Origin of the sequence: Azospirillum halopraeferens DSM 3675, from assembly GCF_000429625.1 — a bacterium.
GTDB classification, from domain to species: domain Bacteria; phylum Pseudomonadota; class Alphaproteobacteria; order Azospirillales; family Azospirillaceae; genus Azospirillum; species Azospirillum halopraeferens.
On sequence record NZ_AUCF01000001.1, the window covers coordinates 451299 to 507995 of the forward strand.

Genomic DNA, 56697 nt, shown 5'->3' on the forward strand with positions numbered 1-56697 from the left:
GGCATCCGGACCCGCCGCCGATCCTCCGCCGGCGGTCGCCCCGATACCGGCCTCACGGGCCGCGGTGCGGGCCTCGTTCAGGGATTGTCGGCAAGCATCCGCATCGCCCCGATCCGCCGCCTCCCGGGCCTCCCGAACCAGATCGCGGAGATGCCGCCGCTCGTCCTCCGACAGGTCGGCCACGGCCTCGGGAGGTGCCCGGTCCGGCCCGGCGCCTTCGCCGATGGCGGAGGGCTGCATGACACCCCCGACATCGGGAACCGCACGGCCGGCAAGCGCATCCGCCGACGGTTCCCCGGACGCGCCGGAAGCATCCCCGCCGTTCCGCAGCACCACCGCTTCGAAGTCAGCGGCCAGATCGCCGCAAGCGGCGGCCGGAGAAGGATCCTGCGCCTGCGCGGGAACGGCCAGCAGCGACAGCAGGACGATACCGGAACCGGCGATCAGCCCCGGCATCCGCCGGTTCATCGCGGCGGCTCCGTGGGCCCCGGACGGTCCACGTACTCACCGGGCTTGACCTTGGCACCGGCCCCCTTGGCACCGGCGCCCTTCGCCTTCGCCGCGGCATTGGTGTCACGCAGGGCGCGGGCGGCATCCGACAGGGTCTGTTCCGATTCCACGGAACGGGCGGTGCGGCGCCCGGCCGCGGTGCTGTCCGTGGCGGACACGGGGGTGGCAGGCGGCGGCACGTCCGGCACCGGACGGGTGTCATGGCCGGCCGGCTGCGGCTGCGGTGTCACCGCGGGAGTCTCCGCGGCCATCGCGGGCTCAACCGGCACGCTGCCGAGAAGACCGATGGCGCGTTCCACGCTGTCGTCCTTCAGAAGCGAGACGACGAGCAGGGTACCGCCCTCCCGCAGTCCCTCGGCGTAGACGAAGGCCTCGTCCTGCGGCACGCCCCATCCGGTCAGATTCGGTATGATCTCCCCGCCACCGTTGCCGGCGCCGTAGCCGGAATGGGAGTGCACCTCGATGTCGTCGTCGGGAATGCCGGCGTCCCGCAGGCGCGTGCGGGCGGCATCGGCGTCCAGCGCGCTGTCGTACAGCGCGACAATGGTTTTGCGGGCCATGGGTCCTCCGGCGCGGCTACTGGAAGAAGACCCAGAGCAGGAGCAGCAGGACGATCACCCCCAGAACGGCCAGGAACTTCGGCATTTGGGACTGCGTCGTCCCGGCGCCCTCGTATACGCCCATCTTGCGCGGGCCGTGGTGCTGGTCGATGGCCATCGGTATGCCCTTCCTCCTTTGGGTCGGTTGCCTTGCGACAACAGGAGGACGGGCGAGCGGTTCCGAATGCCCCGAACACGGCCCCCCGGACACGCGAAGGGCCGCGCCCGAAGGCGCGGCCCCTTTCCGAAGGCAGACGAATCCGACGGATCAGCGCGAATAGAATTCGATGACCAGGTTCGGTTCCATCTGGACCGGGTACGGCACGTCGGCAAGCTGCGGGGCGCGGATGAAGCGGCCCTTCAGAGCGCCGGTGTCGACTTCCAGATACTCCGGAACGTCGCGCTCCTGGGAGCCGACCGACTCCATGATCAGCGCCATCTGCTTGGACTTGGAGCGCACCTCGACGGTGTCGCCGTCCTTCAGGCGGGCCGACGGGATGTTGAGGCGGCGGCCGTTGACCAGGATGTGGCCGTGGTTGATGATCTGGCGCGCGGCGAACGGGGTCGGCGCGAACTTCAGGCGGTAGACCACGGCGTCCAGACGGCGCTCCAGCAGGCCGATCAGGTTCTCGCCGGTGTCGCCCTTGCGGCGCACGGCCTCGGCGTAGATCTTGCGGAACTGCTTCTCGCTGATGTTGCCGTAGTAGCCCTTCAGCTTCTGCTTGGCCATGAGCTGCAGGCCGTAGTCCGACGGCTTCTTGCGGCGCTGGCCGTGCTGACCGGGGCCGTACTCACGGCGGTTGACCGGGCTCTTGCCGCGGCCCCAGAGGTTGACGCCGAGACGGCGGTCAATCTTGTACTTGGATTCCTGACGCTTGCTCATTTTTGTCCTCGGTGGAACACGAGTTGGTTTTGTCCCGGTAGTTCCATCGCCGTCCCCGGAGGAGGTGGCGCGGACGGGGCGTTCAAAAAGGCACGCCCGCATTCCCGGAAGTGAAGGCGCGCACTATACGCAGGCGCGCCGGAAAGTCAAACCGCACATGATGCGTTCGTGACGCAGCGTCGGCATGGCCGCTCTACCGCCGCCGCCGGCCCCGCGCGCCATGGTGGCCGTCGACGAACTCCGGCGGCTTGCCGGCGATCCAGCGCAGGAAGGCGGCGATCTCCGGATGGGCGCGCAGGCGGTCGGGCGTGTGGTAGTGGTCGCGCAGGTCCGCCTCGCTCAACACCGCGTGGATCTTGTCGTGGCAGATGCGGTGCATCGCCACCCGCTCGCGCCCGCCGTAGCGCCGCGGCACCAGGTGGTGCTCGTTGACGCTCGGCCCCGGCACCAGAGGCCGGCCGCACAGCGGACAAGACGCGTCCATGGCGCCACCACCCTACTCGGCGGCGCGGTCGAACTGCAGGGCCGCCAGGCGGGCGTAGAGGCCGCCCTCGCGGATCAGGTCGGCGTGGCGGCCGCTGGCGACCAGCCGGCCGCCGTCCATCACGGCGATGCGGTCGGCGTTCAGCACGGTCGCCAGGCGGTGGGCGATGATCAGGGTGGTGCGCTGGCGCATCAGCTTCTCCAGCGCGTCCTGGACCACCCGCTCGCTCTCGGCGTCCAGCGCCGAGGTCGCCTCGTCCAGCAGCAGGATCGGCGGGTTGCGCAGGATGGCGCGGGCGATGGCGATGCGCTGGCGCTGGCCACCCGACAGGCGCACACCCTTCTCCCCCAGGAAGGTGGACAGGCCGTCGGGCAGCGCCTCCAGGAAGTCGAGCGCGTGCGCCGCCTCGGCGGCGGCGCGCACCTCCTCGTCGGTGGCATCCGGGCGGCCGTAGCGGATATTCTCCCAGGCGTCGGCGGAGAAGATCACCGGATCCTGGGCGACCAGCCCGATGCGCCGGCGCACGTCCTGCGGGTCGGCGGCGCGCACATCGACTCCATCGACCAGCACGCTGCCCGCCTGCGGGTCATAGAACCGCAAAAGAAGCTGGAACACCGTGGACTTCCCGGCCCCCGAGGGGCCGACCAGCGCCACCGTCTCACCCGGCTGCACATCCAGGGTGAAGCCCTCCAGCGCCGGCCCGTCGGGCCGCGACGGGTAGTGGAACCGCACGTCCCGGAACGCCACCGCCCCCCGGGACGGCTCCGGCAGCGGCTGCGGCGCCGCGGGAGCCCGAATGTCCGGCTCGGTCGCCAGAAGATCGAACAGCCGCTCCGTGGCGCCCGCCGCCCGTTGCAGATCGCCGATCACCTCGCTGATGGCGCCGACCGACCCGGCGACCACGATGGCGTAGATCACGAAGGCGGAAAGCTGGCCGGGGCTGATCCGTCCGGTCAGCACGTCGTGGCCGCCGATCCACAGGATGGTGCCGACGGCGCCGAACACCAGCACGATGACGATCACCGTCATGATCGCGCGCATCTGCACGCGGCGCACCGCCACGGCGAAGGCGTCCTCCACCCGCCCGGCGAAGCGGGACCGCTCCCGCCCCTCGTGGGTGTAGGCCTGCACGGTCCGGATGCCGGACAGCGTCTCGTCGATGAAGGCGCCCACGTCGGCCACACGGTCCTGGCTGTCGCGCGACAGGGCGCGCACCCGGCGCCCGAACAGAACGATGGGGACGACGACCAGCGGCACCACCAGGAAGACCAGTCCCGTCAGCTTGGGCGAGGTGACCAGCAGCATGATGGAGCCGCCGAGGAACAGCAGCGTGTTGCGCAGCGCGATGGAGACGGACGACCCCACCACCACCTGCAGCACCGAGGTGTCGGTGGTCAGGCGGGACAGGATCTCGCCGGTGCGCGTCGTCTCGAAGAATCCGGGGGACAGCCGCAACACATGGTCGTAGACGGCGCGGCGCAGGTCGGCCACCACCCGCTCGCCGATCCACGACACCAGATAGAAGCGGGCGTAGGTGGAGGCGGCCAGCAGCACGATCACCCCCAGCAGCACCAGCAGCGCGCGGTCGAGCAACGCCGCGTCGCCCTCCGCGAAGCCCTGGTCCACCAGCACCCGCATCCCCTGCCCCAACCCCAGCACGGTCGCGGCCGCCACCGTCAGGGCCACGGAGGCCGCGGCGATCCGCCAGCGGTAAGGGGCCAGGAAGGGCAGCAGCAGGCGCAGCGGCCGCAGGTCACGGCGTCGGCCGGCGTCGGCCCCGGCATCGGCGGCGGGTCGGTCGGCGCTGGAGGGTTGGCGGAGCACCGGGGTATCCTTCAGGTACGCCTTCGAAGGGCATAGGGCGGCGGGAATACACCGGCCATATAGCGCCCCCGCCGCCGCCCCTCAAGTCGGGAACCGCCGAATGTCAAGGATGCGGTGTCAGGAAGCGGTTGCGCGGCCCGGACCGGTTCGCTATAAACCCCGCTCGCTTTTCAGGGACCGCGGCCATGAAGAAAGACATCCACCCCGATTACCACGAGATCAACGTCGTCATGACCGACGGAAGCTCGTTCACCACCCGCTCCACCTGGGGCAAGCCGGGCGACACGCTGCGCCTCGACATCGACCCGAAGTCGCATCCGGCCTGGACCGGCGTTCAGAAGCTGCTGGACACCGGCGGCCAGATCGCGAAGTTCAACAAGCGCTTCGCGAACTTCGGTCTGAAGAAGTAAGGGCGGCACGCCGCCCGCAGCGAAAAAGGGCGCCCGCCGGCGGGCGCCCTTTTTCGTGGTGCGTCACCGGGAGCCGCCGACCAGCGGCAGGCTCAGCTCCGGCCCGTCGGCGCGGTCGCTGACCATGATGGCGTGGCCGTCGGACGGCCCCAGCACGGCTTCCACCGGGCGGCCGTTGTTGTAGTTCTTCCACATGGCGTACACGGCCAGGGCGGCGTAGAGCTTGGCCTCGCGGCTGGTGTTGTAGATCCACTCCTCGGTGGGCACGACACGCAAGGTGTTGTCGCCGGTCTGCTCCACGGAGTCGGCGAAGCGGTAGCCGAACTGGTCGCCGATGTCGGCGATCAGCCGGTCGAATCCCGGCGATAGCCGGTTGAAGCCGGCATCCGCCCGCGTCGCGCCGGCCTCGGCACCGCCCAGCGTGCTGGCTTGCTGCCGGCGCAGCAGGTCCCCGAAGACCCACCCTTCTTCACCGGTGTCGACGACGCGCACGCCGACCCAGTTGCCGTCCCGGCGCAACTCGATCAGCCGGTCGTCGCCGGTGATGGTGGAGCGGATCGACGCCTGCTCCGACGGGCCGGAGCGCAGGTTCACCCGTTCCGACGTGACGGCGTGGATGTCGCCGGGCGCGGCCTGCGCCGCACCGGCTGCCAGGGCCAGGCCGATGGCCAGCGCACACCCGCGCGCCGCGTTGCACATGCGTGACATGGTCGTCCTCCCGACAATGGTCGTACGACGGTTCAACGCACGCACGGGCAACGTCTCCCGGTGATCGGGGTGTCGCGTCGGGGGTACGCCCGACGCAGCGATCAATCGATGGTCCGCCGCAGCGCGCTGCCCGTGGCGGGCCAGACGCCGCGGTCCACCGCCCGGCCACCGTCGAACACCAGCCAGCTCTGGCGTCCGTAATGGGGCAGAGGCCGCTGCAACGCCGCCAGCGATTCCGCGTCGTCCGCCGCGATCACCAGGATGCCGCGGCCCTCCGGCGATCGTGCCGTCCACACCCGTGCGGTGCCGCGCCCGGCCACCGCATCGGGCGGCGGCCCCAGGCGGAAGGCGGTGAGCAGCGGCTCGATCGCCGCGGTGGTGCCGATCAGCGCCAGGGGACGGGCGGGATCGACGCGGCCGGGCGTCACCAGGCGCGGTTCCCCGTCCATCAGACGGGCGGCCAGGGCGCGGGCCGCCTCCGCCGCCGCATCCGTCGCGGCGACCACCACGGCCGACCCGCGATCCAGCGTGACGTCGCGCAGGATGGGCGGCGCCTCGCCATGGGCCAAGCGGCGGAACAGGTCGGCGTCGGGGTCCACGGCCACCGCCCGCACGCGCTGCGCGGATGGCAGGTCAGCCGTCACCTCCCGTCCGTCCAGCCGCACCGTGTGGCGCTCCGTCCCGCCGTCCGTCTCCACCGCGACCGGCACGGAGAGCGCATACACCGGGGTGCGCTGGCGCAAGCTGACCCGCACGCCGTTTGCGGTGGCCGTGGCGTCGACGAGCTGCAGCTCGGGTGCCCCGGTGCGCTCCAGCCACTGCCGGAAGAAGGGGTCCAGGGAACGGCCGGACGCGGCTTCGAAGGCGGTTTGCAGATCCGACCAGCCGGCGGCGGTGAACCGGTGCGCCTCCCAGAACCGGCGCAGGCCGTCGTCGAACGCGGCGTCGCCGATCTCCGCCCGCAGCATGTGGAAGAGGAAAGCGGCCTTTCCGTACCCCACCACCTGTGCGGCGTCGTGCACCTTGGCCCGGAAGGCGGTCAGCGGCGCGTCGCGGTCCGCCGGCAGCGCCGCGTAGTCGCGCAGCCAGTCCAGCCGCAGGGCGGCGTCGCGCCCTTCCGCCCCGGCCGCGGCATGGTCGGCCATGTAGGTGGTCAGCCCCTCGGCCCAGTTGCCGCCGTCGCCGACGCGGACCCCGTTGCCCCACCAGGTGTGCAGGATCTCGTGGTCGAGGGACTGGCCGCGCACGAACGGCAGGGGCAGCACACGGCGGCCGATGTAGGTCAGCGCCGGGAAACCGTAGCCGACGGGCAAGGGTGCCGAGACGATGGCGAAGCCGTCGAAGGGGTACGGACCGATGCGGGCGGCGAAGCGGTCGATGGTCGCCGCCGTCTGGTCAAGGAACGCGTCGGACAGCCCCGCCTGCTCGGGATGGAAGTAGGTGCGCAGGCGCAGGTCGCCGTGCCGCCGCTCCCGCACCTCCCAGGGGCCGGCGAACAGGGAGGGTTCCTCCACCGTGCGGTCCTCGGCGAAGACGGCGCGGTAGCCGGCGGCGTCGCGAACCTCCTCCACCAGGTGGCCGGTCGCCACGGCCACGTGCGGGGCCGGCACGCGCACGCTCAGGCGCCAGGTGGGCACGGTGCCGGGCTGCACCGGCAGCCAGCCGCCGGCCAGCAGGGCCCCCTCCTCATCAGCGCGCGGACCGCCGGCGCTCTCGTCGGCGAACCCGGGCAGCGTTCCGGCGTAACGCACGGTAACGGGACCGCCGCCGTCGGGAACCTCCAGCGTCAGCATCTCGCCATTGCGGCGGTGGGGAACGCCGGCCTCCAGCACCTCCAGCCCGGCGTCCAGCAGGAAGCGCTGGCGGCCGGGCGGTACGGTGATGCGATCGGTCACCTCCAGCCGCCGGGCGGCGGGATCGAGGACGACGTCCAGGTCGTGGTGGATGCCCGCCGCCCGCACCGGCAGCGCGGCGAGGATCAGGAGCAGGGGAAGGAGCAGGAAGCGCATGCTCCCCATATGGTGCCGGCGGTCCGCGCCGCACAGCGCCGGCAACGCTTCAGGGAGCGCAGGTCCGCGCCTTCGCCAGCAGCGCCGACAGCCGCGCGTCGCGGATGCCCAGGGCGTCGAGACGCTCCACCGTGCTGGCGAGATAGTCCAGGTTGGCGCCGCGCTCGCCCCGGCAGGCGGCGATGGTGGCCGCGGTCTCCTCCGGGCACAGGCAGCCGCGGTACTGGTGATGACCGCGATCGACCACGAAGGTGCAGGCCCGCACCGTGCCGCCGCACGCCAGACGCACCGGCAGCAGGCGCGGCCGGTAGACGCGGGTGATCATCTCCCGGTCCCACAGATAGTCGAGGACGGCCGGCGCCTGCGCGGCCGCCACGCGGAAGGCCATGCCGCGGCAGCAGCCGCCGCGGTCCAGCCCCAGCACCAGCCCCGGACGCTCGGGCGTGCCGCGGTAGCGGTGCGACGCGACGCAGAAGCGGCGGTGGTAGCCGCGCAGCACCGCCAGCCGCTGCTCCTCGAAGGGGAAACCGGGATTCCACATCAGGGACCCGTAGCCGAACACCCACAGTTCCGCCCCTTCGGGCAGGGACACGTCGGCAGCCCAGGTGGGGGCCGGGCGAACGGAGGAATCCGGCCCGAGGCCGATGTCGTCGGAGCGCGTGTCGAGCAGCATGACCCCGGGGGAACGTCGCAAGGCGAAGCCGGTGCGCCGGCTCTTGTGGCCGACGCGGCGAATCGTAGCACGCTCCCTATGTAGGGCGCTATAACCGCTGAGCAACGACCCGGAAACGACACACATGCGCCCTGGCCGCACATTGGGATTTGGTCTGCTCGTCCTTCTGATTGCCGCCGCCGCGGTGTACGGCGCGTGGTGGTGGCACGTCGCGCGCGCCGTCGAGGACGGTGTCGCGGCCTGGTCGGCCCAGCAGCGCGCCCACGGCGTGAGCGTGACCTACGAGTCCCTGACGGTGGACGGCTTTCCGTTCGCGGTGCGGGCGGTCGCGCGCCAGCCGTCCATCGACGGCGGCGGGATCGCCTGGCGGGGTGCGTCCCTGGAAGCGGAGGCGGTGCCCTGGGATCCCCGGCGCATCGCGCTGACGCTGCCCGGAATCCATCACCTGCGCCTGGCGGACGGCGGCGGCGTGCCGCTGGAGGTCACGGCGCCGCAAGGGGGAACGGGCGAGCTGTTCGTCAGCCCGGCCGGCCTGCCGGTGGAGGTGCGGCTGCGCTTCGCCGGTCTGACGGCGGCGGCCGACGGCGCGGTGCGCGCCGCCAGCATCGGCGCCCTCGCCGTCACCCTGGCCCAGCCGCCGGTGCCGCCGGCGGCCCACACGGACACCGGCCTGTCGGCCAGCGTCACCGTCGACGCCGTCCGGCCGCCGGCGCTGAACGGCCACCCGCTGGGGCCGGTGATCGACCGGGCGTTCGCCGAGGTGCGGGTGCAGGGCCGCCCGCCCCGTCCGGAACCGGCCGACCTGGCGGCGTGGAGCCGCGCCGGCGGCACCGTGGAACTGGACCGTCTGGCGCTGGACTGGGGGCCGCTGAAGGTGGCGGCGAACGGAACGCTGGCGCTGGACCGCGACCTGCAGCCCCAGGCGGCCATGACCGCCGAAGTGCGCGGCGCCCGCGAGGTGCTGAACACCATCCGCGGCACCATCGGCGAGGCGGAGTTGCGCATGGCCGGCCTGATCCTCGGCATGCTCTCGCGCCCGGCCGCCGACACGGGCGAATCCGTTCTCGCCGCCCCGCTGACCATCCAGGACCGCGCCCTCTACGTCGGCCCGCTGAAGGTCGCGAAGGTGCCGGTGATCCGCTGGTGAGCGGCGTTACGCCTGCCTGGCGTCGATGATGCCGCGGCGGATCGCACGGGTCTTGGTGAAGTGCTCCTCCAGCACCTCACCCTCGCCCCAGCGGATGGCGCGCTGCAGGGCGGTCAGATCCTCGGTGAAGCGCTGAAGGATCTCCAGCACGGCCTCCCGGTTGTTCAGGAAGATGTCGCGCCACATGATGGGATCGGAGGCGGCGATGCGCGTGAAATCGCGAAAGCCGCCGGCCGAGAACTGGATGACCGCCGACTTGGTCTCCTCCTCCAGGTCGGCGGCCGTGCCGACGATGGTGTAGGCGATCAGGTGCGGCAGATGCGAGGTGATAGCGAGGATGCGGTCGTGGCGGGACGGCTCCATCACCTCCACGCGCGATCCCACCCCGCTCCACAGCGCGGTCACGCGCTGCACCGCGGCGGCGTCGGTGCCGGGCGGCGGGGTCACGATGCACCAGCGTCCCTGGAACAGCTCGGCGAAGCCCGCTTCGGGGCCGGAATGCTCGGTCCCCGCCACGGGATGGGCGGGGACGAAGTGCACGCCGCCCGGCAGCACCGGCCCGATGTCGCGCACCGCCGCCTGTTTGACCGAACCGACGTCGCTGATGACCGCACCCGGCTTCAGATGCGGCGCGATGGTCTCCGCCACGGCCGCGTAGGCGCCCACGGGCGTGCACAGGATGACCGCGTCCGCGCCCCGCACGGCGGCGCCGGGGTCGACCATCGCCTCGTCCACGATCCCGAGGTCCAGGGCCTTGGCGCACGCCGCCTCGCTTCGGTCGGCGCAGACCACCACCCGCGCCACCCCGTACTGCCGCAGAGCCCGGGCCAGCGACGAGCCGATCAGGCCGATGCCGACGATGGCGACGCGGTCGAAGACGGGGGCGGAGGTCTCGGTCATGGCGGCACCCGGTGAAGCGAGGGAACGCCTTTAAACCACCACCGCCCGCCCCTACCAAGGGAAACTTGCACGCCCCTACGAGGCCAACCGGTCGATCACCCGGTGCATCGCGGGCAGGGAGGGATCGTTCTCCTCGAAGGCGATGTGCACGCCGTCCCGATCGACGCTGCGCACCGCCACGGCCACCTGGACACCCTGCCCGTCGAGGCGCAGCGTGCCGCGATCGCCGGCGCGGACATCCTCCCCGACGCCGGTCAGCAAGGCGCCGCCGCGCGACAGGTTCAGCGCACGCCCCGGCCGCGGCCGCCCGCCGACGCTGAGGACGCATGATTCGTCCGCCGCGATGCGCGGTTGCCGGCGGCGGTCGGCATCGGTGGTGGAGGTGCGGACCACGCGGACCAGCACACGGCGCAGGTCCTCGATGCTGCTCGCCACCTCGCCCGATCCCTGGCGCACCTGCGCGGCCTGCGTTCCGGTCCGCTCCGCCTCGTCGGAGACGGCGGTGATGCGGGTGGACACCTCGCGGGCCGCGCTCGACGTCTCGATCACGTTGCGGCTGATCTCCTGGGTTGCCGCGGCCTGTTCCTCCATGGCGGCGGCGATGGCACCGGAGATCTGGTCGATGTCGGTGATGGTGCCTCCGATCTCCTCCACCGCCGCCACGGCGGTGCCCGTCGCACCCTGGATCTCCGCGATCTGGCGGGTGATCTCCTCGGTGGAGCGGGCGGTCTGGTTGGCCAGGTTCTTAACTTCCTGCGCCACCACGGCGAAGCCCTTGCCGGCCTCGCCGGCCCGCGCCGCCTCGATGGTGGCGTTCAGCGCCAGCAGGTTGGTCTGGCTGGCGATCTCGTTGATCAGCTTGACCACTTCCCCGATACGGCCGACGGCATCGGACAGCGAACGGATCGTCGTCTGGGTGCGCCGGCCCGTGTCCACCGCGCGCTTGGTGACGTGGCTGGAATGGGCGATCTGCGCCGAGATCTCACGGATCGAGGCGGCCAGTTCCTCGGTCGCCGCGGCCACGGTCTGGGCGTTGGCCAGCGCCTGCTCCGCCGCCGCGGCGACGTTCTGGGCGTTGGCGCTCACCCGCTCAGCCGAGCCGGCCATGCCGTCCGCCTCGCCGGCCATGGCGCCGGTACGCTCGGCCACCTGCTCCACCGCCCGGCCGGCCTCGCGCTCGATCGTTTCGGCCATGGCGCGCAGGGCGGCGATCCGCTCCTCGTCGGCCTGGCGCTGACGCTCGATGCGTTCCTGCTGGGTGTAGGCAAGCCGCGCCTTCACCGCACGGATCTGGGAGCGGATGCGCGTGAACTCCGACACGCCGGAACTCGGCAGCACCTTGACCAGATCGCCGGTGGCGATGGCGTCCAGATGGGCTTCCACCAGCGCCAGCGGCCGCTTGACGGTGTTTACGATGGCGACCGCCGATCCTACGGCCACGGCGATGCCCAGCAGCATCAGACCCATCGTTAGCGCCACGAACCCGGCGTCCTCACCCATATTGAGGGCGCTCACCTCCAGCAGCACCATGATCCCGATCAGCAGGGCATAGGAGGCGAGCAGCCGGCCGGTGATGCTTCCCGCCACCGTCTTCAGGGTTTCTCCGATGCCGCGCCGGACGATCTGCCCATCGGCGAGACCGACCCCCTTGGCAGTGCCGTTGCGGATGCCGGCGTAGACGCGCTCCGCCTCGGCGACCGCCTCGCGCGACGGCTTGGACCGGATGGAGATGTAGCCCATCACCTCACCGTTCTCGACCACCGGCGTCACGTTGGCCTTCACCCAATAGTGATCGCCGCTCTTCGTCCGGTTCTTGACATACCCTTCCCAGGGGCGTCCGGCCTTGATGGTTTCCCAGAGGTCGACGAAGGCCTCGCGCGGCATGTCGGGATGGCGCACCAGATTGTGGGGTGATCCCAGCAACTCCGCTTCGGTGAAGCCGCTGACGTCGACGAACGCCTTGTTCACAAACGTGATCCGCCCCTTCGTGTCGGTTCGCGACATGAGGAGTTGATCGTCGGCCAGCATGATCTCGCGGCCGGTCACCGGTCCGTTGTCCCGCATCGCGCGCGTCCCTTCGGAGGATGGGCATATGCCATATGGAAGAGACAACGGCGGGGAAAGTTCAATACAAATTATTGTTCGCGGGTGCGACAATTTTCAGTTCCGGTAATCGAAAGGAAGAACCGTTCTCGCCCGCATGGCGAACCGCATCGTTGAACAACCTTGTGACGCAATCCGCCCTGCGAGCGTCATCGGGCCGTCAGCGTCCGCTGGGGAAGAGGTCTTCCTTGGCCGGCGCAACGGCTTTGACCGCATAGCCCGGTCGGGCGTCGAAGCGGCGGCGTGCCCGCTCGCCGGCCTCCCGTTCGCTCTCCGCCCATACCAGGAAATCGCGTCCCAGAGCCCATTCCTGGGCCAGGGGATGGCTGGCATCGACCTCGCGGATCTGGCTGTTGGTGACGGTGACCGTCCATTCCTTGTCCGAGGGATTGCGGCGGTCGCTGAGGATGATCAGGCTGGGCCGGCGCCGGGACTGTGCCTCGGTGAGGCGCGCCTGAGCCTCGGACTGTTTGCGGCGGGCGGCCACGATCTCGTCCCCCAGTTCCCGGATCTCCTTCAGCGTCTCCTCTTCGTCGCGCTTCAGGCGCCGGATCGTCACCTCCAGCTTTGACACCGTCTCCCGGGTGTTGCGCACGCGCGCCCGCACCTGGCTGGTAGCGGCCTCCACCGTCAGCAGAACATTGCCCAGCCACGCCGCCACGGCGACAATGACCAGGATGATGAGGAAATTGACCATCATCAGGCGGTGGCCTTGCGCGCCTCGTCCGATCCGGCGCCGCGCGGCGATGCGGGCGCCGTCCTGCGGAACGACTTCTGGTAGCCGAGCTTGAAGGGGAAGGCCACGTCGACCAGTTGCTTGGCCTCGTCGTAGCTGTTGGCCCAGACCTCGGCCACGTTGGGATAGCGCCAGATGGGAGTGACGGCAGCGCGGTCGCCGCCGACACGGGCCCGGGCCGAGGCGGCTTCCTGCGCGATGTCGACGACGAACTTGGTCGCCCCGGCCTTGGGCTCCCCGATCTCGTGCACGAAGGTCGGGGGCTGCGCCGCGAGATCGACGATCTGCTTCTCGATCTTGCGGGTGTCGCTGTCGATCCGGTGCTTCTCGCCGGACTGCTGGTTTCGCCGCGCCACCAGATCGGCGACGCGGCTCTGCAGGTCCTGCGCTTCGGAATGGAGAACGTAGATCCGGTTCTGCAGGGCCTCCAGCCCGGATGACCGCTCCAGCGTGCGCGGCAGCAGATCCTTCATGATGAACGCGATGGGCAGTGCCACAACCATGATGACCAGGATCGCGACCAGAAGCAGAGTCGTGTTCGACATATCGTGGTCCGAGCGTCCCGTTTGACCGCCTGCCGCCGAGACCGGCGTCCAACGAATGGCAGAGTTGCGCAAACCCGCTCAAACGTCAATAAATTGTACGCTTCCGCCGGGAGGCAGGAAAGAGCGTTACGTCCGCCCGCTCACATTCGAAGTGGCAGCCATCAACATTCTTTCGTATGAAGCAGGCTCCAGTGCCGCGGCGGCAACCCGGCGCACGGCATCGCGCACCGGCCCGCAGCGCGGCGGATCGGCCAGCGCCGTCAGCCAGTGCGCGGGCGGGTTGCGGCCCGCCGCCCGCGACCAGGTCAGCGCCCGCAGAACCGCCTCGGCCGCCGGTGTCGCGGGAATGGCCGGGTCGATGCCGTTGAGCCCGGCCCACACACCCGCCCAGCAACGCGCCACGGACCACGGATTGTAGCCGCCGCCGCCCAGCACCAGCCGCCGCGGCGCCAGCGGCAGCAGGGCCGTCACGGCCGACCACAGGGCACCGTTGGACAGCTCCAGCCGGCTCAGCGGGTCGTCGGCCAAAGCGTCGGCCCCGCACTGGATCACCAGCGCCTGCGGCATGAAGCCGCGCCCGAGCGGGAGCAGCGCGTGCTCGACGACCCACGCGAGTTCGCAATCGTTGAATCCCGGCGGAACCGGCAGGTTGCGGGCGCTGCCGCCCGCGCGGTCGGCGACGGCGCCGGTGAAGGGCCAGCGCCCATCCTCGTGAACCGACACCGTCAGCACCCGCGCGTCGCCGGCGAACGCCGCCTCCACACCGTCGCCGTGGTGGGCGTCGAGGTCGACGTACAGCACCCGCTCCAGCCCGCCGTCGAGCAGCGCCAGAATGCCCAGCACCGGGTCGTTGAGATAGCAGAAGCCGCTGGCGCGGTCGCGGCGGCCGTGGTGGGTGCCGCCGGCCGGGCTGTAGACGGTGTCGGCCCCGTCCAGCAGCAGCCGCGCGGCCAGCAGCGACGCGCCGGCACCGGTCGCGGGGCGCCGGAAGATCTCGGGAAACAGGGGGTTTCCGAAACGGCCGATGGCGTGCCGCTCGGCGGTCGCCGCATCAACCTGCCCGTCGGCCTCGGCCCTCTGCAACGCGTCGATGTAGGCGGGGTCGTGGAAGCGCGCCAACTGGGCAGGCGTCGCCATGGGGCTGTCGCGGTACTGCGCGTCGGGAAGCCAGCCCATGGCCCGGCACAGGTCGATCGTCGTGGACACCCGCGGGATGGCGAGCGGGTGCTTCGCCCCGTAGCTGGAGCGCCGGTAGATCTCGCTGCCGAGGAACAGGGGACGCGCGGACATGCCGGTGTGAACTGGCGTGGCCGCGGCGGCGCGTCAAGCGGTGCTCCGGCGTTGCCATCCGGTCCCTGCGGGCGTTACCTAGATGTCAGGCCCGCGGGGGCCGGCAACAGCGAGCGGATCCCATGCCGATCAAGACCATCCTCTTGCACATGTCCAACGACGAGCGCCACGGTGCCCGCCTCGACGTCGCGGTTTCGCTGGCCAAGCGCTTCGACGCCTATGTGGACGTGCTGTACGTCGCCACGCCGGTTCATATGCCGGCCGCCGTGACCGGACGCGGCGCCTCCTACGCCTACATCGCCGAGGCGACCGCCATCGCCCACGAGAAGGCCGAGGCGATCGAGCATGAGGTGCGCCAGGCGCTGAAGGACTGTTCCTATTCCTGGACCGTCGCCGAGGGCGACCACGAGGAGCTGCTGGCCGCCCGCGCCACCTATTCCGATCTTGCCATCATCACCCAGTCGCACCCGGCCCATGCCGAGGACCGGGTGCTGCTGCACGTTCCGGACCGCCTGCCCCTGGATGCTCCCTGCCCGGCCCTGGTGCTGCCCTACGACGGAGTTCCCGCCGGATTCGGCCGGCACGTGGTGCTGGCCTGGAAGAAGACGCGGGAGGCCGGGCGGGCGCTGCGCGATTCGCTGCCCTTCCTCCAGGCGGCGGAGAAGGTGACGGTGCTGACCATAGACCCGCCCGGCCACAAGGGGGACAGCGGGCACGATCCGATGATCTTCCTGGAACGGCACGGCGTGCGCAGCCAGCACCAGGCCGACATCCTGCGCGGCGGCGACATCGGCGAGACGATCCTGGACCGCGTCGGCGACCTGGGCGCCGACATGCTGGTCATGGGCGCCTACGGCCACTCCCGCCTGCGCGAGATGGTGCTGGGCGGGGCCACGCGCACGGTGCTGCAGAACATGAAGGTCCCGGTGCTGATGTCGCACTGAAGACGCGCCCTCCCCCGCCGCGCGGGCGGCGGGGGAGGGGCGAACGGTTCATCAGACGAAGAAGACCCACGTCACCAGGGCGAACAAGGGCACCAGGAACAGGCACGACCAGGCCATGTAGCCGAAGAAGCTGGGCATACGGATGCCGCGTTCCTCGGCAATGGCCTTGACCATGAAGTTGGGTGCGTTGCCGATGTAGGTGTTGGCCCCCATGAACACCGCGCCGCAGGAAATGGCGGTCAGCGTCACCGCCAGGTCGGTCATCAGGTGGACGGCGTCGCCACCGGCGGTGTTGAAGAAGATCAGGTAGGTGGGGGCGTTGTCCAGGAAGCTGGACAGCACGCCGGTGGCCCAGAAATACATGGCGGGAACCGGCTGGCCGTCGGCGTTGACCGCCTGAATGACGGCGCCCAGCGCCCCTTCGGTCCCGGCGCGCAGGATCGCGATGGCGGGGATGATGGTCAGGAAGATGGCGGCGAACAGCTTGGCCACCTCCACGATCGGACCCCAGGTGAAGCCGTTGAGGCGCCGGCTGTGAGCGCTCGTCAGCTTCAGCGACAGGTAGGTGATGGTCAGCAGCAGGATCTGGCTGGCCAGGCTCTCCCACGGCACCTCCACATGGTAGATCGTGAAGGTCCCCGGGTGCCACACGCCGCTGAGCAGCACCGACCCCATGATGCCCAGCAGCAGCAGCAGGTTGACCTTGCCTTCCAGGGACAGCGGCTCCACCGTGCCGTCGACCAGCGGCGCCGGTCCGGGCTCGCGGCTGTGGTACCAGGTGTCCAGCGCGAAATAGACCGCCAGCAGGATCGACGCCACCAGCAGCATCGGCAGGAACAGGTGGGTCGTCGGCCAGAAGAAGCTGACTCCTTTCAGGAATCCCAGGAACAGCGGCGGGTCGCCGAGCGGCGTCAGGGAGCCGCCGATGTTGGCCACCAGGAAGATGAAGAAGACGATGGTATGGACCTTGTGCCGGCGGTGCTCGTTCGCCCGCATCAGCGGACGGATCAGCAGCATCGCGGCACCGGTCGTGCCCATGAAGCTGGCCAGCGCCGTTCCCAGCAGCAGGGTCATGGTGTTGACGATGGGGGTGCCGACCAGCGACCCCTTCAGCCGGACGCCGCCGGCCACCGTGAACAGCGCCGTCAGCAGCACGATGAACGGAATGTACTCCAGCAGGGCGACGTGCAGCAGCTCGTACACCGCCAGCGGGACACCGTAGGTCAGCGCGAACGGCACCATGAAGACGATGGCCCAGCCGGCGGAGATCTTGCCGAAATGATGATGCCACAGGTTCGGCGCCACCAGCGGCATGATGGCGATGGACAGGAGGATTCCGGCAAACGGAATCACCCAGAAGACGCTGAGGTCCGCGCCGTTGAGGTGCGGCAACGCGTGGTCCCCGGTCTGCACGGCGGTTGCCGCCAGGGCCGGCAACGGCAGCAGGGCCAGCAACAGCAGGGCGGCGATCCCCGCAAGGGCGCGGGGCGCGAAGGCTCGGGCGCCGGGGCGCCGGTCGTCGGGGTGGTGCATCGTTCGGGCGGATCTGTCGGCGGGGACGGCAGTATGCGTATCGAAGCACCCCAAGCCAAGCCGAAACCTCCGAACGGAGTGCCCCCTACGGGCAGGGCTCCAGCACCAGCGGATCGTCGCCGTGGCCCGGCCCGGTGCGGCCCCGCAGCGGCCGGCAATCGCCGTCCGCGCACAACCGGTGGTCAGCGGTATGCTCCGATGCCGCCAGCACGATGCGCTCCAGCGGCGGCAGGGCCGGCGTCCACTCCCACCAGCCGTCCACCAGGCGGGCGCCCTCCCCCGGCTCCATCCCGGCCCCCGTTCCCTTGACCCGCGCCGACTCGATGACCAGCCGCCCGTCGACGATCCGCCACACCTCGCGCCATTCCGTTCGCTCGATGGAATGGGTCCAGGCGAGCGTGAAGCGCTCACCCGGCACGGCGGCCAGCACCATCCCGCCGAGTAGCGCGATGCACAGGCCGCCGCTCATGCCGCCCCGTGGGAGCGTCCGCCCGTCCCGCCGCGCAGGCGCACCAGCCGCCAGCGCTGCCAGCCGATGAACAGGGCGGCGCCGGCGAAGGCCAGTTCGTCCGTGATCGGCAGGGCCAGGACGAAGAGGAATGCCGACCCCGCCGCAAAGATCCGGGCGATCCAACCCAGCGGCGTCCAGAAGAATCCGATCGCCGCGGCCCCCCACAGCATGATGCCCAAGCACGCCTTCACGATCATGTAGACGGTGTTGAGGACGTCCGGTGATTGCAGCATCAGCGCCGGGTCGTACACCGCCATGAACGGCACCACGTAGCCGGCCATGGCCACGCGGGTGGCAATGAAGCCGATCTCCAGATGCCGTGCGCCGCGCGCCACGGACGACGCGGCCAGCGCGGCCAGCGCCACCGGCGGCGTCAGGTCGGCCATGATGCCGAAATAGAAGACGAACATGTGGCTGACGATCAGCGGCACGCCCATCTGCAGCAGCGCCGGCGCCGCGATGGCCGATGTCACGATGTAGTTGGCGGTGGTCGGCAGACCGGTGCCCAGCGCGATGCACGCCACCATGGTCAGCAACAGCGCCAGCAGCAGGCTGCCGCCGGAAAGCTGGACGATCAGCGCGGCGATGCCCGAGGCCAGACCGGTCAGCGACAGGATACCGATCAGCACCCCCACCAGGGCGCAGGCGATGCCCACGCCCAGGGCATTGCGCGCCCCGTCGGCCAGGGAGCGGACCAGCAGCGCCACCGTCTCCCGCCCGCCCCGGACGGCCAGGCACGGAACGACCAGCCCGGCCACCACCAGGAACGCCATCTCCTCGGTCCGGAAGCCCAGCCGCCACAGGCCGGAGGCGCCCAACCCCACGGCCACCCAGAACACCACCCGCAGCGCGTAGGACGCGGTGGACGCGGCGATGCGCGTTCCCAGGATCAGCGCCGCCGTCGTGGCCAGGCCGATCACCCCGGCGAACAGGGGCGTGAAGCCGGAAAAGAGCAGATAGACCAGAGCAGCCAGCGGCAGCAGCAGATACCAGCCCTCGATCACCGCGCGCAGCGCGCTGGGGCACTCCTCCGCCGGCAGGCCGACCAGGTTCTTGCGCCCCGCCTCCAGGTGGACCATCCAGAACGCGCTGCCGAAGTACAGGATGGCCGGGATCGCCGCGGCCACGGCGATATCACTGAACGGCACCCCGATGGTCTCGGCCATGATGAAGGCGGCCGCCCCCATGACCGGCGGCATGAGCTGGCCGCCCATGCTGGCCGTCGCCTCCACCGCGCCGGCGAAGGCCGGGCGGTAGCCGAAGCGGGTCATCAGGGGGATGGTGAACTGCCCGGTGGTCAGCACGTTGGCCACCCCCGACCCGTTGATCGTCCCCATGAAGCCGGAGGAGATCACCGCCACCTTGGCCGGCCCGCCCTTGGCGCGGCCAACGAGTCCCAGGGCAACGTCGTTGAACAGGCGGATCATGCCGGCGCGCTCCAGGAAGGCGCCGAACAGGATGAACAGGAAGATGAAGGTGGCCGACACGAAGATCGGCGTGCCGAAGATGCCTTCGGTGGAGAAGAACAGGGTATCGATGATCTGATCGGCGCCATAGCCGCGGTGCGCCAGCCACGACGGCAGCGAGCGGCCGAAATAGGCATAGGGGATGAAGATTCCGCACAGGATCGGCAGGGCCCACCCCATTAGCCGCCGTGCCGCCTCGAACACCAGCAGGATGCCGACCGCGCCCACCAGCAGGTCGAGGTCAGTGGGATCGCCCGCCCGCAGGATCAGGTCGGCCTCGAAATACCAGTGGTAGAGCCCGATGGCGAAGCCGAGCCCGCCCAACAGCCAGCCGTGCCACGGCACCCGCCGCCGCTCCCCGGCCACGAAGCCGAACAGGGTGTAGGTGAGGAACAGCAGGAACCCCACGTGGATCGACCGTACCACCAGGCTGGACAGCGGGTTGAAGGCGGCGGTCCAGATCTGGAAGACCGAAAAGGCGATGGCCACGGCGAACAGGATCGTGCCGTCCACCCCCCGATAATCCGCAAGGGTTCCGGCGGCCTCGCGGTCGCGGACGGCGCCGTGGGCAACGCCGGGGACGGGACCGGCGCCGGGGCCGGTCGGGACGGGGGTGTGGGTCATCGGAAAGGGGCCGTCCGCTGGGCGTTCGTCGGGCAGGCGGGCGCCCCCCGACGCCTGCCCCCCGGAGACCCGGAGGTGCGGACGGCGAGGGGCCGGGGGCCGTCAGGGACGGCCGGTCAGAGGATGCCCTTCTCCTTGAAGAACCGCTCGGCACCGGGATGCAGGGGGACCGGGCTGGCGGCGGCGCCGGCGTCCAGCGTGATCGCCCGGGCGGCGGCGTGGGCGGCGATCATCTGGTCCAGGTTCTCGAACAGGCCCTTGGTCATGGCATAGGCGGTGTCGTCGGACACGCCGGAGTGGGTGACCAGGAAGTTGCGCACGGCGGCGGTCGGCACCGCCTCGCTCTGTCCCTGGTAGGTGCCGGCGGGAATCGCCTCCGCCACGTAGGCGGCGTCGCCGACCTTCTCCACCACGTCGGGCGGGATCGCCACGATGGAGATCGCGATGGCGTTGGACAGGTCCTTCACCGCGGCGACGCCGAGGCCGGCGGAGATCAGCGTGGCGTCGAGCTGGCGGTTCTTCATCAGATCGACCGATTCGGCAAACGGCAGGTACTCCACCTTCGCAAAATCGGCGTAGGTCAGCCCGGCCGCGCCGAACACGGCGCGCGCGTTCAGCTCCGTCCCCGACTTGGGCGCGCCGACCGACACCCGCTTGCCCTTCAGGTCGGCCAGGGAGGTGATGCCGCTCTCCCGCGAGGCGACGACCTGGATGTAGTTGGGGTAGATGGCGCCGATGGTGCGCAGCTTGTCCAGCTTCTGCTTGAATCCGGCCTCCTCGTTCCCCTTCCACGCATCACCCAGCGAATCGCCGAGCGTGAAGGCGATCTCGCCGCGCCCGGCCTGGAGGAGGTTGAGGTTCTCCACCGACGCCTTGGTCGTCTGCACGGTGACCTTGGCGCCGGGAATCGCCTTGCCGTAGACCGTCGTCAGCGCCACACCCAGCGGGTAGTAGACGCCGCTGGTGCCGCCGGTCAGCACCGTGACGAACTCATCGGCGCGGGCCGGGACGGTGGCCGCCAGACACACCGCGACCGCTGCAAGGAAACGCTTCATCGCTTATCCTCCCTTCGGAACCTGTTGTTCGTGTTGCCAGCAGGTGTTGTTGCCAACGACTGTACCCTGCGCCGCAGCGGCGCGCCAGACTTCACCGCCCCCCGCCCTCCCGGAGCCCCCCGATGCCGCCCCGCGCCTGGATACCGCTGGTCATCGCCTTCACCCTGGTCCTGCTCGCGGTGTTCGTGTAGGGCCGGCGAAGGCACGCCGTGCTGCCGCCTTGTCGCGCCGGGATCCTATCCTGTACGAAGGGCGGGTACCGAAACCACCGCCCGCCGCCATGGACCGCCGCCAGCGTCTGGACAGCCTGACCGCACTGCGATTTTTCCTGGCGCTGGGCGTGTTCCTGTTCCACTATCGCTGGATCGAGGCGCACCGCTTCCCGGCGGGCGAGTCGGCGCTGATCAACGTGCTGAACCAGGGGCATTTCGGGGTCAGCGGCTTTTTCCTGCTGTCGGGCTTCATTCTCGCCTGGAATTACCACGGTGACGGCGCGCCGGTGGACCGGGCGGCCTTCTGGTGGCACCGGGTGGCCCGCATCTATCCGGTCTACCTGGCCGGTCTGGCGCTGCTGTTCGTCGCGGCGCTGGCGGGGGTGCCCGGCCTGTACGACGTGCGGGCGGGAAGCGGGGCGCTGGGCGACCTGCTGCTCAACCTCGTCATGGTGCAGGCGTGGCACGAACCCGCGGCCATGTCGTGGAACGGGGTGAACTGGACCCTGTCGGTGGAGGCGTTCTTCTATCTGCTGTTCCCCGTGCTGATCGGGGCGATGGGGCGCCTCGGTCCGGCCGGGCTGGTGGCGGTGGTGGCCGGGGCGGCCGCGCTGGGTGCCGGGCTCGACCTCCTGCACCGCTACGCCCCCTTCAGCCCGCCCGGCGACCGCCTGTTCGCCTTGTCCCATGTGTTCCCGCCGGCCCGCCTGGCGGAGTTCGTGGCCGGAATCGCCGGCTGCCTGCTGGTCCTGCGGTGGCGGCCCGCCGTCGATGCGGTGGTGTGGCGCCGGGCGGCTCTGATCGTCGGGGCGGCGATCGTGGCGGTGCTGACGCTGCGGGTGTACGGCACGACGGGGCAGCGGGTGCTGCTGCTGCCCTTCCTGGCCCTGATCGTCGCCCTGGCCATCGCCGACCGGGCCGGCGCCCGCACCCACCCGGTTCCGGTGCGCCTGGGCGAATGGAGTTTCGCCCTCTACATCGTCCATCAGCCGGTGCTGCACGCCCTGGCGCCGATCACCGCGGCCCTGCCGTCGGCCGTCGCCCTGCCGCTGGCGCTGGCGGTGTCGCTGGGGGTTTCGGCGCTGGTCTATCACGGGATCGAGGTGCCCGCCCGGCGCCGGCTGCTGGCGCTTCGGCAGCGGCAGCCGCGACCGGTGCGGGCCCGCCCGTGACCGCCGGCGGCGCTTGGGCGACGGACGGTTGCCGACGCATCGGATCGTGCCACAATCCATTCGGCCCGGCACACCTGTTTTCCGGCACGGAGCAGCGAGAGGAGATACGCCCATGGTTGAGAGCGGCCCCGGCATGGACCCGGACGTCCTGAGCACGGCGGCGGATTGGCACGCCGCCGGCCGCAAGGTGGCGCTGGCCACCGTGGTGGCCACCTGGGGATCCTCGCCGCGACCGGCGGGCAGCCAACTGGCGGTGGACGACACCGGCGCCATGGTGGGGTCCGTCTCCGGCGGCTGCATCGAGGGAACCGTCGTCCACGAGGCCCGCGCGGTCATGGAGGACGGGGAGCCGCGCCTGCTCACCTTCGGTGTCAGCAATGAACGGGCGTGGGAGGTGGGGCTCGCCTGTGGCGGCACCGTGCAGGTCTATGTGGAGGCCGTGGAATGAAGCGCCCCCTGCTCGACCGCCTGCTGGCGGCCCGCGCCGCCCGCACCCCGGTGGCCATGGTCACCGACATGGGCACCGGCCAGCAGACCCTGGTGTTCCCAGACGCGGTGCACGGCGCCTTCGCCCCCGATGCGGAGCGGCTGGCGGCGGTGCGGACCATGCTGGCGGAGGACCGCAGCGGCCTGATCGGCGACGAGGACGAGGACGTGCGCCTGTTCGTCAACGTCTTCGCCCCGCCGTTGCGCCTGATCGTCGTGGGCGCGGTGCACATCGCGCAAAGCCTGGTCCCCATGGCGGGGCTGGCGGGTTTCGCGGTCACCGTGGTGGACCCGCGCTCCGCCTTCGCCACGCCGGAGCGCTTTCCCGGCGTGGCGCTGGTGCACGATTGGCCCGACGATGCGCTGGCGGCCCTCGCTCCCGATTCGCGCACGGCCGTGGTGACGCTGACCCATGATCCCAAGCTGGATGACCCGGCGCTGAAGACCGCCCTGCCCTCCGCCGCCTTTTACGTCGGCGCCCTGGGCAGCCGGCGCACCCACACCCTGCGGTGCGAACGGCTGCGCACCGATGGAGTGAATGACGAAGCGCTGGCCCGCCTGCACGCCCCGGTCGGCCTGCGCATCGGCGCCGTCACCGGGGCGGAGATCGCCGTCTCCATCCTGGCCGAGGTGATTGCAACCCGCCGGGGCACCGCGCCCGCCCGACCATAGAAGGCGGGGCCGGCATACATATGCGCGCAATCCGCGCTGGACGCGGCCAGCAAGGTTGTGGATAGTGGGGGCATGGCACAACCGCGCCGCCCCCTGTCCGACGCCGAACGCCTGGATTGGCTCCGCCTGATCCGGACCGAGAACGTCGGCCCCATCACCTTCCACCGGTTGCTGGAGCAATACGGCACCGCCGCGGCTGCGCTGCGGGTCCTGCCCGATCTGGCGCGGCGCGGCGGCCGGGCCAAGCCGCTGCACATCGCGTCGCGGGCGGAGGCGGAGCGTGAGCTGGCAGCCAATGCCGGCGTCGGCGCCCGCCTGCTGTGCGCGTGCGAGCCGGATTATCCGGAACCGCTGGCGGCGGTGGACGACGCCCCGCCCGTCATCTCGGTGATGGGGCACACCCATCTGTTGCGGCGGCGCTGCGTCGCCATGGTGGGTGCGCGCAACGCGTCGCTCAACGGTCGGACCTTCGCCGAGTCCCTGGCCCGCGACCTCGGTCGGGCGGGGCTGGTGGTGGTGTCCGGCCTTGCCCGCGGCATCGATACGGCCGCCCATCGCGGCGCCCTGGACAGCGGCACCGTTGCCGTGGTTGCCGGCGGCATCGACGTGGTCTACCCCGAGGAGAACCGGGCGCTCCAGGACGCCATCGCGGAGCGCGGCGCGGTGGTGGCGGAAAGCGCCATCGGCACGACGCCGCAGGCCCGCCACTTCCCGCGGCGCAACCGGCTGATCTCCGGCCTGTCACTGGGTGTGCTGGTGGTGGAGGCGGCGCCCCGGTCCGGCTCCCTGATCACGGCGCGCATGGCCCTGGAACAGGGGCGCGAGGTGTTCGCGGTGCCGGGATCGCCGCGCGACCCGCGCTGCCGGGGGACGAACAACCTGATCCGCCAGGGCGCCACGCTGGTGGAGTCGGCCGACGACGTCCTGCGCACCCTCGCAAGCCTGCGGCCGCCGGCCCTGGAGGAGCGCCGGCGCGACCTGTTCGATATCCCGGTACCCGCCGTTCCCGACGAATCGGAACTGGATCGGGCCCGCCGCGTGGTGCTCGAAAACCTCTCCCCGTCCGCCGTCGGCATTGACGAACTGGTCCGCGGGTGCCAATTGTCACCACCCGTGGTGTTGACCGTCGTGCTGGAGCTGGAGCTGGCTGGCCGCGTGCAGCGCCAACCGGGCAACCAGATCAACCTGATCTGAGCCGGGATTTTCCGGGGTTCGGCCGCAGACGAAGGGCGAGGGTCACTTGCCGGGCAGCAACGTCGTTATCGTGGAATCGCCGGCCAAGGCGAAGACCATCAACAAATACCTGGGGTCCGACTATACGGTCGTGGCCAGCTTCGGGCACGTGCGCGACCTTCCGGCGCGCGACGGCTCGGTGCGGCCGGACGAGGACTTCGCGATGGAATGGGAGCTGGGGGAGCGCTCCCGCCGCCACATCGACGAGATCGCCAAGGCCGTGCGCGGCGCCAAGCGCGTCTATCTCGCCACCGACCCGGATCGCGAGGGAGAGGCCATCGCCTGGCACCTGACCGAGGTGCTGCGGGACAAGAAGCTGCTGGACAAGGTCGACGTCCAGCGAATCACCTTCAACGAGATCACCAAAAGTGCGGTGCAGGCGGCCATCGAGAGCCCCCGCGCGGTCAGCCGGGAGCTGGTGGACGCCTACCTGGCGCGGCGCGCGCTGGACTATCTGGTGGGCTTCACCCTGTCGCCGGTGCTGTGGCGCAAGCTGCCGGGCTCGCGCTCGGCCGGCCGGGTGCAGTCGGTGGCGCTGCGCCTGGTGTGCGAACGCGAGGCGGAGATCGAGGTTTTCCGCCCGCGGGAGTACTGGTCGATCGAGGCGCTGTTCGCTACCGCGGCCGGCGCCACGTTCTCCGCCCACCTCACGCAGCTTGACGGCAAGCGCCTGGACCGGCTGGGGATTCCCGACCGGGAAACGGCGGAGGCCGCGGTCGCCCGCATCCGCACGCAGCCCTTCACGGTCGCGTCGGTGGAACGCCGGCAGGTGCGGCGCAACCCCTACCCGCCCTTCACCACCTCCACCCTGCAGCAGGAGGCGTCGCGCAAGCTCGGATTCGGCGCCACCCGCACCATGCGGGTCGCCCAGCGGCTCTACGAGGGCGTCGACATCGGCGGCGAGACGGTCGGTCTCATCACCTACATGCGAACGGATGGCGTCTCGTTGTCGCAGGAGGCGATCACCGCGTCGCGCGGGCTGATCGGCTCCCTGTGGGGCGACCGCTACGTGCCGGAGGCGCCGCGCATCTACAAGACCGCCGCCAAGAACGCCCAGGAGGCGCACGAGGCGATCCGCCCCACCGACCTGTACCGCAAGCCGGAGAGCGTCGCCGCCTATCTGGAGAGCGACGAGCTGCGCCTCTACGAACTGGTCTGGAAGCGCACCGTCGCCAGCCAGATGGAGAGCGCGGTGCTCGACCAGGTGGCGGTCGACCTGGCGTCGCCGTCGCGCGACGTGGTGCTGCGCGCCACCGGCTCCATCGTCGTCTTCGACGGCTACATGCGCGTCTACCAGGAGCAGGACGAGGACGCCGCCGGCCCCGCCGACGACCAGGACCGCCGCCTGCCGGCCATGGCCGAGGGCGACGGCGTGGAGCAGCGGGAGGTCACCCCGACCCAGCATTTCACCCAGCCGCCGCCCCGCTACACCGAGGCGAGCCTGGTGAAGAAACTGGAGGAGCTGGGAATCGGCCGCCCCTCCACCTACGCCTCCATCCTGCAGGTTCTGCAGGAGCGCGACTACGTCCGTCTCGACAAGCGCCGCTTCGTACCGGAAGACCGCGGCCGTCTGGTCACCGCCTTCCTGAAGAATTTCTTCAACCGGTACGTCGAGTACAATTTCACCGCCGATCTGGAAAACCAGCTCGACGACATCTCCGGCGGCGCCATCGACTGGAAGACGGTGCTGCGCGAGTTCTGGCAGGCCTTCATCCAGGCGGTGACGGGAACCAAGGACCTGACCATCACCCAGGTGCTGACCACCCTGGACGAGGAACTGGGCGCCCACTTCTTCCCCGGAGAAACCGCCGAGGACGCCGCCCGGGCCCGCGTCTGCCCCAAGTGCCAGCAGGGGCGGCTGGGTCTGAAGCTGGGCAAGATGGGTGCCTTCATCGGCTGCTCCAACTATCCGGAATGCCGGTACACCCGGCCGCTCGCTGTGGCCGGTGAGGACGCGCCGGAGGCGTTGGACGGCCCCCGCGACCTGGGGGATGATCCGGAGACCGGCCTGCCCGTCAGCGTGCGGCGCGGCCCCTACGGTGCCTATGTCCAGCTCGGCCCGCCCCGCGGCTCCGAGGAGGCGCCGCCGCCGGCCCCCGCCGCCGGGGAAAAGCCGAAGAAGGGCAAGAAGGCCAAGGACGACACGCCCAAGCCCAAGCGGGTGTCGCTGCCCAAGTCCCTGGCACCGGCCGAGGTCGACCTGGACACCGCGCTGCGCCTGCTGGCGCTGCCGCGCGCCGTCGGGCCGCATCCCGAAACCGGCCAGGAGATCCAGGCGGGCATCGGCCGCTTCGGCCCCTACCTGAAGCACGGCACCGTCTACAAGTCGCTGCCGCCCGATGACGACGTGCTGACCATCGGCCTGAACCGCGCCGTGGTGCTGCTGGGCGAGGCCGCGAAGAAGGCCGCCGCCACGCCCGGCCGGGTGCTGGGCGACCACCCGAAGACGGGCAAGCCGGTCAGCGTCGGGGCCGGCCGCTTCGGCCCCTATGTCAAGCACGGCTCCCTCTACGCCTCCATCCCCAAGGGGACCGATCCCGAATCGGTGACGCTGGAACAGGGGCTGGAGTTGCTGGAGGCCAAGGCTGCCAAGGACGCCGCCAAGAAGGGCAAGGCCGCCCCCGCGGCCGCCGAAGACGACGCCCCGGCCGAGACGGCTGCGAAGCCGAAGGCGACAAAACCGAAAGCGGCCAAGCCGAAAGCCAAAAAGTCTGAAAAGACGGCCGACGCCGGTGACGAGCCGGCCACGCCCAAGCGGAAGGTGGGAACCTGATCCTGCCGCGGGGGAGGACGTTGTGCCTCCCCCGTCGCGTATGGGGGCGATGAGCGGGGCGACGCGACCACGTTCCCCCGGTCCCTCGATGCGATCACCCCGTCCGGGCCACCGCCTCGCGCGGGCCGTCCCGTGTCCCCGCGTCGTCCACGATCATCTCCACGGCGCGCGCCGCGGCGTCCATGAACGGCGCCAGCGCCAGGTCGGCGCCGTGGCGCAGCACCTGCTTGCGGTCGCGGGCGTCGTGGCAGGTCAGCGCGATCCGCCCGCGGAAGCCCGCGTCGCGCAGCCCGTGCACCAGGGCGACCCGCGGGTCGGCGTTGGACAGCACGCCCGGCGCCGGGGGGATTGCCACCACCACCCATGACGCGTGGGTCAGAGGCAGGGCGGCGAGGAAGTCGGGGTCGCCGGCGTCGCCGTAGAGCCCCGGCTGACCGCGCAGCTTCCACCGCCGCAGCGCTTCCGGGTCGAAGTCGATGCCCAGCACCGTCACGCCGCGGGCAAGCAGGCCCTTGGCGATCTCCCGGCCATAGCGGCCGAGACCGAACAGCACCACCTCGTACCGGTCGCCCAGCACCCCCTCCTCCGCTTCCTCCTCCCGGTGCGGGTTGGTCCGCTCGAACGGGGACAGGAAGCGTTCGACCATGGCGTACAGCTCGTGGGAGTAGACGATCATGTATGTGGACAGCGTGATGGTCACCATGCCCACCAGGGTCACCAGCCCCACCGCCTCGCCGCCGACGTGCCCGAGCGCCACGCCCATGGCGATGAAGATCAGCGAGAATTCGCTGATCTGCGCCACGGTCAGGCCGGCCAGGAAGCCGGTGCGCTTGCGGTAGCCCATGTAGCCCATGATCGCCAGGACGATCAGCGGGTTGCCGATCAGCACGAAGGCCGAGAGGATCATCGCCGACGGCACCTGGGCACCGAGATGCTCCAGGTCCAGGCGCACGCCCAGTCCGATAAAGAAGAACAGCAGCAGGAAGTCGCGCAGGCTGGTCAGGCGCGAGGCCACCGCCTCGCGGTAAGAGGAGGAGGCAAGCGAGACACCGGCCAGCAGGCCGCCCAGTTCCTTGCCGAAGCCCATCCAGTCGCCCAGCGCCGCCAGGGCGACCGCCCAGCCGATGGCGAAAGTGACCAGCAGTTCCGGAACGCGGGCCAGCCGGCGCAGCAGCGGTTCGGCGACGTAGCGGATGAACAGCCCGACGCCCGCCAGCATGACCACGCCGCCGGCCAGCACGCCGGCTACCCCCCAACTGCCGTCGCCGCTCTCCGCGCCGATGCCGACGGCGGACAGCGCCACCATGGCGACGACCACGGCAATGTCCTGGACGATCAGGAAGCCCAGCGCGATGCGCCCGTGCAGGGAATCGATCTCGCGCTTGTCCGACAACAGCTTGACCACGATGATCGTGCTGGAGAACGTCAGGGCCACGGCCACATACAGGCTGGCCACCGGGTCGAGGCCGAGCATGAGACACAACGCGAAGCCGAAGGCGGACGTGAACAGCACCTGCCCCACCCCGGTCGCCACGGCGACGGCGCCCAGACTGGTGACGAGCTGGATGTCCAGCTTGAGCCCGACGAGAAAGAGCAGCACGGCGATGCCGATCTCGGCCAACAGCTCCACATGGTCGAGCGACTGGACCATGCCCAGCACATCGGGTCCGGCGACGATGCCGACGGCCAGGAAGCTGACGATCAGCGGCTGGCGCAGAAACATGCCGATCAGGCCGATGACGCAGGCCAGGACCAGCAGGGCCGCCACCTCATCGAACATCGAATGAAACTCGAACATCCCTTCTCCCCGGGGGGCGCCCGCACCCCTGCCGACCGCGACCGCCGGTCCGCGCGCAACCCGTTGCACGCGCGCCCATACTGCCACACGATGTCCCATGCCCAAAGCCAAGCCCGCTCCCGCCGCCTTTCCGTCCCGTGAAGACGTCCTCGCCTTCATCCGCAACAGCCCGGTTCCCGTCGGCAAACGCGAGGTTGCCCGTGCCTTCCGCCTGTCCGGCTCCGCCGACCGCGAACGGCTCAAGGAGCTGATTCGCGACCTGGAGGCCGGCGGAGCGGTGGAGCGCGGACGCGGCAAGCGCGTGGCGCCGCCGCAGGCGCTGCCGGAAGTGGCGGTGCTGGAGGTGACCGGCGTCGACGCCGACGGCGAGGTGCTGGCCCGCCCGCTGACGTGGGCCGGTGACGGCGCGCCGCCGCGAATTTTCATGATGCCCGAGAAGAAGGGCCACCCCGCCCTGACCGCCGGCGACCGCGTGCTGGCGCGCCTGTCGCGCATCACGCCCGGCCTGTACGAGGCGCGCACCATCCGCCGCATCGAGGGGACGACCGGGCGGATCGTCGGAGTCTTCCGGATGGGACCGGAAGGGGGGCGGATCGTCCCGGCCGACCGGCGCAACGCGGCGGAACTGGCGGTGCTGCCCGTCGACGCCGGCGGGGCGGAGGATGGCGACCTGGTGTTGGCCGACGTGCTGCCGGCCACCCGGCTCGGCCTGGCGCGGGGCCGCGTGGCGGAGCGGATCGGCCCGTCCGCGCAGCCGCGGGCTTTCTCCCTGATCGCCATCCACACCCACGGACTGCCCACCACCTTTCCCCGCGCCGCGGAGGCTGAGGCGGCGCACGCCGCCGTTCCCCCGCTGCGCGGCCGCACCGACCTGCGCGGGGTGCCTCTGGTCACCATCGACGGCGCCGACGCCCGCGACTTCGACGACGCCGTGTGGGCCGAACCGGACGGCGATCCCGCCAACCCCGGCGGCTGGCATCTGGTGGTGGCCATCGCCGACGTGGCCTATTACGTCCGCCCCGGTTCGGCGCTGGACCGGGCGGCCTTCGAGCGCGGCAACTCCGCCTATTTCCCCGACCGTGTGGTTCCCATGCTGCCGGAGGCGCTGTCGAACGACCTCTGTTCCCTGCGCCCCGGCGAAGAGCGGGGCTGCCTGGCCGCCCATCTGTGGATCGGCGCCGACGGCACGCTGCGCCGCCATCGCTTCGAGCGCGCCCTCATGCGCTCCGCCGCCCGCCTCACCTACGAGCAGGTGCAGGAGGCGCGCGACGGCCGGCCGGACGAGGTGACCGGGCCTTTGCTGGAGCCGGTGCTGGCCCCGCTGTACGGCGCCTTCACGTGCCTGTGGGAGGCGCGCCGGCGCCGCGGCACGCTCGACCTCGATCTGCCGGAACGGCGGGTGCGTCTGGGTGAGGACGGCCGGATCGCGGCGATCACCGTGCGCGAGCGGTTCGACAGCCACCGGCTGATCGAGGAGTTCATGATCAGCGCCAACGTCGCCGCCGCCGAAAGCCTGGAAGCGGCCGGGGCGCCCTGCGTCTACCGTGTCCACGACCGGCCCGCCCCGGACCGGCTGGAAGGGCTGCGCGAATTCCTGGACGGGATCGGCTACACGCTGGCCCGCGGCGATTCGCTGCGGCCCGAGCATTTCACCCGCCTGCTCCGCCGGGCCGACGGCACGCCTGAATCGCCCCTAATCAGCGAGATCATCCTGCGGGCGCAGGCGCAGGCGGTCTACAGCCCGGAGAACATCGGCCATTTCGGGCTGTCGCTCGGCCGCTATGCCCATTTCACCTCGCCGATCCGCCGGTACGCCGACCTGCTGGTGCACCGCGCCCTGATCCGCGCCCACGGGCTGGGCGTCGGCGGGCTGGACGACGCCACCATGGCCGCATTGGGCGATGCGGCCGATCACGTCTCGATGACCGAACGGCGTGCTGGCACCGCTGAGCGCGACGCCCTCGACCGCTACACCGCCGCGCACCTGGCGGACCATGTGGGCGCCACCTTCAGCGGACGCATCACCGGCGTCACCCGCTTCGGCCTGTTCGTCCGCCTGGATGAGAGCGGGGCCGACGGGCTGGTCCCCGCCTCCACCCTGCCCGACGACCGTTATGACCACGACGAGCGCGGCCACGCGCTGGTCGGCCGGCAGTGGGGCCGCATCTTCCGGCTGGGCGCCCCCGTCAAGATCGAGGTGAAGGAGGCCGACCCGCTGACCGGCAGCACCCTGTTCCGGCTGACCAACCCCGATGGCGCCGATCTGCCGTGGCAGTCCGGCCACACCCCGCGCACCGCCGCCATGGGAAGCGGGACGGACCAACGCCGGAAGAAGCATGGCAAGCGCGCAACATCTCGTGGGAAATAGATCACAAGGCATTCGGATGTCACGAATGTCCCACCATCCGCCCGTTCGAAAGTGCTATCACTCGCCCGTTCGATGACGGGTCGGCACCACGGCCGCGGCAACGCCGCCGCAACGTACGCCCCGCCCCTCGTCAGGAAGGGAGTTCGTTCGGCACGCCATGGTCACTGGGCTTCCCCGCTGCTCGCGTCCGCATCGCTCCGGCGCGGTTTCCTGCGCCGCCCTGGCAGCCATCGCCGCCACCCTGTCGGCCGTCACCCCGGCCGCCGCGGCGGAGCGCCGCGGATCGACCCTTCCCTACATCAGCGAGCATGTCTTCGCCGTCGGCTATCACCGCATCGCCGAGGCGTACATCCAGCCGGTGGATATGCACCGTCTGGGCTTCGACGGGCTGAAGGCGCTCAGGACCATTGATCCGGACGTGGACGTACAGCGGGACGAGGCAGCCGTACGCGTGTACACCTCCGGCCGGCCGGAGGCCGTGTACGCCTCCCCCCTGCCCTCGTCGGCGGGCGGCTGGGCAACCCTGACCGCGACCGCGGTCGAACGGCTGCGGGCCCGTTCCGCCACCCTGCGCGACGCCTCGCCCGAGCGGATCTACCAGGCGGTGTTCGACGCCGTGACCGCCGACCTCGACGGCTACTCGCGCTATGCCGGTGCGGCGCGCGCCACCAGCGAGCGGGCGCAGCGCGACGGCTACGGCGGGATCGGCGTGGTGCTGGACAGCATGGGCGGCCGCCACGCCGTGCGCACCGTCGTGCCCGACGGACCGGCCGCGCGCCACGGGGTGCGCGACGGCGACATCGTCGTCGCCATCGACGACAAGCCGGTCGCCGACCTGGACGAGACCGCATTGCGCGATCGCCTGCGCGGCCCGACGGGCACGCTGGTGCACCTCACGCTGCGCCGGGATGACGATTATTCGTTCCGCCGCGTATCGATCCGGCGCGAGCGCGTCGTGCCCAACACCGTCACCCATGCGGTCGAGGCGGGCGGTGTCGCCGTCATCACCGTGGAGCGCTTCAACGCCGCCACAGCGGCGCGCCTGCGCGAAGCGGTTGCCGAGGCGGTGCGGACCATGGGGCCCGCGGCGCGCGGCCTGATCCTGGACCTGCGGGGCAATCCCGGGGGTCTGCTGGACCAGGCGGTGTCGGTGGCCGACCTGTTCATCCCCCACGGCCGGATCATCTCCACCGAAGGGCGCCACCCCGACAGCCGGCAGCGGTTCGACGCGGCGTCCGACGATGTGGCCGGCGGGCTGCCGCTGGTGGTGCTGGTGGACGGCCGCTCCGCCTCCGCCGCCGAGGTGGTGGCCGCGGCACTCCAGGACAGCGGCCGTGCCGTCGTGGTCGGCGCCTCCTCCTTCGGCAAGGGCAGCGTCCAGACCGTCACCCGCCTGCCCAACGACGGCGAACTGTTTCTGACGTGGAGCCGCATCTACACCCCCGCCGGCTACACCCTGCACCGCCAGGGCGTGCAGCCCGTGATCTGCACCAGCCGCGATCCGCTCGACGCCGAACGGCTGCTGGAGGATTTGCGCGAGGGACGCGCCCGCCTGCCGGCGGAGGTGTCGTCCTGGCGGGCGGCGGCGGCCGACGACGAGACCGCGCTGAACCACCTGCGCGCCGCCTGCCCGTGGAAGGACCACGCCCCGGATCTGGACGTCCAGGTGGCCCGCCGCCTGCTGTCGGAGCCGGGGCTGTACACCCGCGCCCTCGCCATCGCCTCGACCACCGTGGCGGAGCGCTGAAAACCCTTGCCGGGGCTTGACATGGCGCGTGGGGGCGGTATCTTCCGCGCCTACGTCGCCGCCCCGCCGGGCCGGCGGGATACGGATTTTGTCGGGATTTCGATCATGGCCAAGCAGAACACCGTCCTCATCAAGCTGGTGAGCACGGCCGATACCGGTTTCTTCTATGTGAAGAAGAAGAACCCGAAGAAGACCACCGAGAAGCTGTCGTTCAACAAGTACGACCCGGTGGCGCGCAAGCATGTGGAGTTCAAGGAATCCAAGATCAAGTAAGGATTCCGGTCCGCGACGTGCCGAATATGAAAGGCCGCCCTTCGGGGCGGCCTTTCGTCTTTCAAACCATGGTGCGCTGCCGCCCCGAAGGGCGGTGCCCTATCCCTCGGCGTAAGGATTCTTGCCGCGCCGCAGGACCAGGCGGATCGGCACACCCGGCATGTCGAAGGTTTCGCGCAGGCCGGCGATGAGGTAGCGCTGGTAGCTGTCCGGCAGGTCCAGGGGCTTGTTGACGAACAGGGCGAAGGTCGGCGGGCGCGCCTTCACCTGCGTCATGTAGCGGATCTTGACGCGCCGCCCCTCGACCAGGGGGGGCGGATGGTGCTCCACCACCCCTTCCAGCCAGCGGTTGATTCGCGACGTCGAGACCCGGCGGTTCCACACCTTGTAGGTCTCCAGCACCGCGTCCAGCAGCACGTCCAGCTTCTGTCCCTTGAGGGCGGAAATGGTCACGGTGCGGACGCCCTTGGCCTGGGCCAGGGACGCCTCCAGCTTGTCCTCAAGCTGCTTCAGGGCCATGGCGCGGTTGTCGACCGCGTCCCACTTGTTGAGCGCGACGACCAGCGCCCGGCCCTCCTGGATCACCATGCGGGCGATCGTCAGGTCCTGCTTGTCGAAGATCTGCGTGGGGTCAATGACGATCACGACCACATGGGCCATGCGGATGACCCGCAGCGCGTCGGCAACCGCCAGCTTCTCCACCTTGGCCTCGACGCGGGCGCGCCGGCGCAGGCCGGCCGTGTCGACCAGACGGAAGGGGCGATCCCGCCACATCCAGTCCACCGCGATGGCGTCGCGGGTCATGCCGGCCTCGGGGCCGGTCAGCACCCGCTCCTCGCCGATCAGGCTGTTGAGCAGGGTCGACTTGCCCACGTTCGGGCGTCCGACGATGGCGATCTGGATCGGCTTGGAGAGGTCCTCCTCTTCCTCCGGCTCCTCGTCCGCACCCTCGCCCTCACCTGTTGCACCGGGCTCGCCGTCGGCGGGAGCCGCCGCGGCAACCTCCGGCTCTTCCGTCTCCGGTTCCTCGGGGACGAAGGGCAGCAGCGCCTCGACGAGATCGGCCATGCCCTCGCCGTGCTCGGCCGACAGGGGCACCGGGTCGCCCAGCCCCAGCTCATAGGCTTCCATCATGCCCGCCTGGCCGACGCGCCCTTCCGCCTTGTTGGCGACCAGGATGACCGGCGTGCGGCCCTTGCGCAGCCACGCGGCAAAGTGACGGTCCAGCGGCGTGATGCCGGCGCGGGCGTCGATCAGGAACAGCGCCACGTCGGCACGGTCCAGCGCCATCTCCGTCTGGCGGCGCATCCGCGCCTCCAGACTGTCGTCGAACGCCTCTTCCAGTCCCGCCGTGTCGACCACGGTGAAGGACAGGCCGCCCACATGACCGTCGGCGGAGCGCCAGTCGCGGGTCACGCCCGGCGTGTCGTCGACCAGCGCCAGCTTCTTGCCGGCAAGCCGGTTGAACAGCGTCGATTTCCCCACGTTGGGGCGGCCGACGATCGCCACGGTAAAGGTCATGGAACCCGATGCCCCGTCCTGGTCGCGTGCAGTCCCGTCACCGGTAGGCGACGAGCGTGCCGCCGTCCGTCAGGACATAAAGGGTGTTGTTGGCAACGACCGGCGGCAAGTAGGCGGCGCCGGGAAGCGTGTAGCGGGCCTGCACCGAGCCGTCTTCCGGCGACAGGGCAAGCAGCTGGCGGTTCGACCCGGCCAGCCACAGCCGGCCGCCGGCCAGCACCGGGCCGGCCCAGGTGATGCGCCCCTCGCGCCGGCGCGCGTCTTCATAGCGGTCCAGCGACACCACCCATTTCGCCCGGCCGGTCTGGCGGACGAGGGCGACGACCTCGGCGTCGTTGTTGACCACATAGACGAAGTCCCCGGCGACCCACGGCGTCTCGACGCCGCCGATCTCCTGCTCCCACACCCGGGCGCCGATGCGCTCGTCCACGGCGACCATGCGGCCGGAGTGGCTGATGGCGAACACCAGACCGCGGTCGACGACCGGCAGCCCGCGGATGTCGGCCAGGCCGCTCAGGGCGCCGCTGCGGCGGATGGCGGCCAGGTTCTCCTGCCAGGCGATGCGGCCGTTCTCGGGGCGCAAGCCGAACAGCTCACCCGAGGAGAACGGCGCCACCACCAGGTTGGAGGTGACCGCGGCACTGGAGGAGCCCAGGAGGCCCGCGGTTTCCAGCAGGCCGGCATGGGTCCACAGGGCGTCGCCGTTCTCGGCCGACAGGACGGACAACTGGTTGTCCACGGTGACCACGTAGACACGGCCGCCGGCCATCGACGGCGCGCCGCGCACCGGGCCGGACACCCGGCTGCGCCACAGCACGGTGCCGTCCCCGGCGTTCAGCGCCAGAACCTCCCCGAAACCGGTGGCGGCGAAGACACGGCCATCGGCGGCGGCAACGCCACCGCCGGTGGCGTCACCCCGCTCCCGCTCCGGGCGTGTTCCGACCTGCCACAGGCTGCGACCGGTTTGGGCGTCCAGCGCCGACACGTTCGATTCCGCGTCCATGGCGTAGATCCGCCCACCCGCCACCACCGGCGGCGTCATCAGCATGCGGGCACCGCCGGAACCGCGGCCGACGTCGCCGCGCCACGCCTCGGCCGGAGCGGCCGCCAGGGCCAGATGGCCGGGTGCATGGTCCGGCGTGCCGCCGACCTGCGACCAGGTGTCGTTGGCCACGGCCGGCGGCAACACCACGGGCATGGACGCAAGGCCGGGGTCCGCCTCGACCCGCGATTCGCGGACCAGCACGGGAATGCGTTCACCCGGCAGCGGCGGTGCATCGGATTTGCCGAACCAGCCGCCCACCGTATCACAGCCGGTGAGCAACAGGCCGAGGAGGGGTGCCGAGAGCAGTGCGGCGCGGACGGAAGGCTTCCGGGTCATCGGGTCTTGCCGTAAAGGGCGGCCAGGTCGGTCGCCCGCGAGCGCACGCCCGACGGGGCCGACGCATCGTCCGCCAGTTGCTGGAACAGGGTTTGCGCCCGCTCGGTGTTGCCGGCGCGGGCGGCGAGCAACGCCTCCATCTCCCGCGCCGAGAACCGCCAGGGACTGGTGTCGGCGCTGAGCGGCTGCAGGCGCGCCGTGAGCGCGGCCGGGTCGCCGGAGCCGAGCTGGTGCATGACCGACAGGAGCGTCGCCAGGTCACGGTACGCGGTGTCGGCAACGGTGTCGGCGGCCACCCGGTCGTAGATCGCCACGGCCGCCGCCCGGTCCCCCTTGCCGGCGAGCAGCGCCGCCTCCTTGAGGCGGGCCAGCGTCGCCACGTCGGACCCGCCGCGGGCCGCGACGGCGCTCAGCGCCTCGATCCCGCGGTCCGGGCCGGCCGCCGCGGCGTCCACGGCGGCGGTCAGGGCGGCGGTCGCCTCCTCGCGCTGCGACTGCTCCCGGGCGGTCCAGATGTTGTAGCCGGCAACGCTGCCGACGAGCACCACCACCACCGCGATGGCGATGCCGCCGTAGCGCTTGAAGAGCCGCTCCATCCGGTCGCGGCGCAAATCCTCGTCGACTTCGCGGAAAATATCGCTCATGGCCCTACAAGCGGCGTGCGGAGGGGCGGACGACGGCCGGCCGGCGCCCGTGTTCGGAAACTCAAGCGGGCCGGATAGCAGACCCCCCGCCGCCGGTCAAGGCCGAGTCCGGCGTCAGCCCGCTTCCTTCCACTTGATCGAGCAGCCCATGGAGGGAATCTGGTCGGCCGGCCCCTCGCCGGTTTCCGCGATCCGGCACATGGCGTGGTACAGTTCGCGCGGGGCGTCCGGGGCCGCTTCGCGCCGCGACGCGTCGAGACGGCCGCGGTACTGCAGGCACAGATCGGCGTTGAAGCCGAAGAAGTCCGGAGTGCACACGGCGTTGTAGGCACGCGCCACCGCCTGGCTTTCATCCAGAAGGTAGGGAAAGGTGAAGCGGTGCCGCTCGGCGAAGCGCTTCATCTCTTCGAAGCCGTCCTCGGGATAGCGCTCGGTATCGTTCGACATGATCGCCACGGCACCGATGCCGTGGGCGGCGAGGTCGGTCACGTCGCGGACGATGCGGTCGATCACCGCCTGCACATAGGGGCAGTGATTGCAGATGAACATGACCAACGTCCCGCGGGGACCGCGGACGTCGGCCAGTGTCCGGATGCGCCCGTCGGTACCGGGCAGGCTGAAGTCGGCCGCCTTCCGGCCGAACTCACAGATGGGGGTCTCCGCCGCCATGGTCCTCTCCCTGCTTCCCGGTGGTTGCGTGCCGCCCGCACGGGAGCCGACGGGCTCCGGCGGGCGACCACCAAGGTAAGGCGGGACGGCGGGTTGTCCAACACGCAATCGCGGTGCAATCGTCGCGGCCGGCCCGGAAGGCGCCGCGGTGCGGCCGGTCAGCCTGCCATGGACGCGGCGGCGATCACCGCCTGGGTGCGGTTCTTCACCCCCAGCGATTTGAAGATCGCCGTGACGTGGATCTTCACCGTGCCTTCCGAAAGCCCCAGTTCGTAGGCGATCTGCTTGTTCGACTTGCCGGCCCGCAGGCAGTCCAGCACCTCGCGCTGGCGCTGCGTCAGGCCATAGCCGCCGGAGCGGTCACCCGCAGCGTCGGGCAGCCGGCGCCGGGTGCCGGCGTCGGCAGCGCCCCCCCCGAAGGTGATGGCACCCGGCGGGACATAAATGCCGCCGGAGAACACCAGGTTGAGCGCGCCCATCATGACCTTCACGCTGGACGACTTCGGAATGTAACCCGTGGCCCCGAAATCGAGGGCGCCCCGGATGTCGCCCAGGGATTCCGATGCCGACACGACCACCACCGGCGTGCCCGGCTGCAGGTCGCTCACCTCGCGGATGCCTTCGAAGCCGGGCCAGCCGGGCATGTGAAGATCCATGAGGACGACGTCGAAGCGATCGTCCGACCGGCAGTTCTCGACGACTTCTCCGAAGGTGCCGGCCTCGACGAAGTCGGCATCCGAATGAAGCTGCTCAAGCAACCTGCGCAGCCCCTCGCGGAACAGCAGATGGTCGTCACCGATCAGAATTCTCATGGCTCCCGTCCATCGTTTGCGGCCGGCCCGAAGATCAAGCCGTTCCCGGATGATGCGTTGCGGTGTCATGACTGCTACCACAATCGGTAGTGTATCTGTATATCGACAAGCGCCATAGTCCGTTTGAAGCCATCGACCATCCTCCGGTGTCATCGTCATTTGACCCGAAGCCATGGCACCTCGACGAACGTCATAGAGGACCCCCCAACCATCGGGATCGCGAACGCGCACGCATCGGGACGAGCGGAGAAGGCGCACGTCTTCCGTGGTGTTCAGTTAGGACGTACCCGCCATTGGTGCATGATGCGCGGCCTTCAACGGCTTTCCGCCGCCGCTTTCGGGTAGGTCAACTACCCCGGTGCTGCGCCGATTGGAGAAAAATCGGTTCGGTTTACCCGAAATGGCGCCAGTTATTCCGCCTCATTCGCCAGAATCGGCAACAGAAGTGTTATCACGCGGACGGCTTCAGTATCCGTTCAGCTTGGGTTGACGCTGTTGAATGATAAGCTATCGTTTGATTTACAGTATCAGCGGTGAATTTATAAACTGAAGATGACACTGTCAAGTTTTTTTGCAGTTTTTAATCGGACGAGACAGAAGGTTGAATGAACGTTTATGCGAAATCGCTAACACAAAGAGGCCGGACCCCAGAGAACGCCGCTGCCCCCCGCGGGCCAGCCGTGGACGCCCAAGGAAAGCCAGAGCTGACCCAATGCACATGCACCATGAGTACGCAACGGAAAGAGCACTGCACCCGCCCAGCAACACCCCGGTGACCGCCATGCACGTCTGCCTGATTCTGGACAACGACGCCCTAACGGAAACGGTGGTTACGGCGCTGGAAGGCGCCGGGCGGCATCGCGTGACCGTGTTCCACGACATCGCCGAACTCACCCAGAGCACGATGACGCCGGACGCGATCCTGATCGGGTTGCAGCAGTTCACGGCGCTGCGCGAGAACGAGCCGATGGTGTACCTGCGGCTGTCGCGCCGCTCACGCATCATCGTCGTGCTGTCGTCGCGGGAACTGCTGGACGCCGCGCACATCCTGGCGTTCGCTGACGCCTGGGTGTTCGAGGACATCAACGTCGACCGTATCAATGAACTTGTGGAACTGGGGCTTGAAGGCCACTGCCTGATGCCCCGGCAGTTCCTGTCGCGACTCGGCGTGGACGAAATCCGCCTGACGCTGTTGCCCCGTCTGTCCGAACCCGAGTTCGAAACCCTGCGTCTGCTGGGCGAGGGGATGAACAACCGCACCATTGCCGGCCGGCTCGATCTGTCCGAGGCCATCATCAAATCGCTGGTGCGCAGCGTCCTGTCCAAGCTGCATTTCCGCAACCGCACCGAGGCCGGTGTCTTCGCCGCCCGCCAGCACGGCGCCCTGCTGAACGCCCGCCGCGGCGACGCCCGGCCACTCGACCGCACGGGCACCTGAGCGCATCGCCGGGACCCCGATACGAAAAAGCCGCACCGGAAGGCCGGTGCGGCTTCGTATCGGATCCGGGGCCGGCGACGGCGTCGGGCCGTGCCCGAGTCATCACTGTTGGGCGACGGCGGCTCCACCGGTGGCGGCGGACGCTCCGGCGAGTTCTCCGCCGATACCGTTGTTCAGGGCCCAGATCGCCGCCTGGGTGCGGTTGGAAGCGTTGATCTTGCGCAGCAGGCTCTTGAGGTGGACCTTCACGGTCGCCTCGGTGATGTTCAGATGATTGGCGATCATCTTGTTGGAGTCGCCGTTCAGCAGACAGCGCAGGATCTGCACCTCGCGTTGCGACAGCCCTTTGCGCGACACCGGCATCTCGGCCCCGTTGCCGTTCACCCGGCCGCTGATGAGCAGCGCCGCCAGGTGCGTCGGGAACACCTTCTCGCCCATCATCACCAGCTTGAGCGACTGGGCCAGCGCGTCCGACGACAGGTCCTTCATGAGGTAGCCGTCGGCACCGGCCTCCAGGGCGTTGGCGAGACGCCGGGTGCACAGCTCGCTGGTCAGGATCACCAGCCGCGTCTTGGGCAAAAGGGCGCGCAACCGCCGCATGCCTTCCGCCTCCTCGTCGCCGCCATTGGCAAGGTCGAGCAGGACGAGTTGCGGATGCAAGCCGCCTTCGACGATGCCGACCGCTTCGCGCAGGTTGCCGGCTTCCGACACGATCTGGAACGGCGAATCGTCCAGAAGCCGCTTCAATCCTTCGCGGAACAACTTATTCGAGTCGATCAGGAAGGCACGAACTGGTTCCATCGTCTGCTCCCGCGGTATACCGACAATTGCTGCAAGAAAGGTGAGTCTGCTCTTAGCCTCAACGATTTACGGATTTCCCGATTGCGCCTCTCGTCCGGCAGGTTCGTGCCGTTATTTAGGGGGAGCTTACCCCCGGGACGCTTTCGCCGATACCTCTCTGTGGTGTTAACAACAGAACGCATTGGACATATGCGATCCGCGTTGTCCTCTTGAAAGGCCATAAGGGTTTTCTTGAAGAGTACTCCGGTGACTTTCGCGTGACTTATTTTGAGAAAACCTTCCCCTTTATCGCAGAATTTCAACACCATTGGCTAAGGAAAGGAAGCGACTGCACGCCGAGGTACGTCCCCCGGGCAGCCCGGACTGTGGCCGGCGAGGGTTCGGTGCCGGAAGGCACGGTCCCGCGGCATGACCTTCGTCGGATGCGTGCAAACCGGCCACCGCATGTTACCGCGGTGGCCGGCTGATCATCCGGAACAGGAAGATGGTCCGTAAGGGCGCCTTCCGGTTCAGCGCGTATCAGATCGCGCCGCGCTCCTCGGCAATGCGCATCAGCACGTACTGGCGGGCCATCTGATTGCGGAAGCGGTAGCGGATACGGCCGGGTTCGGGCATCGCCACAAGCACGGCGCCGTGGTCATCGCCGGTCAGGCGCTCCAGCAGTTCGGCAACGTCGCGGCCCGGTGCGGCACCGTCCGGACCGGTCATGTCCGCCGGGTCGAAGGCGCCATAGGCGTCCGCCGGGCACAGGGCGGCGGCGTGCAGGACGTCCTCCAGGGTGTCGCGGCGGCGCCCGGCCAGCGCCCGGTTGTAGGACTCGACAATGCCCCGTTCCGCCTCCTGCAAGCAGCGGCTGACGGCGTAGGCCAGGTCCTCGCGCCCGACGTCGCGCGCCCCGCGGCTGAAGGCGCTGCGCGCCGAATGCAGTCCGAGGAGTTGCGCATAGTACGGCAGACCGCGGGCGAAGTCGGCGATTCGCCGCACGGCGTCGGCGGCAAAGGACAGACCGGCGTTCTCCGCGCCCGCATGGATCAGCCGTTCGATCTCCTCGTCGCTCATCAGGGGCAGGTGGACCGGCACCAGGGATCGCTGGATCGACGGATGCTTGCCCAGGAGCTGGTCGAGATTCTCCGCCACGCCGACGACCATCAGCGTCATGGGGATGGAGCTGTCCGTCAGGTTCTTGAACAGCTCCGCCAGCTTGTTGCGGAAATCCTCGTCGGTCACCCGATCGTACTCGTCGAGGATCAGCAGCACATGGGTGTTCTGGATGGTTTCCAGGACATCGTTCAGCTCCGTCACGCTGAAGGTGCCCTCGGGCAGCAACTCGGCGAAGCTGTTAAAGGTGCGCCGGGATGCGAACGGGCTGTCGGAGCCGGAGCGGTAATAGGTCGACGGGATACGCTTCAGGACGTGGCGGAAGATGTCCTCGAACGTGAGTTCGCCGCTGCACGTCATCTTGATCGCGAGATAGCCGGCCTGGGCGGCGATCTGTTCGATGGCGTTGGACAGCGAGGTCTTGCCGCGCCCGCGGTCGCCGAACAGAATGACGTGCGCCCGCTCCTCCTCCACTGCGGAGATGATCCGCTTCAGGGTGGCGTTGCGGCCGACGAACAGGGAATTGAGCTGCTTCTTGGGGCGCGTCGGCGTGAAGGCCTCGCGCAGGATGCCGTTGACCTCCGGCGTCAGGCCGGTCAGCAGCGCCGCTTCACCGCCGCGCTGCGGCTTCAGCGCGCTGGAAACCGGAAACGCGAAGCGCGGCAGGTCGACCGCGTCGCCGGCGGGGGGAGCAGCCGCAGCCGGCGGCAGCGCCGGCGCAACCGGCGCGCGGCGTTCCGGACCGGCGGCCGGCACCGGACGCAGCCGCGACGGTGCCGCGGGTGCGGTCAGGCGGGCGGCCGCCACGGCGGCGGCAGCCGTCGCCCGCGCGGCGGCGTCGGACCGTGCCTCACCGCGCCCGGCCGCATCCGGCCGGATGGTCGCCGCAGCGGCGTCATGTTCCGGTGTGTCCACGCCACGCCGCTTCCGAAAGAAGTTCCGCATCGCTTGCGCCTCAGGGCCGTCTGAACCAGCGGCGGCGGCCTGCCGTGACCCGGCGCACGGGACATCACCCGCGCCGATCCACGGAGCCGCCGCCACCCCCTCCATGTAGGGCATGAAGGTGACGCCAACTCCCCGGGATTTCGGATACTATACGGACGCGGGGCCCCCCTCCCCCCGGGGGTGCGTCCGGCCGGTGATGCGGCGGGGGAACCACGTTAACCCGTTCGCTCCGCCTGACTCCGGCGTCGTGGGCGCCAACATCAGGACGACGCGAACGTCTGCGCCGCGGTTGGGACGCCGTCCCGCCTACGCTTACTGCCCCAACGCGTGACCGACCAGGGTCCAGGCATACAGGGTGACCATCAACGCGATCAGCGTCGCGACCTCGCTCAGGAATTTCAGGACCGTCATGGCGATCTCCCGTCCGTCGTCTGTTCCGTCGAATGCGGTTCTCCCCGGGGCTGATTGGAACAGTGCCAGAACAAGCAGCGAACAGCAACCGCAAAGTTCGCACTTCGTTCCACGCTCTGCGATTCCGTTCCCCGCTGCGGCGAACGGGATTCCGGAACTCGTGCTCACCAACGCCCGCATCGTCGGTGCCGACGGGGTGTTCACCGGCACGCTGGTCGTCCGCCGGGGGCGCATCGCCGCTGTGGACGATGGCCGCTCGCACCTGGCCGGCGCGGTCGACCTGGACGGCGACCACCTCGTGCCGGGTCTGGTGGAACTGCACACCGACAACCTGGAACGGCACCTGATGCCGCGTCCGGGAGTGGTCTGGCCGGCACCGCTGACCGCGGTGCTGGCCCACGACGCGCAGATCGTGGCGGCGGGCATCACCACCGTTCTCGACGCGGTGTGCGTCGGGGAACACCGTGACGGCGGCGGCCGGCGCGCCATCCTGGACGCTTCCGTCGAGGCCATCCGCACCGCGCGCGACGAGGGCTTGCTGCGGGCCGACCACGCTCTGCACCTGCGGTGCGAGGTGGCGGACCCCGACGTGCTCGACCTCTTCGCACCCTTCGCCGACGATCCGCTGCTGCGCCTCGTGTCGCTGATGGATCACACGCCCGGGCAGCGCCAGTGGACCGACCTGACGGTCTACCGCCGTCTGCTGGTGGCCGAGGGGTGGGCGGAGGCGGAGGTGCCGCGGCTGGTGGCCGGGCGGGTGGAGGCGCAAGCGCGCTTCGGCGCCGCCCATCGGCTGGCCCTGGCCGCCCATTGCCGGCGCCGCGGCATCGCGATGGCCAGCCACGACGACGCCACGCCCGAGCATGTGGCGGAGGCCGTCGCCGACGGCATCCGCATCGCGGAGTTTCCCACGACGCGCACCGCCGCCGAGGCGGCCCACCGCGCCGGCCTGTGCGTCGTCATGGGGGCACCCAACCTGGTGCGCGGCGGCTCCCACTCCGGCAACGTGGCGGCGGCGGATCTGGCCGCGGCCGGCCTGCTGGATGCCCTGTCGTCCGATTACGTCCCCGGCAGCCTGCTGGAGGCCGCGTTCCGACTGCACACCGCCCTGGGCCACCCGTTGCACCGGGCCCTCGCCACGGTCTCGGCGATCCCGGCGGCCGTGCTGGGGCTCGACGACCGCGGTTCGCTGGCCCCGGGGCTGCGCGCCGACGTGGTGCGGGTTGGCAGCGTGCGCGGCCATCCGCTGGTGCGCGCGGTATGGTGCGCGGGCGAGCGCCGGGCCTGACGGCGACGGCCGACACGCTCCCGCCGGGCCGTCCTCACCAGCGTCCGACGGCCCGGTTGGCCTCGTCCAGCAGGGCGATCACCTCTGCGTCCTCCACCTGGTGGAAGTCGGCGTAGTAGACGCCGACGGCGCCGAAATCGTCGGGCCGCAGGGGGCAGACGACGGCGTCGACGCTTCCCGCCAGCGCCTCGAGCGTGTCGGGAGCGCCCACGGGGACGGCCATCACCAGCACCGCCGGCCCGGCCCGCCGCACCGCCCGGAGGGCGGCGCGCATGCTGGCCCCGGTGGCGATGCCGTCGTCCACCACGATGGCGGTCCGTCCCGCGACGGCAAGCGGCGGGTGCTCGCCCATGTAGAGGCGCCGGCGCCGGGCGATCTCCGCCAGTTGCCGTTCCGCCTCCGCCGTGATGTAAGCCTCGCTCACGCGGGCCAGGCGGCACACCTCCGGGTTTGTCACCGTCTCCGGCGTCGGGCCGTCAACGACGGCACCGGCCGCCAGTTCCTCGTGCCCGGGCACGCCGATCTTGCGCACGAACAGGGGGTCCATCGGGCAGCCCAGTCCCTTCGCCACCTCGACACCGACGCCGAGACCGCCCCGGGCCAGGGCAAGTACGACGACACCGTCGCCCCCGCCGTAACCGGACAGGAGCGGTACCAATCGGCGGCCGGCATCCCGCCGGTCGGTGTATCGGTCACGGTTTGCGACCATGGTCGCCTCCCCGTCCGGTCTCCCTCGACTACTTCTCGGCGTAGGTGGTGTGGCCAGCGACATTCTGGCGAAGGATGGCCAGCGACAGGCCGGCCGCCAGCGTTGCCGCAAGAAACGCCTGGATCAGCAGCATAAGCCCCAGCCGGGTGCCCGGCAACAGGTCCTGGCTCTCCAGTGCCCAGGTCAGGGACGCGAAGAACAGGATGGCCAGGAAGACTCCCATGCCCTTCAACGCCCGGCCGGCCATGCCCAGGATGAAGCCATAAAGGATGATCAGTGTCATCCCGATGAAGAGCTTGACGGCAAGGTAGGTCGTATCGGCGGCGAACAGCCAGTCGACGTAGGAGTAGCCCGTGGGGTTGTACGTCGCCGTGATCATGGCGAAAAGGAACAGCCAGCGGATGATGAAATCCGACAGCTTGAACCTTCCGGCTGCTGCGGCCATGAACGCCCCTCCCCCTGTACCGGTGGAGGTGTAATGCAACGGTACGGGAGGATTCCAGCGCCATTTCGCGGCGCCGGCGTCAGCTCAGCCGTTCGAGAAGACTCAGCAGGTGATCCCGATCCTGCGCAGACAGGGGTTCCATGATGCGCGCGTGCGCTTCCGCCACCCGTGGCAGCAAGCCGGCCACCAGGGCTGCACCGCTGTCGGACAGGCGCACGCTCTTGCGGCGCCGGTCCCGTGGATCCGTATGGCGTTCAACCAGATCACGTTCGATCAGGCGCATCACCACACCCTGCGTCGTCGCGGGGTCGATGGAGGTCAGCCGCCCCAACCGCACCTGCGACAGGGGCCCCTCGGTGTTCAGGGTCAGCAGGATGGCCCACTGGGTGGTCGTCAACTGCTCCTGTCCGAGGCAGTCGTTGAAGATCGCGCCGGAGCGCTGGAGCACGCGGCGCAGCCGGTACTGGATGCGTTCCGCCAGGACGAATTCCGCGGGCAGACCCGTGATGTTGACCTGCTCGGTCCCGGCCTGCTCCGACGACGGGGCGGCATCGTTCATTCGACGCTCCGACGCTGCGCGGCGGATGCGCGCATTGCACGCTCCGGCCCCGGAATGCAGGGGCGGGCTGTTGAGCCGATTGCCCGATACGCCAACCTCAACATGTCCGTTCGCTTTTCATTCTATCGACGATTGTTCAAGACATCACAGCGTGAAGGTCCGGTCAAGACCAAATGAACACCAGCATCGCACTTGAACAAATGATACGAAGTCTCTTCGCAAACATGCTCGAACACAATCAATGGCAGATCAATTCGAACACACGCGAGAAATTTAATTTCATTACTTGCGTTTCAAAATATCGTAATTCTCCACAAGCCGAACAAGGGCATTGCTGCCGGCTGCCGGCCGCGGCGGATGCCGATTCCGGGAACGGTCACGATGGAGGGATTCGGCCCCGATGGTTGGAGCACGCTATGGCGCGAGGCACGCCGCAAAACCCGAAACAGCGTTGCGCATGTTCTCGGGGACGGCGCATTCGCCGTCATCAACTGCGGCCGCACCGGGGCCAAATGGCCGCTGAATGTCGGGATCCACGCCCCTGCTGCGGGATGACCCGGTTCGGGCCTTATACGGACGGCATCGGAACGATGCCGTCCGCATGACCTTATCGATCAATGCATCGCATTGATCGGCTGGCGTTCACTGCCGGACGCCGGAGAGTGGTGATCACTCTCCGGCCGCATCGTACGGTTTCCGCCTGAAGGCATCAACCGTATGCCCGTTTCAATGAAGGCCTGCGGCCTTCATCTGTCGGGTTCGACGGCTTCCAACAGATCCTGCGGATCTGCCGGAGGCCGCATCATTCCCACTCGATGGTGCCGGGCGGCTTCGACGTCACGTCGTAGACCACGCGGTTGACGCCGCGCACTTCGTTGACGATCCGGTTGGACACCCGGGCAAGGAACTCGTGCGGGAACGGGTACCAGTCGGCGGTCATGCCGTCGGTGGAGGTCACCGCGCGCAACGCCAGCACATGGTCGTAGGTCCGCTCGTCGCCCATCACGCCGACCGTGCGGACCGGCAGCAGAACCGCGAAGGCCTGCCAGATCGCGTCATACAAGCCGGCCGCGCGGATCTCCTCCAGATAGATGGTGTCGGCCTTGCGCAGGATGCCGAGCTTCTCCGGGGTGATCTCGCCGGGAATGCGGATTGCCAGACCGGGGCCGGGGAACGGGTGACGTTTCACGAACGCCTCGGGCAGGCCGAGTTCACGCCCGAGCGCGCGGACCTCGTCCTTGAACAGTTCGCGCAGCGGCTCCACCAGCTTCAGCTTCATGCGCTCGGGCAGGCCGCCCACGTTGTGGTGCGACTTGATGGTCACGCTGGGGCCGCCGGTGAAGGAGACGCTCTCGATCACATCCGGATAGAGGGTGCCCTGGGCCAGGAACTCCGCCCCGCCGATGGTGTGGGCCTCGGCGTCGAACACCTCGATGAAGGTGGCGCCGATGATCTTGCGCTTCTGCTCGGGGTCGGTGACCCCCGCCAGCTTGCCCAGGAACAGATCGGCGGCGTCGGCGTGGATCAGCGGGATGTTGTAGTGGTCGCGGAACAGGGTCACCACCTCGTCCGCTTCGCCGGCGCGCATGAGGCCGGTGTCCACGAAGATGCAGGTGAGCTGGTCGCCGATCGCCTCGTGGATCAGGACCGCCGCCACCGAGGAGTCGACACCGCCGGACAGGCCGCAGATCACCTTGCCCGCCCCCACCCGGGAACGGATCGCCTCGACCGCCTGGCGGCGGAAGGCCGCCATGGTCCAGTCGCCCTTGCAGCCGGCAACCCGGTGGACGAAGTTGGCCAGGAGCTGCGCGCCATGCGGGGTGTGCACCACCTCCGGATGGAACTGCACGCCATAGAACTGGCGGGCGTCGTCGGCGATCGCGGCGAACGGTGCACCGTCGCTGACCGCCACCGTGCGGAATCCGTCGGGCAGCGCGGTGACGCGGTCGCCATGGCTCATCCACACCTGCTCGCGCGTTCCCGTCGACCACAGCCCGTCGAACAGCGCGCAGGTTTCCTTGACCTCGACGAAAGCACGGCCGAACTCCCGATGGTCGGACCCGCGGACCGTACCGCCGAGCTGCTGGCACATGGTCTGCTGGCCGTAGCAGACGCCCAGCACGGGCACGCCCAGTTCGAACACCACCTCCGGCGCCCGCGGCGCGTTGGCCTCGGTCACCGAGGCCGGGCCACCGGACAGGATGATGCCCTTCGCCGCAAAGGCGCGGATGGCATCGGCGCTCATGCTGAAAGGATGGATCTCGCAGTAGACACCCGATTCGCGCACGCGGCGGGCGATCAATTGCGTGAACTGGGACCCGAAATCGAGAATGAGGACGCGTTCGGCGGTCATGGCGGGCTCTTGGGGCTGCAAAGAGTGCTTATTGCCCCTCCGTCCGCCGCGGGTCAAGGGCCTTGAACCGCGGCGGAAAGGCGGCACGCCGCCGTCACCGCACTACCGCCCGCGGGCGCGGTCCACGGAATTGATCACCGGTGTGGCGCGCAGGGCCGCCATGATGTTGGTCAGGTGCTTCGCGTCCTTGACGTCGATGTCGATCAGCAGTTCGAAGAAATCGGTGTTGCGGCTGGTGATCTTCAGGTTGGTGATGTTGCCACCGTTCTTGCCGATCACCGTCGACAGGGTGCCGAGGCTGCCGGGTTCGTTGGCCACCACCAGGTTGATGCGGCCGACGTGCTCCTCCACCGTTTCACCGACATCCCAGGCGACATCGATCCAGCGCTCCGGGGTGTCGTTGAAACTCTCCAGCGTCTCGCAGTCGATGGTGTGGATCGTCACCCCCTTGCCGGTGGTGATGATACCGACGATGCGATCGCCCGGCAGGGGATGGCAGCAGCGCGCGTAGTGGACCGCCATGCCGGGGATCAGGCCGCGGATCGGCAGCGGCGCTTCCTTGCCCTTGGCCTTCGGCTTGGTCCTGACCAGCAGGGCCGCTCGGTCCTCAATCTCGCGCGGCGGCGGCTGAACGTGCTGCTTGTGACCGGGGAAGACGGCGTTGAAGACCTCGCGGCCGGAATGCAGGCCGGACCCCACGGCGGCCAGCAGATCCTCGGCCGAGGGCTGCTGGAAGATGCGGATGACGCCGTCCAGCGCCTTTTCGGTGAAGTCGTAGCCTTCCTGGCGGAACTGGCGCTGGAGGATGGCGCGGCCCAGTTCCACGTACTGGGCGCGCTGCTGGGTGCGCAGGAACTTGCGGATGCGCGCCCGCGCCTTGCCGGTGACGACGAAGCGCTCCCACCCCGGCACCGGCGATTGCGCCTTGGAGGTGACGATCTCGACCTGGTCACCGTTCTGCAACTGGGTGCGCAGCGGCAGCATGCGGCCGTTGATCTTGGCGCCGACGCAATGGTCGCCGACCTCCGAGTGCACGGCGTAGGCGAAGTCCACCGGGGTCGCGCCACGCGGCAGGGCGATCAGGTCGCCCTTGGGGGTGAAGCAGAAGACCTGGTCCTGGAACAGTTCCAGCTTGGTGTGCTCCAGGAACTCCTCGGGCTTCTGGGCGTGCTCCAGGATGTCCAGCAGCTCGCGCAGCCAGCGATACTCCCGCGCGCCTTCGCGCGGCTGGCCCTGCTTGTAGGCCCAGTGGGCGGCAACACCCAGCTCCGACACCTCGTGCATCTCGCGGGTGCGGATCTGCACCTCGATCCGGTTGCGCTCCGGGCCGATGACGCCGGTGTGCAGACTCTTGTAGCCGTTGGGCTTGGGCGTGGAGATGTAGTCCTTGAAGCGGCCGGGAACCACCGGGTAGCGGCTGTGGATGATGCCCAGCGCCTGATAGCACTCCCCCACCGTCTCCACGACGACACGGAAGGCCATGATGTCGGAGAGCTGCTCAAAGCTGACGTTCTTGAGCTGCAGCTTGCGCCAGATCGAATAAGGCGTCTTCTCACGGCCGGTGATCTGGACGTCGGGCAGTCCCTCGGCGTTCATGATCGCCGTCAGCTCGGCGATGATGCGCTCGACCCGATCCTCGCCTTCGGAGCGCAAACGGGCAAGCTGGGCCAGGATGGAGTCGCGGGCGTCCGGGTTCAGCTCGGCGAACGCCAGATCCTCCAGTTCGTCCTTCACCTGGTGCATGCCGATGCGCTCGGCCAGGGGCGCGTAGATCTCCAGCGTTTCGCGGGCAATGCGGCGGCGCTTCTCCGGCTTCTTCAGGTGGTGGAGCGTGCGCATGTTGTGCAGGCGGTCGGCCAGCTTGACCAGGAGGACGCGGATGTCCTCCGACATGGCCAGCACCAGCTTGCGGAAGTTCTCCGCCTGCTTGGCCTGCTCCGAATGCATTTCCAGCCGGGACAGCTTGGTGACGCCGTCGACCAGGCGGGCGATCTCCTTGCCGAACAGGCGCTCCAGATCCTCCAGCGTGGCAACGGTGTCCTCCACCGTATCGTGCAGCAGTGCCGTCACGATGGTGGCCGCGTCGAGCTTGAGGGTGGTGAGGATGCCCGCGACTTCCAGCGGGTGCGAGAAGTAGGGATCGCCGGAAGCACGGGTCTGTGACCCGTGGGCCTTCATCGAGAACACATAGGCGCGGTTCAGCAGATCCTCGTCGGCCGAGGGATCATAGGCCTTCACGCGTTCGACGAGTTCATATTGCCGGATCATCGGCCCCGACCCGGCGCCATGCGCGCCCCAATGGTGTCGCCAAGGCTATGCTTGTCTGAAAAGGCTGTGCTTGATGGATGGTGCCGCCGGGCCCGGCGCGGCAGGGGGCCGGAGCCCCCGCCGTTCGAAGGGTCAGGGACCGACGTCCCGGTCGGCGTCGCCGCCCACCACGTCGTCCTCGGTCATGTCGAAGGCCTCGCCCGGCTCGCCGTCCATGTCCGACAGCAGGTCCTCGCCCTCGCCCACCTCTTCGGCGTCGCTCATGGCGTCGTCATCACTCAGGGAGGTGTCGGCCTGGCCGGCCCAGCCATGCTCGCCAGCCATCAACTCGACGATCTCCTCCTCCGGCTCCTCGGCTTCGACGCGCTTCTGGTGGCCCTTGATCAGGGAGTTCTGCAACACGTCCACCGACACGGTTTCATCGGCGATCTCGCGCAGTGCCACCACCGGGTTCTTGTCGTTGTCGCGGTCGATCGACAGCGGTGCACCGGACGCGATCTCGCGCGCACGCTGGGCCGCGACCATGACCAGGTCGAAACGGTTGGGAACCTTGAGGACGCAATCTTCGACGGTAACGCGTGCCATGCCGCACCAACTCCGGATACCAAGAGGGCTTAGACTATATGGACCGCCCTTTTCCCGATCAAGGACAAAGGGGAGCGGGACATAAGGTCGCGTGCCGACATACCGCCCCGCGATCACGACGCCGGCCGCTCCGTCGGAGGTAGGTCAACCTCTTGCCGCTGGCAAGCCCACACCTTATTTTTCCAATCAGGACGGCCCCTGAATAGATGCCATCCCGCTGATATAGTGCCAATCCCATACGAAAGGATTCCCCATTGGAACGCACTTCCATATTGCCGAAAGACCTCAGCAGACTTTTTTATAAGGAAGAGCGCATCGCGATGTTCATCGACGGCGCGAATCTCTACGCGGCGGCGAGGGCTCTCGGATTCGACATCGACTACAAACGACTGCGCGACGGGTTTGCCGCGGAAGGACGCCTTGTCCGCGCCTTTTACTACACTGCGTTGGTGGAAGATCAGGAGTATTCGCCGATCCGGCCGCTGGTCGACTGGCTCGACTACAATGGCTATACGATGGTGACCAAGCCGACGAAGGAGTTCACCGACGCGTCGGGCCGGCGCAAGATCAAGGGGAACATGGACATCGAGCTGGCCATCGACGTCATGGAGATGGCCGATCATGTCGACCACATCCTGCTGTTCTCCGGCGACGGCGATTTCCGGCGTCTGGTGGAGGCGGTGCAGCGCAAGGGCGTGCGCGTCAGCGTCGTCAGCACCGTGAAGTCCCAGCCCCCGATGGTGGCTGACGAACTGCGCCGCCAGGCGGACACCTTCATCGAACTCCAGGATCTGGCCAACTACATCGCCCGCATCCACCACCACCGCGAACCGCCGTCCGGCCCGCCGACCGGCGCACCGCGCGCCGATGATGCGGGGGAGTTCGACGACGATCTCTGAACCGCCCGCCGATTGCGCCCGCTGCCCGCGGCTCGCCGCGTTCCGGGCGCAGAATCGGGTGGCCTTCCCCGGCTTCCACAACGCGCCGGTGCCGTCCTGCGGCACCGGCGCGCCGCGTTTGCTGGTGGTCGGTCTGGCGCCGGCGCTGAAGGGCGCCAACCGGACCGGGGTGCCCTTCGTCGGCGACCGCTCCGGCCTGTGGCTGCGCGACGGGCTGGCCCGCGTCGCCCTCGGCGATGCGGTGTGCCGCATCACCAACGCCGTGCGCTGCGTGCCCCCGGCCAACCGTCCGACGGCGGCCGAGGTCGCCGCCTGCCGTCCCTTCCTGGCCGCCGAACTTTCCGGGCCGGTGCCAATGCGCGCCGTGCTGGCGCTGGGCCGCGTCGCCCACGATGCGACGCTGGCGGCGCTGGGCCTGCCGCACCGCCCCCGCCCCTTCACCCACGGCGTCGAACACGCGCTACCCGGCGGTGCCGTGCTGGTCGACTGCTACCATCCCAGCCCGCAGAACACCCACACCGGGCGGCTCACGCGGGACATGTTCGATGCGGTGCTGGAGCGGGTGCGGGAGATCGTCGGTTAGGCGATCAGCGCGGAGTTGCCACCCGCACCCGCGTTGCCGCCATCTCCGCCGCCATGACCATGGCGCTGATCAGGCTGGCGGGATCGGCACGCCCCGTCCCCGCGATGTCGAGGGCGGTGCCGTGGTCAGGCGAGGTCCGCACGAAGGGCAGCCCCAGCGTCACGTTGACGCCGCTGTCGAAGGCCAGCGTCTTCACCGGGATCAGCGCCTGGTCGTGGTACATGCACAGGGCCGCGTCGTAGCGCGCACGGGCCGCCGCATGGAACATGGTGTCGGCGGGCAGCGGCCCCGCGGCGTCGATGCCCTCCGCCCGCAGGGCGGCCACGGCCGGGGCGACGATGTCCAGATCCTCCCGCCCCATGGCCCCGCCCTCCCCGGCGTGGGGGTTGAGTGCGGCCACCGCCAGGCGCGGGCGGGCGACGCCGAAATCGCGCGTCAGGGCGGCCGCCGTCACGCGGCCGCAATGAACGATCCCGTCGGTGGTCAGCGTCTCCACGGCACGGCGCAGGCTGACGTGGACGGTCACCGGCACCGCCCGCAGGCCGCCGCCGGCCAGCATCATCACCGGCTCCTCTGCCGACCCGGCGAGATGGGCCAGGTATTCCGTATGGCCGGGGTGCCGGAAGCCGGCGGCATAGAGCACCGCCTTGTGGATCGGGCAGGTCACCACCGCCGCGGCGCGGCCGGCCTGCGCCAGCGCCACGGCGCGGTCGATGGCGGCAATGACCGCGGCCCCGTTGGCCGGATCGGGCCGCCCCGGCTCCACCGGGGCCGGCAGCGGCAGCGGCAGCACCGGCAGAGCGGTGTCGAACACCGCCGCGGCCTCTTCGGGTTCGGCCAGGGCACGCAGCGGCACGGGGATGGCGATGCGGCCGGCCAGCGCGGCCAGGCGGGCGGGATCGTCGATGACGAAGAACGGCGGCACGCCGGCCTCCCGTCGCGCCGCCCAGGCCCTCAGCACGATGTCGCCGCCGATCCCTGCCGGCTCACCCATGGTGACGGCAAGGGGCGGCGCGGCCGTCACACCCGGTACTCCACGAACGCCGCGCGGCGCAGGTCGCGCAGGTAGCGGCGCGACAGCAGTTCCGCCCGCTCGCCCACCAGATCGTTGTGGATCTCCTCGCGGGTGGGCATGCGGGCCGGAGCGGCCTCCACCTTGACCGGCGGCGGCGCCGGCGGCTGCACCACCTCGCCGGGTATCATCGGCACGTCGCGCTTGCACACCATCAGGATCACCGCGCCGGCGGCGCTGGTCAGCACCGGGCTCGGCTCACCGATGGGAATGTTGACGACCAACTGCTGGAGCGGCCCCGGCATGTCGCGCACGCGCAGCGTGCCCATGTCGCCCGACGCGTCGTTGCCGATGGCCCTGGCCCGGGCATCGAAGGCGGCGCAGCCCTTGAGGGCCTTGCGCATCTCCTCGGCCTGTTTGGCGATGGCCGGGACCGCCTCGGGGTTGGGAGCCGGCAGGACGATCTGCTTCATCTGCACGGTGGCGCGGCGCAGGTCCGGCTTGGGGGGCGACTGCACCGGCGGCGGCGGCGGCGGGTTCAGCTCCATCTCCGTGGCGCCGGCGCCGATGGCACGGCGGTCGCGCAGGAACAGGATGTGATAGCCGCCGGCGCTGCGCACGGGCGGCGACATCTGGCCCGGCCGCATCTGCGACAGCGCCTGCGCCAGTTCGTCCGACATCTCGCCCGGCTGCACCCAGCCGATGTCGCCGCCGTTGGCGGCGCCGGCCGACTGGGAGAACTGGCGGGCCACCGCGGCGAAGTTGCCGCCGCGCCGGATCTCCTCCACCAGCCGTTCGGCGGCGCGGCGGACCTGCTCGTCCTGTTCGGGCCGGTCGATGGACAGGAAGATCTCGGCCACCCGGTATTCGGGCTTGCCGATGTTGGCCTTCAGGCGCTCCAGGGCGGCGTCGATCTCCTCCTCGCCGACGGCGATTTCCTGACGGATGCGGCGCTGCATGACCTTCTGCCAGGCCAGCGTGGCGCGCACCTGATAGGTCAGTGTCGACATGGACACGCCGCGCTGCTGGAGGAAGGACTTCAGCCCGGCCGGGGACATGCGCACCTGTTCGGCGATGCGGGCGATGCCCTCCTCGATCTCCTGTTCGGAGACGCTGACACCCAGGCGCCTGGCCTCCTGAAGCTGGAGGCGTTCGTCCACCAGTTGGCGCAGCACCTGCGGCAGGATGCGCTGGCGGGTTTCCTCGGTCTCGGAAACGCCGGCGTTCAGCAGGGACAGGCGCAGACGGGCCTGAACGTCGGACATGGACACCGCATCGTCGTTGACGACGGCGGCGATGCCCTCCAGCGCACGGGCCGGTGCGGCCGCCGAGGTGCCCGGCTTGGCCGACTGGGCCGCGGCGGGCAACGGTCCGGCTGCCACGACCGCGCACGCGGTCGCCAGCGCAAAAACGGACCGGACGGCACGCAGGTTCAGCATAGATGCTCCTGAACTTCCGAAATCGCGTTCTTATAAGGGCCCCGGGCCCACAGTTGCAACCCGGTCATGCGTCCCCGTCAGCCGTCCTCGAGATGAAGCAAGGCGGCGATCCCCAACAAAAGGCTGATTCCCGTCGGCATCCAGGCGGCCATCGGCACCGGTATGGTCTCGGACATTCCGAATGTCTTGATGACGTCGCTCATGACGAACAGAACGAAACCGGTGACGACACCGCCGGCCACCATCAGCATGGTGCCGCCGCGCCGCGGCAGACGCAGCGAGAAGGCGGCGGCGAACAGCACCATCGAGCAGAACAGCAGGGGCTGGGCCAGCAGGGACTGATAGTGCAGACGGTGGCGTGCCGCCGGGAAGCCGGTGCTTTCCAGGGTCGCGATGAAGCGCGGCAGGGCCCAGAAGGAAATGGTCTCCGGAGCCGCGAAGCTCTCCTCGATCGTCGCGCGGTCCAGTTCGGTGGAGATGACGTAGCTGGCCGCCCGCTCCGGATCGTCGCGGGGCCGGTTGATCACCGCGTCGCGCAGCTCCCATTGGCCGCTGAGCAGGCTGGCCCGGGGGGCGTCGATGCGGGCCAGGTACTCCATGGCCGCGTCGAATTCGAACACCACCACCTTGGTCAGCTCGAAGGTCTGCGGCTGCACGGCGTCCGCGTGGATGAAGAACTGGCGCCCGTCCTCGCCGCCCTGGCGCAGCCACAGCCCGGTGTTGGAGACGTCGAGCGTCGACGACCGCATCTTCAGATACCGGTTCTCCATCTGCTCGTACCGGGCGACGAACACCGCCCCCAGGGGGTTGATCACCGTCACCTTGAAGACGCCGATCAACGCCGCGGCCAGCAGGACCGGCATCAGGAACTGCCAGGCCGAGATCCCCACCGCCCGCGCCACCACCAGTTCGTGGCTGCGCGTCAGGCGCCAGAAGGTGAACATGGCGGCGAACAGGATGACGAAGGGGAAGATCTGCTGGCCGATCTCGGGCAGCTTCAGCAACGCCATCTCCACCACCATCCCGAACGAGATGTTGGGTTTGCTCGCGGCCCGGCGCAGCAGTTCGACCACGTCGAGCAGGACGATGATGCCGAGCAGCATCAACAGCAGCAGCCCGAACCACAGGACGAACTGCCGCCCGATGTAG

General features: G+C 69.7%; 50 protein-coding genes (2 of these 50 running past the window's edge). 15 read left to right on the top strand and 35 right to left on the bottom strand.

Translation table 11 applies throughout. From position 1 onward, the window contains the following. From G472_RS0102195 to G472_RS30800, 6 genes are all read right to left on the bottom strand, one after another. Window positions 1–468 carry the 5' portion of a hypothetical protein gene (locus G472_RS0102195; protein ID WP_029007057.1) on the bottom strand. Its footprint begins 240 nt before the window's first position, so the window shows 468 of its 708 coding nt (coding positions 1–468); the start codon lies at window positions 466–468; its stop codon lies off the left edge, out of view. After that, window positions 465–1070, bottom strand: a complete 606-nt coding sequence (locus G472_RS0102200; protein ID WP_029007058.1) for a hypothetical protein — start codon at window positions 1068–1070, stop codon at window positions 465–467. Before G472_RS0102200 ends, G472_RS0102195 begins: the two co-directional genes overlap by 4 nt. A 16-nt stretch (window positions 1071–1086) precedes the next feature. Further along, window positions 1087–1227: a hypothetical protein gene (locus tag G472_RS38620; RefSeq protein WP_156926959.1), complete on the bottom strand. Its 141-nt coding sequence runs from the start codon at window positions 1225–1227 to the stop codon at window positions 1087–1089. A gap of 150 nt (window positions 1228–1377) precedes the next feature. Next, the gene (gene rpsD, locus G472_RS0102210; protein ID WP_029007059.1) at window positions 1378–1992 is read right to left on the bottom strand and encodes a 30S ribosomal protein S4; all 615 of its coding nucleotides are present in this window, start codon (window positions 1990–1992) and stop codon (window positions 1378–1380) included. 193 nt (window positions 1993–2185) lie between these two features. Further along, on the bottom strand, window positions 2186–2476 hold the full coding sequence (locus G472_RS30795; protein ID WP_035690684.1) for a restriction endonuclease: 291 nt from the start codon (window positions 2474–2476) through the stop codon (window positions 2186–2188). 12 nt (window positions 2477–2488) lie between these two features. Further along, window positions 2489–4300, bottom strand: coding sequence for an ABC transporter transmembrane domain-containing protein (locus G472_RS30800; protein ID WP_035690686.1), 1812 nt, complete (start codon window positions 4298–4300; stop codon window positions 2489–2491). 185 nt (window positions 4301–4485) lie between these two features. Here G472_RS30800 and rpmE point away from each other — a divergent pair, with 185 nt between their 5' ends. Further along, complete coding sequence (rpmE, locus tag G472_RS0102225) at window positions 4486–4710, top strand: 50S ribosomal protein L31 (RefSeq protein ID WP_029007060.1); 225 nt, start codon at window positions 4486–4488, stop codon at window positions 4708–4710. Between the two features lie 63 nt (window positions 4711–4773). On the opposite strand, the gene G472_RS0102230 is transcribed toward rpmE, so the two are convergent. The 3 genes from G472_RS0102230 to G472_RS0102240 all read right to left on the bottom strand — a co-directional run bounded on the left by G472_RS0102230 (window position 4774) and on the right by G472_RS0102240 (window position 8100). Further along, complete coding sequence (locus G472_RS0102230; protein WP_029007061.1) at window positions 4774–5418, bottom strand: SH3 domain-containing protein; 645 nt, start codon at window positions 5416–5418, stop codon at window positions 4774–4776. 101 nt (window positions 5419–5519) lie between these two features. Then, complete coding sequence (locus G472_RS0102235) at window positions 5520–7427, bottom strand: M1 family metallopeptidase (protein WP_035690690.1); 1908 nt, start codon at window positions 7425–7427, stop codon at window positions 5520–5522. A gap of 49 nt (window positions 7428–7476) precedes the next feature. Then, on the bottom strand, window positions 7477–8100 hold the full coding sequence (locus G472_RS0102240) for a gamma-glutamylcyclotransferase (protein WP_084536377.1): 624 nt from the start codon (window positions 8098–8100) through the stop codon (window positions 7477–7479). 124 nt (window positions 8101–8224) lie between these two features. On the opposite strand from G472_RS0102240, the gene G472_RS0102245 reads away from it, so the two are divergent. Next, window positions 8225–9247 carry a DUF2125 domain-containing protein gene (locus G472_RS0102245; RefSeq protein WP_029007064.1) on the top strand — a complete coding sequence of 341 codons (1023 nt, stop codon included), beginning with the start codon at window positions 8225–8227 and terminating at the stop codon, window positions 9245–9247. Window positions 9248–9253: 6 nt separating this feature from the next. Here G472_RS0102245 and G472_RS0102250 read toward each other — a convergent pair whose 3' ends face one another. The 5 genes from G472_RS0102250 to G472_RS30810 form a co-directional block, all read right to left on the bottom strand. Next, window positions 9254–10147, bottom strand: coding sequence for a prephenate/arogenate dehydrogenase family protein (locus G472_RS0102250; protein ID WP_029007065.1), 894 nt, complete (start codon window positions 10145–10147; stop codon window positions 9254–9256). Window positions 10148–10222: 75 nt separating this feature from the next. After that, the gene (locus G472_RS0102255; RefSeq protein WP_029007066.1) at window positions 10223–12211 is read right to left on the bottom strand and encodes a methyl-accepting chemotaxis protein; all 1989 of its coding nucleotides are present in this window, start codon (window positions 12209–12211) and stop codon (window positions 10223–10225) included. A 199-nt stretch (window positions 12212–12410) separates the two neighbouring features. After that, window positions 12411–12950, bottom strand: a complete 540-nt coding sequence (locus G472_RS0102260) for a hypothetical protein (protein ID WP_029007067.1) — start codon at window positions 12948–12950, stop codon at window positions 12411–12413. Beyond that, window positions 12950–13531, bottom strand: a complete 582-nt coding sequence (locus G472_RS30805) for a hypothetical protein (protein WP_051340183.1) — start codon at window positions 13529–13531, stop codon at window positions 12950–12952. Before G472_RS30805 ends, G472_RS0102260 begins: the two co-directional genes overlap by 1 nt. Before the next feature lie 126 nt (window positions 13532–13657). Further along, a complete protein-coding gene (locus tag G472_RS30810) occupies window positions 13658–14821 on the bottom strand; it encodes an acetoin utilization protein AcuC (protein ID WP_051340185.1) in 1164 nt (387 codons plus the stop codon). A gap of 122 nt (window positions 14822–14943) precedes the next feature. On the opposite strand from G472_RS30810, the gene G472_RS0102275 reads away from it, so the two are divergent. Then, window positions 14944–15765 carry a universal stress protein gene (locus G472_RS0102275; RefSeq protein WP_029007068.1) on the top strand — a complete coding sequence of 274 codons (822 nt, stop codon included), beginning with the start codon at window positions 14944–14946 and terminating at the stop codon, window positions 15763–15765. 51 nt (window positions 15766–15816) lie between these two features. Here G472_RS0102275 and G472_RS0102280 read toward each other — a convergent pair whose 3' ends face one another. From G472_RS0102280 to G472_RS0102295, 4 genes are all read right to left on the bottom strand, one after another. Further along, a complete protein-coding gene (locus G472_RS0102280; protein WP_051340187.1) occupies window positions 15817–17298 on the bottom strand; it encodes a sodium:proton antiporter in 1482 nt (493 codons plus the stop codon). 85 nt (window positions 17299–17383) lie between these two features. Further along, window positions 17384–17767 (bottom strand): DUF1850 domain-containing protein, encoded by a 384-nt coding sequence (locus G472_RS0102285; protein WP_029007070.1) that lies wholly within the window; start codon window positions 17765–17767, stop codon window positions 17384–17386. Further along, window positions 17764–19899, bottom strand: coding sequence for a TRAP transporter permease (locus tag G472_RS30815; protein ID WP_084536378.1), 2136 nt, complete (start codon window positions 19897–19899; stop codon window positions 17764–17766). Before G472_RS30815 ends, G472_RS0102285 begins: the two co-directional genes overlap by 4 nt. A gap of 116 nt (window positions 19900–20015) precedes the next feature. Next, a complete protein-coding gene (locus G472_RS0102295; RefSeq protein ID WP_029007071.1) occupies window positions 20016–20954 on the bottom strand; it encodes a TAXI family TRAP transporter solute-binding subunit in 939 nt (312 codons plus the stop codon). 280 nt (window positions 20955–21234) lie between these two features. Between G472_RS0102295 and G472_RS30820 the strand changes: the two genes are divergently transcribed. From G472_RS30820 to topA, 5 genes are all read left to right on the top strand, one after another. Further along, window positions 21235–22338: an acyltransferase family protein gene (locus G472_RS30820; protein ID WP_051340189.1), complete on the top strand. Its 1104-nt coding sequence runs from the start codon at window positions 21235–21237 to the stop codon at window positions 22336–22338. A gap of 112 nt (window positions 22339–22450) precedes the next feature. Further along, complete coding sequence (locus tag G472_RS0102305; protein ID WP_425387969.1) at window positions 22451–22786, top strand: XdhC family protein; 336 nt, start codon at window positions 22451–22453, stop codon at window positions 22784–22786. Next, the gene (locus G472_RS0102310; RefSeq protein ID WP_029007073.1) at window positions 22783–23496 is read left to right on the top strand and encodes an XdhC family protein; all 714 of its coding nucleotides are present in this window, start codon (window positions 22783–22785) and stop codon (window positions 23494–23496) included. Before G472_RS0102305 ends, G472_RS0102310 begins: the two co-directional genes overlap by 4 nt. A gap of 72 nt (window positions 23497–23568) precedes the next feature. Beyond that, on the top strand, window positions 23569–24690 hold the full coding sequence (gene dprA / locus G472_RS0102315; RefSeq protein ID WP_029007074.1) for a DNA-processing protein DprA: 1122 nt from the start codon (window positions 23569–23571) through the stop codon (window positions 24688–24690). A gap of 46 nt (window positions 24691–24736) precedes the next feature. Then, a complete protein-coding gene (gene topA, locus G472_RS0102320) occupies window positions 24737–27502 on the top strand; it encodes a type I DNA topoisomerase (RefSeq protein WP_029007075.1) in 2766 nt (921 codons plus the stop codon). Window positions 27503–27596: 94 nt separating this feature from the next. Here the strand turns inward: topA and G472_RS30825 are convergent, their stop codons facing one another. After that, entirely contained in the window at window positions 27597–29300 is a 1704-nt protein-coding gene (locus G472_RS30825) for a cation:proton antiporter (RefSeq protein ID WP_051340191.1), read from the bottom strand. 97 nt (window positions 29301–29397) lie between these two features. Between G472_RS30825 and rnr the strand changes: the two genes are divergently transcribed. The 3 genes from rnr (at window position 29398) to rpmG (ending at window position 33688) form a co-directional block, all read left to right on the top strand. Beyond that, on the top strand, window positions 29398–31668 hold the full coding sequence (gene rnr / locus G472_RS30830; protein WP_084536379.1) for a ribonuclease R: 2271 nt from the start codon (window positions 29398–29400) through the stop codon (window positions 31666–31668). A 157-nt stretch (window positions 31669–31825) separates the two neighbouring features. Then, window positions 31826–33415, top strand: a complete 1590-nt coding sequence (locus G472_RS0102335) for a S41 family peptidase (RefSeq protein ID WP_029007076.1) — start codon at window positions 31826–31828, stop codon at window positions 33413–33415. A 105-nt stretch (window positions 33416–33520) separates the two neighbouring features. Next, window positions 33521–33688 carry a 50S ribosomal protein L33 gene (gene rpmG / locus G472_RS0102340; protein ID WP_029007077.1) on the top strand — a complete coding sequence of 56 codons (168 nt, stop codon included), beginning with the start codon at window positions 33521–33523 and terminating at the stop codon, window positions 33686–33688. Window positions 33689–33787: 99 nt separating this feature from the next. Here the strand turns inward: rpmG and der are convergent, their stop codons facing one another. From der to G472_RS0102365, 5 genes are all read right to left on the bottom strand, one after another. Next, the gene (gene der / locus G472_RS0102345) at window positions 33788–35209 is read right to left on the bottom strand and encodes a ribosome biogenesis GTPase Der (protein ID WP_029007078.1); all 1422 of its coding nucleotides are present in this window, start codon (window positions 35207–35209) and stop codon (window positions 33788–33790) included. A 37-nt stretch (window positions 35210–35246) separates the two neighbouring features. Continuing rightward, window positions 35247–36590, bottom strand: a complete 1344-nt coding sequence (locus G472_RS0102350) for an outer membrane protein assembly factor BamB family protein (RefSeq protein WP_029007079.1) — start codon at window positions 36588–36590, stop codon at window positions 35247–35249. Next, on the bottom strand, window positions 36587–37234 hold the full coding sequence (locus G472_RS0102355; RefSeq protein WP_029007080.1) for a tetratricopeptide repeat protein: 648 nt from the start codon (window positions 37232–37234) through the stop codon (window positions 36587–36589). Before G472_RS0102355 ends, G472_RS0102350 begins: the two co-directional genes overlap by 4 nt. Window positions 37235–37348: 114 nt before the next feature. After that, entirely contained in the window at window positions 37349–37903 is a 555-nt protein-coding gene (locus G472_RS0102360; RefSeq protein WP_029007081.1) for a thioredoxin family protein, read from the bottom strand. Window positions 37904–38061: 158 nt separating this feature from the next. Beyond that, the gene (locus G472_RS0102365; protein ID WP_029007082.1) at window positions 38062–38715 is read right to left on the bottom strand and encodes a response regulator transcription factor; all 654 of its coding nucleotides are present in this window, start codon (window positions 38713–38715) and stop codon (window positions 38062–38064) included. Between the two features lie 781 nt (window positions 38716–39496). Here G472_RS0102365 and G472_RS0102370 point away from each other — a divergent pair. Beyond that, window positions 39497–40153: a response regulator transcription factor gene (locus tag G472_RS0102370; protein ID WP_035690905.1), complete on the top strand. Its 657-nt coding sequence runs from the start codon at window positions 39497–39499 to the stop codon at window positions 40151–40153. 102 nt (window positions 40154–40255) lie between these two features. Here the strand turns inward: G472_RS0102370 and G472_RS0102375 are convergent, their stop codons facing one another. Then, on the bottom strand, window positions 40256–40954 hold the full coding sequence (locus G472_RS0102375; protein ID WP_029007084.1) for a LuxR C-terminal-related transcriptional regulator: 699 nt from the start codon (window positions 40952–40954) through the stop codon (window positions 40256–40258). 519 nt (window positions 40955–41473) lie between these two features. After that, window positions 41474–42967 carry an ATP-binding protein gene (locus G472_RS30835; RefSeq protein ID WP_245593362.1) on the bottom strand — a complete coding sequence of 498 codons (1494 nt, stop codon included), beginning with the start codon at window positions 42965–42967 and terminating at the stop codon, window positions 41474–41476. 601 nt (window positions 42968–43568) lie between these two features. Between G472_RS30835 and G472_RS0102390 the strand changes: the two genes are divergently transcribed. Continuing rightward, on the top strand, window positions 43569–44696 hold the full coding sequence (locus G472_RS0102390) for an alpha-D-ribose 1-methylphosphonate 5-triphosphate diphosphatase (RefSeq protein WP_245593363.1): 1128 nt from the start codon (window positions 43569–43571) through the stop codon (window positions 44694–44696). Window positions 44697–44730: 34 nt separating this feature from the next. On the opposite strand, the gene G472_RS0102395 is transcribed toward G472_RS0102390, so the two are convergent. The 6 genes from G472_RS0102395 to rpoZ all read right to left on the bottom strand — a co-directional run bounded on the left by G472_RS0102395 (window position 44731) and on the right by rpoZ (window position 51615). Further along, window positions 44731–45405 carry a phosphoribosyltransferase gene (locus G472_RS0102395; RefSeq protein WP_029007086.1) on the bottom strand — a complete coding sequence of 225 codons (675 nt, stop codon included), beginning with the start codon at window positions 45403–45405 and terminating at the stop codon, window positions 44731–44733. Window positions 45406–45433: 28 nt separating this feature from the next. Continuing rightward, on the bottom strand, window positions 45434–45850 hold the full coding sequence (locus G472_RS0102400) for a DUF6524 family protein (protein WP_029007087.1): 417 nt from the start codon (window positions 45848–45850) through the stop codon (window positions 45434–45436). 79 nt (window positions 45851–45929) lie between these two features. Next, a complete protein-coding gene (locus G472_RS0102405) occupies window positions 45930–46409 on the bottom strand; it encodes a MarR family winged helix-turn-helix transcriptional regulator (RefSeq protein WP_084536382.1) in 480 nt (159 codons plus the stop codon). An 802-nt stretch (window positions 46410–47211) separates the two neighbouring features. Next, window positions 47212–48762: a glutamine-hydrolyzing GMP synthase gene (gene guaA, locus G472_RS0102410; protein ID WP_029007089.1), complete on the bottom strand. Its 1551-nt coding sequence runs from the start codon at window positions 48760–48762 to the stop codon at window positions 47212–47214. 102 nt (window positions 48763–48864) lie between these two features. Then, complete coding sequence (locus G472_RS0102415) at window positions 48865–51030, bottom strand: RelA/SpoT family protein (RefSeq protein ID WP_029007090.1); 2166 nt, start codon at window positions 51028–51030, stop codon at window positions 48865–48867. Window positions 51031–51162: 132 nt separating this feature from the next. After that, window positions 51163–51615, bottom strand: coding sequence for a DNA-directed RNA polymerase subunit omega (rpoZ, locus tag G472_RS0102420; protein WP_029007091.1), 453 nt, complete (start codon window positions 51613–51615; stop codon window positions 51163–51165). Between the two features lie 320 nt (window positions 51616–51935). Here rpoZ and G472_RS30840 point away from each other — a divergent pair, with 320 nt between their 5' ends. Both G472_RS30840 and G472_RS0102430 read left to right on the top strand, forming a co-directional pair. Next, on the top strand, window positions 51936–52514 hold the full coding sequence (locus tag G472_RS30840; protein WP_051340194.1) for a LabA-like NYN domain-containing protein: 579 nt from the start codon (window positions 51936–51938) through the stop codon (window positions 52512–52514). A 58-nt stretch (window positions 52515–52572) separates the two neighbouring features. Next, entirely contained in the window at window positions 52573–53097 is a 525-nt protein-coding gene (locus tag G472_RS0102430) for a uracil-DNA glycosylase family protein (RefSeq protein ID WP_342667904.1), read from the top strand. Between the two features lie 4 nt (window positions 53098–53101). Here G472_RS0102430 and pdxA read toward each other — a convergent pair whose 3' ends face one another. The 3 genes from pdxA to lptG form a co-directional block, all read right to left on the bottom strand. Beyond that, on the bottom strand, window positions 53102–54121 hold the full coding sequence (pdxA, locus tag G472_RS0102435) for a 4-hydroxythreonine-4-phosphate dehydrogenase PdxA (RefSeq protein WP_029007093.1): 1020 nt from the start codon (window positions 54119–54121) through the stop codon (window positions 53102–53104). After that, window positions 54118–55548, bottom strand: a complete 1431-nt coding sequence (locus G472_RS0102440) for a peptidylprolyl isomerase (protein WP_029007094.1) — start codon at window positions 55546–55548, stop codon at window positions 54118–54120. Before G472_RS0102440 ends, pdxA begins: the two co-directional genes overlap by 4 nt. A 77-nt stretch (window positions 55549–55625) precedes the next feature. Next, window positions 55626–56697, bottom strand: partial view of an LPS export ABC transporter permease LptG gene (lptG, locus tag G472_RS0102445; RefSeq protein WP_029007095.1) — the 3' portion only. Its footprint extends 26 nt past the window's final position; the window shows 1072 of its 1098 coding nt (coding positions 27–1098); its start codon lies off the right edge, out of view — the gene reads right to left on this strand; the stop codon is at window positions 55626–55628.

Coding starts and splice junctions, on each gene's coding strand:
- G472_RS0102255 (WP_029007066.1), bottom strand. CDS start 12,211: ATGCGGGACAACGGACCGGTGACCGGCCGCGAGATCATGCTGGCCGAC.
- G472_RS0102200 (WP_029007058.1), bottom strand. CDS start 1,070: ATGGCCCGCAAAACCATTGTCGCGCTGTACGACAGCGCGCTGGACGCC.
- G472_RS0102415 (WP_029007090.1), bottom strand. CDS start 51,030: ATGATCCGGCAATATGAACTCGTCGAACGCGTGAAGGCCTATGATCCC.
- G472_RS0102350 (WP_029007079.1), bottom strand. CDS start 36,590: ATGACCCGGAAGCCTTCCGTCCGCGCCGCACTGCTCTCGGCACCCCTC.
- G472_RS0102405 (WP_084536382.1), bottom strand. CDS start 46,409: ATGAACGATGCCGCCCCGTCGTCGGAGCAGGCCGGGACCGAGCAGGTC.
- G472_RS38620 (WP_156926959.1), bottom strand. CDS start 1,227: ATGGCCATCGACCAGCACCACGGCCCGCGCAAGATGGGCGTATACGAG.
- rpmG (WP_029007077.1), top strand. CDS start 33,521: ATGGCCAAGCAGAACACCGTCCTCATCAAGCTGGTGAGCACGGCCGAT.
- G472_RS30795 (WP_035690684.1), bottom strand. CDS start 2,476: ATGGACGCGTCTTGTCCGCTGTGCGGCCGGCCTCTGGTGCCGGGGCCG.
- G472_RS30840 (WP_051340194.1), top strand. CDS start 51,936: ATGTTCATCGACGGCGCGAATCTCTACGCGGCGGCGAGGGCTCTCGGA.
- G472_RS0102230 (WP_029007061.1), bottom strand. CDS start 5,418: ATGTCACGCATGTGCAACGCGGCGCGCGGGTGTGCGCTGGCCATCGGC.
- rnr (WP_084536379.1), top strand. CDS start 29,398: ATGCCCAAAGCCAAGCCCGCTCCCGCCGCCTTTCCGTCCCGTGAAGAC.
- G472_RS0102305 (WP_425387969.1), top strand. CDS start 22,451: ATGGTTGAGAGCGGCCCCGGCATGGACCCGGACGTCCTGAGCACGGCG.
- G472_RS0102250 (WP_029007065.1), bottom strand. CDS start 10,147: ATGACCGAGACCTCCGCCCCCGTCTTCGACCGCGTCGCCATCGTCGGC.
- dprA (WP_029007074.1), top strand. CDS start 23,569: ATGGCACAACCGCGCCGCCCCCTGTCCGACGCCGAACGCCTGGATTGG.
- G472_RS0102285 (WP_029007070.1), bottom strand. CDS start 17,767: ATGAGCGGCGGCCTGTGCATCGCGCTACTCGGCGGGATGGTGCTGGCC.
- G472_RS0102440 (WP_029007094.1), bottom strand. CDS start 55,548: ATGCTGAACCTGCGTGCCGTCCGGTCCGTTTTTGCGCTGGCGACCGCG.
- G472_RS30820 (WP_051340189.1), top strand. CDS start 21,235: ATGGACCGCCGCCAGCGTCTGGACAGCCTGACCGCACTGCGATTTTTC.
- G472_RS0102235 (WP_035690690.1), bottom strand. CDS start 7,427: ATGCGCTTCCTGCTCCTTCCCCTGCTCCTGATCCTCGCCGCGCTGCCG.
- G472_RS0102240 (WP_084536377.1), bottom strand. CDS start 8,100: ATGCTGCTCGACACGCGCTCCGACGACATCGGCCTCGGGCCGGATTCC.
- G472_RS0102275 (WP_029007068.1), top strand. CDS start 14,944: ATGCCGATCAAGACCATCCTCTTGCACATGTCCAACGACGAGCGCCAC.
- G472_RS0102355 (WP_029007080.1), bottom strand. CDS start 37,234: ATGAGCGATATTTTCCGCGAAGTCGACGAGGATTTGCGCCGCGACCGG.
- G472_RS0102375 (WP_029007084.1), bottom strand. CDS start 40,954: ATGGAACCAGTTCGTGCCTTCCTGATCGACTCGAATAAGTTGTTCCGC.
- G472_RS0102245 (WP_029007064.1), top strand. CDS start 8,225: ATGCGCCCTGGCCGCACATTGGGATTTGGTCTGCTCGTCCTTCTGATT.
- G472_RS0102370 (WP_035690905.1), top strand. CDS start 39,497: ATGCACGTCTGCCTGATTCTGGACAACGACGCCCTAACGGAAACGGTG.
- G472_RS0102400 (WP_029007087.1), bottom strand. CDS start 45,850: ATGGCCGCAGCAGCCGGAAGGTTCAAGCTGTCGGATTTCATCATCCGC.
- G472_RS0102280 (WP_051340187.1), bottom strand. CDS start 17,298: ATGCACCACCCCGACGACCGGCGCCCCGGCGCCCGAGCCTTCGCGCCC.
- G472_RS30810 (WP_051340185.1), bottom strand. CDS start 14,821: ATGTCCGCGCGTCCCCTGTTCCTCGGCAGCGAGATCTACCGGCGCTCC.
- G472_RS0102335 (WP_029007076.1), top strand. CDS start 31,826: ATGGTCACTGGGCTTCCCCGCTGCTCGCGTCCGCATCGCTCCGGCGCG.
- G472_RS30815 (WP_084536378.1), bottom strand. CDS start 19,899: ATGACCCACACCCCCGTCCCGACCGGCCCCGGCGCCGGTCCCGTCCCC.
- G472_RS0102360 (WP_029007081.1), bottom strand. CDS start 37,903: ATGGCGGCGGAGACCCCCATCTGTGAGTTCGGCCGGAAGGCGGCCGAC.
- G472_RS30805 (WP_051340183.1), bottom strand. CDS start 13,531: ATGTCGAACACGACTCTGCTTCTGGTCGCGATCCTGGTCATCATGGTT.
- G472_RS0102295 (WP_029007071.1), bottom strand. CDS start 20,954: ATGAAGCGTTTCCTTGCAGCGGTCGCGGTGTGTCTGGCGGCCACCGTC.
- der (WP_029007078.1), bottom strand. CDS start 35,209: ATGACCTTTACCGTGGCGATCGTCGGCCGCCCCAACGTGGGGAAATCG.
- rpsD (WP_029007059.1), bottom strand. CDS start 1,992: ATGAGCAAGCGTCAGGAATCCAAGTACAAGATTGACCGCCGTCTCGGC.
- G472_RS0102395 (WP_029007086.1), bottom strand. CDS start 45,405: ATGGTCGCAAACCGTGACCGATACACCGACCGGCGGGATGCCGGCCGC.
- rpoZ (WP_029007091.1), bottom strand. CDS start 51,615: ATGGCACGCGTTACCGTCGAAGATTGCGTCCTCAAGGTTCCCAACCGT.
- guaA (WP_029007089.1), bottom strand. CDS start 48,762: ATGACCGCCGAACGCGTCCTCATTCTCGATTTCGGGTCCCAGTTCACG.
- G472_RS30825 (WP_051340191.1), bottom strand. CDS start 29,300: ATGTTCGAGTTTCATTCGATGTTCGATGAGGTGGCGGCCCTGCTGGTC.
- rpmE (WP_029007060.1), top strand. CDS start 4,486: ATGAAGAAAGACATCCACCCCGATTACCACGAGATCAACGTCGTCATG.
- G472_RS0102260 (WP_029007067.1), bottom strand. CDS start 12,950: ATGATGGTCAATTTCCTCATCATCCTGGTCATTGTCGCCGTGGCGGCG.
- G472_RS0102365 (WP_029007082.1), bottom strand. CDS start 38,715: ATGAGAATTCTGATCGGTGACGACCATCTGCTGTTCCGCGAGGGGCTG.
- G472_RS0102310 (WP_029007073.1), top strand. CDS start 22,783: ATGAAGCGCCCCCTGCTCGACCGCCTGCTGGCGGCCCGCGCCGCCCGC.